The organism is Mycobacterium marinum, from assembly GCF_003391395.1.
Lineage (GTDB): Bacteria > Actinomycetota > Actinomycetes > Mycobacteriales > Mycobacteriaceae > Mycobacterium > Mycobacterium marinum.
On the sequence record NZ_CP024190.1, the window covers coordinates 5,409,667 to 5,467,337 of the forward strand.

The 57,671-nt window shown below is 65.1% G+C and carries 41 protein-coding genes, 1 tRNA gene and 1 pseudogene (2 of these 43 only partly in view); 28 read left to right on the top strand and 15 right to left on the bottom strand.

Going from position 1 to position 57,671, the window contains the following annotated elements:
• The 4 genes from CCUG20998_RS22685 to CCUG20998_RS22705 all read left to right on the top strand — a co-directional run.
• Positions 1-215, top strand: the end of a protein-coding gene (locus tag CCUG20998_RS22685) for an AurF N-oxygenase family protein (protein ID WP_020729654.1). 691 nt of this gene lie to the left of the window's left edge; only the last 215 of its 906 coding nucleotides appear in the window; the start codon falls outside the window, past its left edge; it ends in the stop codon at positions 213-215.
• Positions 212-1,516, top strand: a complete 1,305-nt coding sequence (locus CCUG20998_RS22690) for a DUF4873 domain-containing protein (RefSeq protein WP_020729653.1) — start codon at positions 212-214, stop codon at positions 1,514-1,516. The genes CCUG20998_RS22685 and CCUG20998_RS22690 overlap by 4 nt, the downstream gene beginning before the upstream one ends.
• A 556-nt stretch (positions 1,517-2,072) precedes the next feature.
• Positions 2,073-2,837, top strand: a complete 765-nt coding sequence (locus tag CCUG20998_RS22700) for an STAS domain-containing protein (protein ID WP_020729652.1) — start codon at positions 2,073-2,075, stop codon at positions 2,835-2,837.
• A gap of 144 nt (positions 2,838-2,981) precedes the next feature.
• Complete coding sequence (locus tag CCUG20998_RS22705) at positions 2,982-3,851, top strand: LLM class flavin-dependent oxidoreductase (protein ID WP_020729651.1); 870 nt, start codon at positions 2,982-2,984, stop codon at positions 3,849-3,851.
• A 3-nt stretch (positions 3,852-3,854) separates the two neighbouring features.
• Here CCUG20998_RS22705 and CCUG20998_RS22710 read toward each other — a convergent pair whose 3' ends face one another.
• Complete coding sequence (locus tag CCUG20998_RS22710; protein ID WP_036456454.1) at positions 3,855-4,661, bottom strand: enoyl-CoA hydratase/isomerase family protein; 807 nt, start codon at positions 4,659-4,661, stop codon at positions 3,855-3,857.
• An 80-nt stretch (positions 4,662-4,741) separates the two neighbouring features.
• Here CCUG20998_RS22710 and CCUG20998_RS22715 point away from each other — a divergent pair, with 80 nt between their 5' ends.
• Entirely contained in the window at positions 4,742-5,665 is a 924-nt protein-coding gene (locus CCUG20998_RS22715; RefSeq protein WP_020726473.1) for an SAM-dependent methyltransferase, read from the top strand.
• Positions 5,666-5,784: 119 nt separating this feature from the next.
• Entirely contained in the window at positions 5,785-7,596 is a 1,812-nt protein-coding gene (locus tag CCUG20998_RS29475) for a PE family protein (RefSeq protein WP_038580713.1), read from the top strand.
• A 4-nt stretch (positions 7,597-7,600) separates the two neighbouring features.
• On the opposite strand, the gene CCUG20998_RS22725 is transcribed toward CCUG20998_RS29475, so the two are convergent.
• The gene (locus CCUG20998_RS22725) at positions 7,601-9,532 is read right to left on the bottom strand and encodes a fumarylacetoacetate hydrolase family protein (protein WP_020729648.1); all 1,932 of its coding nucleotides are present in this window, start codon (positions 9,530-9,532) and stop codon (positions 7,601-7,603) included.
• Positions 9,529-11,841, bottom strand: a complete 2,313-nt coding sequence (locus tag CCUG20998_RS22730; protein WP_020729647.1) for an ATP-dependent DNA ligase — start codon at positions 11,839-11,841, stop codon at positions 9,529-9,531. The genes CCUG20998_RS22725 and CCUG20998_RS22730 overlap by 4 nt, the downstream gene beginning before the upstream one ends.
• A 22-nt stretch (positions 11,842-11,863) precedes the next feature.
• Here CCUG20998_RS22730 and CCUG20998_RS22735 point away from each other — a divergent pair, with 22 nt between their 5' ends.
• From CCUG20998_RS22735 to CCUG20998_RS22750, 4 genes are all read left to right on the top strand, one after another.
• On the top strand, positions 11,864-12,775 hold the full coding sequence (locus tag CCUG20998_RS22735) for a carbohydrate kinase family protein (protein WP_020729646.1): 912 nt from the start codon (positions 11,864-11,866) through the stop codon (positions 12,773-12,775).
• A 171-nt stretch (positions 12,776-12,946) separates the two neighbouring features.
• Entirely contained in the window at positions 12,947-13,822 is an 876-nt protein-coding gene (ku, locus tag CCUG20998_RS22740; protein WP_020729645.1) for a non-homologous end joining protein Ku, read from the top strand.
• Between the two features lie 54 nt (positions 13,823-13,876).
• Positions 13,877-14,995: a phosphate ABC transporter substrate-binding protein PstS gene (pstS, locus tag CCUG20998_RS22745; RefSeq protein WP_020729644.1), complete on the top strand. Its 1,119-nt coding sequence runs from the start codon at positions 13,877-13,879 to the stop codon at positions 14,993-14,995.
• Between the two features lie 320 nt (positions 14,996-15,315).
• Positions 15,316-17,412 carry a serine/threonine-protein kinase PknD gene (locus tag CCUG20998_RS22750; RefSeq protein WP_020729643.1) on the top strand — a complete coding sequence of 699 codons (2,097 nt, stop codon included), beginning with the start codon at positions 15,316-15,318 and terminating at the stop codon, positions 17,410-17,412.
• A gap of 7 nt (positions 17,413-17,419) precedes the next feature.
• Here the strand turns inward: CCUG20998_RS22750 and pstA are convergent, their stop codons facing one another.
• Genes pstA through pstS (CCUG20998_RS22765) form a run of 3 tightly spaced genes read right to left on the bottom strand, consistent with a single transcriptional unit; the run spans position 17,420 to position 20,418 of the window.
• Positions 17,420-18,322, bottom strand: coding sequence for a phosphate ABC transporter permease PstA (gene pstA / locus CCUG20998_RS22755; RefSeq protein ID WP_012396126.1), 903 nt, complete (start codon positions 18,320-18,322; stop codon positions 17,420-17,422).
• A complete protein-coding gene (pstC, locus tag CCUG20998_RS22760) occupies positions 18,319-19,293 on the bottom strand; it encodes a phosphate ABC transporter permease subunit PstC (protein WP_012396127.1) in 975 nt (324 codons plus the stop codon). Before pstC ends, pstA begins: the two co-directional genes overlap by 4 nt.
• A 12-nt stretch (positions 19,294-19,305) precedes the next feature.
• Positions 19,306-20,418: a phosphate ABC transporter substrate-binding protein PstS gene (gene pstS / locus CCUG20998_RS22765; RefSeq protein ID WP_020729642.1), complete on the bottom strand. Its 1,113-nt coding sequence runs from the start codon at positions 20,416-20,418 to the stop codon at positions 19,306-19,308.
• 333 nt (positions 20,419-20,751) lie between these two features.
• Between pstS (CCUG20998_RS22765) and CCUG20998_RS22770 the strand changes: the two genes are divergently transcribed.
• The 8 genes and pseudogenes from CCUG20998_RS22770 (at position 20,752) to CCUG20998_RS22805 (ending at position 27,431) form a co-directional block, all read left to right on the top strand.
• Positions 20,752-21,543, top strand: a complete 792-nt coding sequence (locus tag CCUG20998_RS22770) for an SDR family oxidoreductase (protein ID WP_012396129.1) — start codon at positions 20,752-20,754, stop codon at positions 21,541-21,543.
• Between the two features lie 25 nt (positions 21,544-21,568).
• Entirely contained in the window at positions 21,569-22,657 is a 1,089-nt protein-coding gene (locus CCUG20998_RS22775) for an NAD(P)H-dependent amine dehydrogenase family protein (protein ID WP_020729641.1), read from the top strand.
• Positions 22,658-22,768: 111 nt separating this feature from the next.
• Complete coding sequence (locus CCUG20998_RS22780) at positions 22,769-23,503, top strand: flavodoxin family protein (RefSeq protein ID WP_020729640.1); 735 nt, start codon at positions 22,769-22,771, stop codon at positions 23,501-23,503.
• Positions 23,504-23,582: 79 nt separating this feature from the next.
• A pseudogene (locus CCUG20998_RS22785) lies at positions 23,583-24,808 on the top strand (Nramp family divalent metal transporter).
• 165 nt (positions 24,809-24,973) lie between these two features.
• A complete protein-coding gene (locus CCUG20998_RS22790) occupies positions 24,974-25,303 on the top strand; it encodes a hypothetical protein (RefSeq protein ID WP_020729639.1) in 330 nt (109 codons plus the stop codon).
• A gap of 116 nt (positions 25,304-25,419) precedes the next feature.
• Entirely contained in the window at positions 25,420-26,481 is a 1,062-nt protein-coding gene (locus CCUG20998_RS22795; RefSeq protein WP_020729638.1) for a poly-gamma-glutamate hydrolase family protein, read from the top strand.
• 21 nt (positions 26,482-26,502) lie between these two features.
• A complete protein-coding gene (locus CCUG20998_RS22800) occupies positions 26,503-27,327 on the top strand; it encodes an LLM class F420-dependent oxidoreductase (protein WP_172607307.1) in 825 nt (274 codons plus the stop codon).
• A gap of 28 nt (positions 27,328-27,355) precedes the next feature.
• Positions 27,356-27,431, top strand: a tRNA-Arg gene (locus CCUG20998_RS22805).
• 437 nt (positions 27,432-27,868) lie between these two features.
• On the opposite strand, the gene CCUG20998_RS22815 is transcribed toward CCUG20998_RS22805, so the two are convergent.
• The 4 genes from CCUG20998_RS22815 to CCUG20998_RS22840 form a co-directional block, all read right to left on the bottom strand.
• A complete protein-coding gene (locus tag CCUG20998_RS22815; protein ID WP_036456448.1) occupies positions 27,869-28,732 on the bottom strand; it encodes a thioesterase family protein in 864 nt (287 codons plus the stop codon).
• A gap of 449 nt (positions 28,733-29,181) precedes the next feature.
• A complete protein-coding gene (locus CCUG20998_RS29115; protein ID WP_406682464.1) occupies positions 29,182-32,952 on the bottom strand; it encodes a PE family protein in 3,771 nt (1,256 codons plus the stop codon).
• A gap of 995 nt (positions 32,953-33,947) precedes the next feature.
• Positions 33,948-34,436, bottom strand: coding sequence for a hypothetical protein (locus CCUG20998_RS28230; RefSeq protein WP_172607221.1), 489 nt, complete (start codon positions 34,434-34,436; stop codon positions 33,948-33,950).
• 280 nt (positions 34,437-34,716) lie between these two features.
• Positions 34,717-36,027: a PPE family protein gene (locus CCUG20998_RS22840; RefSeq protein WP_020729631.1), complete on the bottom strand. Its 1,311-nt coding sequence runs from the start codon at positions 36,025-36,027 to the stop codon at positions 34,717-34,719.
• A 954-nt stretch (positions 36,028-36,981) separates the two neighbouring features.
• On the opposite strand from CCUG20998_RS22840, the gene CCUG20998_RS22850 reads away from it, so the two are divergent.
• The 9 genes from CCUG20998_RS22850 (at position 36,982) to CCUG20998_RS22895 (ending at position 45,805) form a co-directional block, all read left to right on the top strand.
• A complete protein-coding gene (locus CCUG20998_RS22850; protein ID WP_081651051.1) occupies positions 36,982-37,833 on the top strand; it encodes a class I SAM-dependent methyltransferase in 852 nt (283 codons plus the stop codon).
• A gap of 272 nt (positions 37,834-38,105) precedes the next feature.
• Positions 38,106-38,336 (top strand): hypothetical protein, encoded by a 231-nt coding sequence (locus CCUG20998_RS22860; protein ID WP_036456058.1) that lies wholly within the window; start codon positions 38,106-38,108, stop codon positions 38,334-38,336.
• 62 nt (positions 38,337-38,398) lie between these two features.
• The gene (locus CCUG20998_RS22865) at positions 38,399-38,893 is read left to right on the top strand and encodes a cupin domain-containing protein (RefSeq protein WP_231389726.1); all 495 of its coding nucleotides are present in this window, start codon (positions 38,399-38,401) and stop codon (positions 38,891-38,893) included.
• A gap of 718 nt (positions 38,894-39,611) precedes the next feature.
• On the top strand, positions 39,612-40,415 hold the full coding sequence (locus tag CCUG20998_RS22870; protein WP_020729624.1) for a DUF3298 domain-containing protein: 804 nt from the start codon (positions 39,612-39,614) through the stop codon (positions 40,413-40,415).
• Positions 40,416-40,726: 311 nt separating this feature from the next.
• The gene (locus CCUG20998_RS22875) at positions 40,727-41,026 is read left to right on the top strand and encodes a PE family protein (protein WP_011742041.1); all 300 of its coding nucleotides are present in this window, start codon (positions 40,727-40,729) and stop codon (positions 41,024-41,026) included.
• An 8-nt stretch (positions 41,027-41,034) separates the two neighbouring features.
• Positions 41,035-42,303, top strand: a complete 1,269-nt coding sequence (locus CCUG20998_RS22880; protein WP_081651076.1) for a PPE family protein — start codon at positions 41,035-41,037, stop codon at positions 42,301-42,303.
• A 254-nt stretch (positions 42,304-42,557) separates the two neighbouring features.
• Positions 42,558-43,793 carry an acetyl-CoA acetyltransferase gene (locus CCUG20998_RS22885; protein ID WP_020729621.1) on the top strand — a complete coding sequence of 412 codons (1,236 nt, stop codon included), beginning with the start codon at positions 42,558-42,560 and terminating at the stop codon, positions 43,791-43,793.
• Between the two features lies 1 nt (position 43,794).
• Entirely contained in the window at positions 43,795-45,315 is a 1,521-nt protein-coding gene (locus CCUG20998_RS22890; RefSeq protein ID WP_020729620.1) for a carotenoid oxygenase family protein, read from the top strand.
• A gap of 16 nt (positions 45,316-45,331) precedes the next feature.
• Complete coding sequence (locus tag CCUG20998_RS22895; RefSeq protein WP_012396158.1) at positions 45,332-45,805, top strand: VOC family protein; 474 nt, start codon at positions 45,332-45,334, stop codon at positions 45,803-45,805.
• A gap of 5 nt (positions 45,806-45,810) precedes the next feature.
• Here the strand turns inward: CCUG20998_RS22895 and CCUG20998_RS22900 are convergent, their stop codons facing one another.
• Positions 45,811-46,245 (bottom strand): hypothetical protein, encoded by a 435-nt coding sequence (locus tag CCUG20998_RS22900; protein ID WP_012396159.1) that lies wholly within the window; start codon positions 46,243-46,245, stop codon positions 45,811-45,813.
• Positions 46,246-46,315: 70 nt separating this feature from the next.
• Positions 46,316-47,089 (bottom strand): VOC family protein, encoded by a 774-nt coding sequence (locus tag CCUG20998_RS22905; RefSeq protein WP_020729619.1) that lies wholly within the window; start codon positions 47,087-47,089, stop codon positions 46,316-46,318.
• 420 nt (positions 47,090-47,509) lie between these two features.
• Here CCUG20998_RS22905 and CCUG20998_RS22910 point away from each other — a divergent pair, with 420 nt between their 5' ends.
• The gene (locus tag CCUG20998_RS22910) at positions 47,510-48,508 is read left to right on the top strand and encodes an EspA/EspE family type VII secretion system effector (protein WP_231389724.1); all 999 of its coding nucleotides are present in this window, start codon (positions 47,510-47,512) and stop codon (positions 48,506-48,508) included.
• Positions 48,509-48,619: 111 nt separating this feature from the next.
• Here CCUG20998_RS22910 and CCUG20998_RS22915 read toward each other — a convergent pair whose 3' ends face one another.
• The 3 genes from CCUG20998_RS22915 to CCUG20998_RS22925 all read right to left on the bottom strand — a co-directional run.
• Entirely contained in the window at positions 48,620-49,066 is a 447-nt protein-coding gene (locus tag CCUG20998_RS22915; RefSeq protein WP_020729617.1) for a type II toxin-antitoxin system Rv0910 family toxin, read from the bottom strand.
• A 4-nt stretch (positions 49,067-49,070) separates the two neighbouring features.
• Positions 49,071-49,259 (bottom strand): antitoxin, encoded by a 189-nt coding sequence (locus tag CCUG20998_RS22920; protein WP_011738542.1) that lies wholly within the window; start codon positions 49,257-49,259, stop codon positions 49,071-49,073.
• Between the two features lie 101 nt (positions 49,260-49,360).
• A protein-coding gene (locus CCUG20998_RS22925) for a PPE family protein (protein ID WP_116269149.1) crosses the window boundary here: on the bottom strand, positions 49,361-57,671 show its 3' portion. The gene runs 713 nt beyond the window's last position; 8,311 of the gene's 9,024 nt are visible here — the last part of the coding sequence; its start codon lies off the right edge, out of view; it ends in the stop codon at positions 49,361-49,363.

Consider the following 57,671-nt stretch of genomic DNA (forward strand, 5'->3'; position numbering starts at 1 on the left):
TCGGCGGGTACTTCTTCAACTATCTGTTCAGCAATCCGATCCCGTACGCACGAGCGGGCCTGGACCCCAAGCAGGCCCGCCGGATCGCGCGCAGCAGCCCACATCGGCGCGAAATACAGATCGCCGGCTTCGCACCGCTGGCCACTTTTCTGACCGAGGTGGGCCTGCTGGGACCGATCGCGCGGCGCGGCTGGAAGCGCAGCAGGTTCTTGTGACCCACACCCCCGGTGTCGCGCGGGCCCCCCGCGACTGCCACGACTGTCACGACGTCGTCATCATCGGGGCGGGGTCCCGCGGCCGGAGTGCGCATGCGGCACTGCTGGCGGCCGGCGTCTGCGACGTCGTCATCCTCGACCATGCCCCCGGCCTGCCCGCCAACTCGCAGCTGCGGCCCGGCCGGGTCATCGGCGCGGCCTTCGACGACGACACCGACACCTGGGCGGTGCGCACCGCCGATGGCGCCACCGTGTGCGGGCGCGTGGTCGTGGCGGCCTGTCCGCCGGTGTACGTGCCCTGGACACCCGACCTTGCCGGGCGTAACGATTTCCGGGGCGAGTCGTTTCACGCGGGCGCACCCGACCCGGCTTTCCGTCCGGCGGGCAAGCGCATTGCGGTGGTGGGCACCGACTCCAACGTCGCTCATTGGATCGATGAGTGGGCGGACTCCGCGGCATCGGTCACCGTGTTCGCCCAGGGACCACGGCGCGTGGTCACTGACCTGGCACGCCGCCCAACCCAGGCCAAGCGATGGCTGCTCGGCCGCATCGGCGCCAAGCAACCGCGGCGGGCGCCCACGATCGCAGCATCAGCCATCGAAGCGCTCACCTCGTCGGGCATCCGGACCAACGATGGCATCGAGCACCCCGTCGACGCCGTCATCTACGGCACCGGATTCACCATCCCTGAGCAGACCGTTGAACCGACACTGGTGGGCACGCGCGGACTGACCATCCAACAGGCCTGGTACCCGGGCATGGAGGCCTTCCTGGGTGTTGCCGTGCACGGGTTTCCCAACTATTTCTTCATCTGCGGTCCCGACGTCGCCGCGCGGATCAGCTACGTCGCCGAGTGCGTGGACCTGCTGCAACGCACCGCCAGCACCCGCATCGAGGTGCTGCGCAGCAGCCAGCAAGTGTTCAACGAGCGCGCCCAGCTAAGGCCGGTGCAGCCATACCAGCCGCTTCGGGCGTTCGACCTGTCCGCCGGGGCGCCCGAAGACACTGGCATTCCCAATATCCCCAACATTTATGACGGGGCGGCCACGTTGGAGATTGGCGGCGTCCGCCATGCGGTGCATGTGCGCCTTGCCGGCCACCTTGACCCGATCGACGGCAATTACCACTGGCAGGGAACGGTCCTTGATCCGCTTCCGCAGGACACGCTCAAGCAGGCCAGGGCGGGCACCCTGACCGTAGGTGAACGAAGCGCCGCGGTACGTGTCATCGAGCAAACGCCGTGGGGCACCCATTCGGTCGCGGGACTGGGTGCACCCCCCTATGCGGACAGCGGCCGGTAGGCGTCGCTGCGTCGGCCGTTGGGCGCGTAGTCGTCGCGCTTGTCCGATCCAAGCCCGATAGGCTTGACCCATCCCAGCCTTGGGTTGGCCGCGCACGTGTGTGGGTAACCATCCTGGGTGGCTCGTGCGGTGGCGGACGACGACACAAGCGAGAACGGCATGGTCTGCGATAGCGGTCGGCAGTTCGGGCGGGCGCGGTGGCAGGATCCGCCCGGCCCGCCCTTGGCATGCGGCACGGATTTGCCGGCCGCGCCGATCTACCCGGTCCGGGTACGAACCATCGATAGCCGACGAAATTTCCCGTCTCCTGGCCATCGGCGGGACAGATGGCACCCGATGTACCCAAAGCGTCCGCATTGGCCGAAAATGGAAGTTTGCGCCACCGATGAAGGCGGTGTCCTCTAACGAATCACGGGCGGGAGTTCGAGGAGCACGACATGGAACCGGAGGACAGGATGCAGCTGGCATACCGGTTCGGGATGTCTGCAGATCGGCTAGCCAGGCACCGGCCGCCGGTCGGGGCGATGATCAGCTCGCGGAAGCGGGAGCGGGTCCAGTGAACGCGACGGCGAAGTCTCCCAACGCCTTGGCTATCGAGACGCGCAGCGAAGACTCGCTGGTGGTCCTTTCGGTCGAGGGCGCCATCGACTCCACCAACTGCGCGGCGCTGCGCGATGCCATCATCAAGGCCACGCTCGACGAGCCGTCCGCCGTCGTCGTCAACGTCAGCGCCCTGCAGGTACCCGACGAAGCGTCCTGGTCCATCTTTGTCAGCGCACGCTGGCAGGTCGATACCCCGCAGCATGTCCCCATCTTGCTGGTGTGCGCGAGTCGCGCCGGCCGGGAACTGATCACCCGCACCGGAGTTACCCGTTTCATGCCGGTGTACCCCACCGAGAAAGGCGCCATCAAGGCCGTCGGCCGGCTCGCGCGACGCAAGGTGCGGTATGCCCAGGTGCAATTGCCCGCCAACCTGGGCAGCCTTCGCGAGTCCCGCAAGCTGGTCCGCGAGTGGCTCACGTCGTGGTCGAAACCCGGACTGATACCGGTCGCCTTGGTGATCGTCAACGTGTTCGTCGAGAACGTGCTGGAGCACACCGGAAGCGACCCAGTGATCAAGGTCCAGTGCGACGGCACCGCGGCCACCATCGCCGTCTCCGACGGCAGCAATGCCCCGGCTATCCGGTTGCAGACTCCGCCAAAGGGCATCGACGTGTCCGGCCTGGCCATCGTGGAAGCGCTGTGCCGCGCGTGGGACAGCACTCCCACCGCGACCGGCAAGACGGTGTGGGCGATCATCGGCCCGGAGAACCAGCTCTAGCCGGCGACGGTGTGAGCCGGGCCCTCATCCCGCGTGCTTGCTGGGCGCCGGCCGAGTAGCCGCGGTTGTCCGGACTCGCCGCGATTGCACTAGAACACGTTCTAGTATCGATCTGGATGCCCGCTCACAGAAGGGAGGGATGACGTGCGGTTCAGCTACGCCGAGGCGATGACCGACCCGTCGTTTTATGTCCCGCTGGCACAGGCCGCCGAGGCGGCCGGCTACCACAGCATGACGATCGCCGACAGCCTCGCCTATCCCTACGAGTCCGACTCTAAGTATCCGTACACACCCGACGGCAATCGCGAGTTTCTCGACGGCAAGGAGATCATTGAAACCTTCGTCCTGACCGCGGCATTGGGCGCGGTCACAAAGACACTGCGGTTCAACTTCTTCGTCCTCAAACTCCCCGTCCGGCCCCCCGCCCTGGTCGCCAAACAAGCCGGTTCACTGGCCGCGCTGATCGGCAATCGGGTAGGGCTGGGCGTGGGCACCAGTCCATGGCCGGAAGACTACGAGCTGATGGGTGTGCCCTTTGCCAAGCGCGGCAGAAGGATTGACGAATGCATCGAAATCGTCAAAGGTCTCACCACCGGTGAATACTTCGAGTTCCACGGCGAGTTCTACGACATTCCCAAGACGAAGATGAGCCCGGCCCCGACTGCGCCGATCCCGATCCTGGTCGGCGGCCATGCCGATGCCGCACTTCGGCGCGCGGCGCGCCTGGATGGCTGGATGCATGGCGGCGGTACCGATCCCGACGAACTCGACCGCCTGATCAGCAAACTTCAGCACTTTCGCGAGAAAGAGGGTCACACCGGCCCGTTCGAAATCCATGTGATCTCAATGGATGCCTACACCGTCGACGGCATCAAGCGGCTGCAGGACAAAGGAGTCACCGACGTCATCGTGGGCTTCCGGATGCCCTACATCAAGGGTCCCGACACCGAGCCGCTACAGACCAAGATCGCCCACCTGGAAAAGTTCGCCGAGAAGATTATCTCGAAAGTTTAGCCGCTACAGCGAATCCCATGCCGGCGGACGCTTCTCCTGATGCGCGCGGGCGGCCTCGGCCGGGTTGTTGGTGAAGCCGCTGATGATCTGGGTACGGTTCTCGATTTCCTTGGCATGCCGCAGGCTGGGGGCATCCAGCGCCGCGTTGAGCCCAATCTTGGTCTGCCACACGCCATACGCATTGTTCTCGGCGATCGACCCGGCCAGCTTCTGCGCCGCAGTCAACAACTCGCCCGCTACCACCACCTCGTGCACCAGCCTGATCCGATAGGCCTCCGCAGCGTCGATGATGCGGCCGGTCAGCATGAGTTCGCGCGCCACCCCGGCACCGACGATTCTGGGCAGCAGATAACTGGTGCCCATGTCCATCGACGAGAACCCGGCCTTGATGAACACCGATCCGAACCTGGCGTCCTTGGTAGCGATCCGGATATCGCAATGCAGCGCAAAGGCCAGCCCACCACCGACCGCGACGCCGTTGACCGCCGCGATCACGGGAATGGGCAGCTCGTAGAGCCGGGTCAGTTGGTCGGCCAGTCTGACCTGGGCATCGTAGGTGGCCTTGAACGGCGGGGTGGTGGGTGTGGCCTTCGTCCAAGGCTCTCCGGTGCCGCTCAAATCCGCTCCGGCACAAAATCCGCGCCCGGCGCCGGTCAGGATGGCGGCCCGAAACTCGCCCCCACTCAGCGCGTCGAGGGCGTCGTCCATCGCGTCGAGCAGCGATCCGTCGATGGCGTTCAACCGGGTCGGCCGGTTCAAGGTGACGCAAGCAATGTTGTGCTGAAGAGTTTGCAATTCCACTGCAGCCATACCCGAACGGTAGGCGACGTGATCGTTTACCGACACGGCCTACGGTGGATTGACGCCTGCCTAAGTCGAAGGAGAAGAAGATGGCACGAACCGAGGGCGATAGCTGGGACCTGGCCAACAGTGTGGGCGCCACCGCCACCATGGTCGCCGCGGCGCGGGCCGCCGCAACCCGGCGGTCACGGCCGATCATCGCCGACCCGTTTGCCGAGCCGCTGGTCCGCGCCGTGGGGCTGGACTTGTTCACCCGGGCGGCCTCCGGCGAGGTTGATCTCGACGAGGTTGCAGCCGGTCTCGGATTTGCGCGCATGGTGGACACGTTCGCCGCCCGTGCACTGTTTTTCGACAAGTTCTTTGCCGATGCGATCGCCGCGGGACTGCGCCAGGTGGTGATCGTGGCCTCCGGCCTTGACGCGCGGCCCTACCGGCTGCCCTGGCCGACCGGAATGAGGGTGTACGAAATCGACCAGCCGGAGGTGATCGAATTCAAGACCACCACGCTGGCTCGACTCGGTGCATCCCCAACCGCCGACCACCATCCGGTGGGCATCGACCTGCGCGACGACTGGCCGTCCGCGCTGCGGGCAGCGGGTTTCGACGCCGCCCGCCCGACCGCCTGGCTGGCCGAAGGAGTGCTCATCGGTTTCCTTCCTCCGGAGGCCGAAACTCGATTGCTGGACAATGTCATTGAGCTCAGCGCCGTCGGCAGCCGGCTAGCCGCCGACTACGGAACCATCAATGGGTCATCGGCGGAGTCCCAGCAACTGGCGCAGCAGATGACCGAGGGATGGCGAGCCCATGGACTCGACATGGATATCGCCGGCTTGACCTATCCCGGGGAGCACACCGACGTCGCGGCCTATCTGCGATCACACGGCTGGGAGACGGCCACCGCCGACCATGGCGATCTGGTCCTGGCCGCCGGGCTTGCGGAACTGACCGCGGCCGACCGGCAGAGCCCGGCCAGCACGATCGGCTTCGTGACCGCGGTCCGCTCCACCGACTAGCAACAGCACGGCATCCAGAAAGCAAGTCCGACAACGATACTCGCAGAACACGACGACGCAGTTCGGTATCGCGATACGCTGCACTTTCCCGCCTACTCACCAGAACACAAGGGACAAACATGTCGTATGTGATGGCAGTGCCGGAACTGTTGGCTTCCGCGGCGGCTGACTTGGAAGGAATTGGCTCGGCCCTGAGCACCGCCAATGCTTTGGCACTGCCCTCGACCAGCGAGATCCTGGCCGCGGGTACCGACGAGATATCGACCGCGGTGGCGTCGCTATTTGCCGACCATGCCCAGGACTATCGAACAATCAGTTTAGAGGCCAACGCATTTCACCAGCAGTTCTGGCGATCGTTGAGCGGTGCGGCGGCCTCCTATTCCGGCGCCGAAGCCGCCAACGCATCCCCGCTGCAGGAACTGCTGAACGTGATCAACCAGCAGAGCACGGCCTTGCTGGGGCGCCCGCTGATCGGTAACGGTGCTGACGGTGCCGCGCCTGGGCAAAGCGGCGACGACGGCGGGCTGCTGTTCGGCAACGGCGGCAACGGCGCGCCCGGCACGAACCAGGGTGTGGCCGGCGGTAACGGCGGAAGCGCCGGGCTGATCGGCAACGGCGGGGCCGGCGGGCTTGGCGGGCCGGGCGGCGCCGGCGGGGCCGGCGGGCACGGCGGAATGCTGTTCGGCGACGGCGGCGCCGGTGGAGGCGGCGGGGATAGCCCGTCGTTCGTGATCGGCGGCGGTGCCGGCGGCAACGGCGGCAACGCGGGGCTGTTCGGCAATGCCGGCGCGGGTGGTGCCGGCGGCGCGGGACAGCAGTTCTTTTTCAATGGTGGGGCCGGCGGAGACGGCGGGAGCGTGGGTCTGATCGGCAATGGCGGTGCCGGTGGCGACGGCGCCAATGGCGCGGCCGGCGGTGCCGGCGGTGCCGGCGGCATGCTGAGCGGCAATGGCGGTAACGGCGGGGCTGGCGGCGACCTCAACGACCCCGCAGTACCCACAGGCAGCCAGGTCGGCGGTCGTGGCGGAAACGCCGGACTGATCGGCAACGGCGGTATCGGCGGCGACGGCGGTGTGGCCGCAAACGGGGGCGCCGGCGGGCAGGGCGGTCTGCTACGCGGCGACGGCGGTGATGGCGGAGCCGGCGGTGCCGGTCGGCCGGCAAGTTTCAACAGTAATGGCGGGCCGGGCGGCAACGGCGGCAACGGGGGCTCCGCCGGGCTCTGGGGCAACGGCGGCACCGGCGGGGCCGGCGGTGGTCCTGGAACCCAAGGCTCTGATAATTCCGGCTCGGGAGGCAACGGCGGTAACGGCGGCAACGCCGGATTGTTTTCCGGTATCGCCGGCAACGGCGGCGATGGCGGACAGGGCGGCGAGGCCGACCGGACTGGCGGAGTCGGCGGCATGGGTGGGGCCGGCGGGGCGGCCGGGTTGTTCGGCACCGGCGGCACCGGCGGTACCGGAGGCACCGGCGGCGCCGCCAACCCCTTCGGCGCCGCGGGCGGATCCGGCGGATCCGGTGGGGCCGGCGGAGCCGGCGGGCTGCTGCGAGGCATGGGCGGGGCCGGAGGCACCGGCGGCACCGGCGGCACCGCCAGCGGCGGCAGCCCCGCTGGCGCCGGAGGCACCGGAGGTACCGGGGGCGCCGCCGGGTTGATCGGCGTCGGCGGCTCCGGGGGCGCCGGGGGCGATGGCCTGCTGTTCTCCGACGCGGGAGTGGGCGGCAGCGGTGGCACCGGCGGAGCCGGCGGATGGTTCTACGGTACGGGCGGTGGAGGGGGCGCGGGCGGCGTCAGTGCCACCACGGGCAATGGCGGCAACGGCGGCAACGCCGGTCTGATCGGGGACGGCGGTGCCGGCGGCGCCGGCGCGATCCCGGGTGCCGGTGGCGCCGGCGGCCGGATATTCGGCGCACTCGGGTTACCCGGCTAGCCCGCTAGACGCGCTTGGCCGCCCACTCGGCCTGCATGACCAGCAGCGCCAATCGCTCTACCTCCGGGGTGTGGGGATCGAGTTCGCGGTAGCGCTGATAGATGTTGACCACGATCCGCTCGGAGTCCAGCCACGCCGCATAGTCTCCAAGCTCGACGGTCTCGATTGCCTCGGCGAGGGACAGACCCTTGCGGTAGGCAGCCTCGGCCTGTTCGTTGACATGCTCGAAATAGCCGCGGACGGCCCGGATTCCATCCGGGTCGGTGACTGGGCCATGGCCGGGGACCACGATGGGCACGTCCAGCGCGATCATCGCGTCGCAGGCCGCTATCCAGTTCGCGATCGGCCCGTTCCAGACGATCGGCGTGCAGCCGATGAACAGCAGATCCCCGGCGAACAGCACGCCGGCATCGGGCACATGCACCACCGAGTCCGCGGCGGTGTGCGCGGGACCGAGGTTGATCAGATCGACCCGCCTGCCACCAACATCGATCGTCAGCTCGTGGTCGAATGTCTGATCCGCGTTGCGCAGCCTTATGCCGCTGAAATCGAAGTGCCCGAAGCGATCCCGCATGAATCTCGTCGCGACCGGCCCGAGGTCGATGGTCTGCATCGCCGTCAGCAAGGTGGGACCGGTGTCTTCGGCAATCTCCTCGGCGGTGCCTTTGGCCGCGATGATGCGCACCGAAGGGCTCAACAATTGGTTGCCATGGGTGTGGTCACCGTTGGAATGGGTGAGCAGCGCATCGGTGATGGGCGCCGCATCGGTGATCGGCCGCATCGCGTCCAGCATCTCGCGCGTGAGCGCCAGATCGAACAGCGTGTCGACCAACAGCGAGGCACCGTCTCCGGCGACCAGCCCGGCGTTGCTCCAGCCAAATCCGCCGTCCGGCAATGTCCACGCCCACACCCGATCGGCGACCTGGTGCAGCCCACGGGTGTAGGGCACCAGCGGCGGCGCCGGGTTGACCCGGGCGGCCTCGGGCGCTGCATCCGGATTGACGCGGGCAGCCAAAGGCTGCGGTGGCGGGGTCGTACATACCCGCTGCCGCGTCTGCCCCAACCCCTCGACCTCGAGGGTGACCACGTCGCCGTCACGTAGCCAGCCGGGAAACGAGTCGGGGTTGGTCAGGTGCTCGACGAGGGTGCAGGTGGGCACGGTGCCGGAGCCGATCACATCGCCCGGCGCCAGCATCACCCCGCGCGAGACATAGGAGATGACTTCCCCGAAGGTCCAATCCATCGTCGCGGTGGATCCCGAGCCGATGACCGTGTCATTGACCAGCGCGCTCACCTGCAGACTCAGCTTCCCGTCGCGGCGATAGGCCTGCAGCTCATCGGCGGTAACCAGATACGGGCCCAAGGTGACTCCGCTGTCTTTGCCCTTGGCCTGCCCGATGCGCAGCTGGCCTTCCAGTTGCTGCAAGTCACGTGCGGACCAGTCGTTAAAGATCGTGTAGCCGATGATGGACTGCTCGGCCTGCTCGACGGACAGATCCTGGCCGCCGGTTCCGATCACCGCCGCGATCTCCAATTCGAAGTCCTGCCAGGCGCTTCCGGGGGCCATGGGCGCATCGTCGTAGGGCCCGAGCACGGTGGCCGGACAGGCAAAGTAGAACGCCGGGATGCGATACCAGGTATCCATCAGCACCCGGCCGCCTCCCACCGCTTCCTGACAGTTGCGCATGTGGTCCAAGAAGCACAGTGAGTCGCGGATCGATGGCGGGCGCGGTATCGGCGCCGCCAACGTCACCTCGTCGAGAGCCACCACCTCACTCGGTGAGCGCAAGACGTTTTCACCGGCTTCGCGTAATCCGTCGGCGCCGCGCTTGATCAAATCGAGCAGGGCGACTCCCGGCGCCATGGCGTAGATCGAACCGTCGGACAACACCCCGACACGCTCACCGTCCGCACTTCGATACGTCACCCATTTCATTCGCGCACCACCTCACTCGGGTTTTTGTCCGGGCGCAACCCACGCCAGCTGGATTGCCGCAATCGGTCATCGGGGGTCCACTCGCTATAGCGCACCTCCCCGACCAGCGTCGGCGCGACGAACGTAACACCCTTGGCCTCGCGCGCCGGAAGCGCAGCGTCGAATGGGGATTCGTCGGTATGCAGCGGCGCCAGCGTCTTCTTGAGGTTAGCCAGGTCACGTTCGGTGAAGCCGGTTCCAACACGGCCGGCGAAGTGCAAACCGCTCGGGCCGGGAATGCCCATGAGCAACGATCCAATCCCGCTGCTGCGCCCACCCTCCCCAACTCGCCAACCGCCGATGACGACTTCCTGGGTGTTCCAGTGTTTGTCCTTGATCCACGCCGACGAGCGCCGCCCGGGTTGATAGCCGGAGTCGCGGCGCTTGGCAATGACTCCCTCCCAACCGCGCTTGTGCGAATAGGCCAGCGCCTCGGCGCCGTCACCGGGCAACAACTCCGGAACGATCAGATTGCCCGCACTGCCCAGGGTTTCCAGTAGCTTGCGCCGGTCGCGGTATCTGGCCCGCAGTAGCGAGCGACCGTCCAGAAAGAGCAAGTCGAACGCCCAGAACTCGATGCGGGTGGCGCGCACCCGGTTCTGCATCTCGTTGAAGCTGGGCACTCCGGAGGAGTCGAGGGCCACCAATTCACCGTCGAGCACCACGTGGTGATCAGCGAGATCGGCGGCCAATGAACGTAATTGGGGGTATTCCGCGGTGACGTCACGTCCGCTGCGGGAGCGCAGTCGCAGCGCGCCATGGTCGGCTTCGACCAGCAGCCGGTAGCCGTCCCACTTGCCTTCGAACGCCCACTGACCCGACTCGAGACCTGCCACCGAACCGTGGGAGGTGAGCATGGGCGCGAGGGTGTCGAAATCGAAGACCGTCTGGTCCTTCATGCGATGCGCCAGCCATTGGTCCCCGTTGGTCTGAATCAGCGCGTACCGCCCCGAGATTCGACTGCCGTGCAGGTTGACAATCACCTCCCCCTTTTCCGAACCGTTTCTCGAGTCGTCGCGGAACTTCTCGGTGTCATAGGTGCCGGAATCCCAGATGATCACCTTGCCGGCGCCGTACTCCCCTTTCGGGATGTTGCCCTCGAACGTCGCGTATTCCAGCGGATGATCTTCGGTGTGCACGGCCAGGTGGTTCACCGACGTGGTTTCCGGCAGGTTTTTCGGCACCGCCCATGACACCAGTACCCCATCACGCTCCAGCCTGAAGTCGTAATGCAGACGGCGCGCGTGATGCTCTTGGATCACGAAGGTATTACCCTGCCCGACAACGGGTCTGGCTCGGGGCACGGGCTCCGGCGTTTTCGACGCGTTGCGCATGCTGCGATATTTGAGCAGCCGGTCGTCGCCGGGGAGGTCCGCGTCCAGCGCCGCAATCAGATCGCCATCGCGGGTGAGGCGGGCAAGCACCTCGTCGTAGGTCAGCTGGCGCAGCCCCGGGTCGTCGAGCTCCTCCCAGCTGCGTGGTGCGGCGACGGTCGGTTGTTCGCGCCCACGCAGCGAATACGGCGCGATGGTGGTCTTCGAACCGCTGTTTTGGCTCCAGTCCAGGAACACTTTCCCGGCCCGCAGACTCTTGGTCATGGTCGCGGTGACCAACGCCGGCATCACCGTTTCCAGTTGCTGCGCGACCCGTTTGGCCAACACCGTGGCGCCCTTGCTGCTCACCGGCTCGTCGAGCGGGGTGTAGAGGTGCAGGCCCTTGCTACCGCTGGTGAGCGGGAGGGTACTCAGGCCGATGTCGGCGAGCAGATCGCGCACCGCCCGCGCCACCTGCGCGAGTTGGGCCATCGTCACGCCCTCGCCCGGGTCCAGGTCGAACACCAATCGGGTGGCCGGCCCGGGCGTGAGGATTTCGCCTTTCGACGTCCACTCGGCAACGAACCGCCACTGCGGGACGTGCACCTCGAGGGCGGCCTGTTGTGCGATCCAGGCCAGGCCGGTGGGGCTGTCGATGATCGGATAGGTCGTCGTTCCCGACCGGTGCACCACGCTGGCACGCGGCAGCCAGTCCGGCGCCGACGACGCCAGCTGCTTTTCGAAAAAGGACGCCTGATCGACGCCGTTGGGCCAGCGCTTGCGAGTCGCCGGGCGCCCGGCGATATGCGGGATCATCACCTCGGCGATGCCGGTGTAGTAACCGAAGACGTCAGACTTGGTGGTTCCGGTAGCCGGGTACAGCACCTTGTCCGCGTTGGTCAGCGTCACCTGCGGACCATTCGCCTGTCCAGGAGGCCAGGCCTGCGCCGAACCCATATGGCCAACGTAACCTGTCGCCATGGCACGTGGGCTGGTGATCGGTGAAGCCCTGATCGACATCGTCGATGGGCCGGACCCGGCCGAGTACGTCGGGGGCAGCCCCCTCAACGTCGCGGTCGGACTGGCCAGATTGGGCCGCGACGTCGATCTGCTGACCCACATCGGCCGCGACGCCCGCGGACGACGGATCGCCGAGTACATTGAATCCTCAGGTGTACAACTTGTTTCGGGAAGCCAGACGGCTGATCGGACGCCCACCGCGACGGCCAGGATCGGCCCCGACGGCTCGGCCACCTACGCGTTCGACCTGGAATGGCAGATACCCGACACACCCCCCGTGACGCCGCCGCTTCTTGTGCACACCGGTTCCATCGCCGCCGCGCGGGAACCAGGATGCTTGGCGGTCGCGGCGCTGCTCGACGCCTATCGGGCCGCGGCCACGGTGAGCTTCGATCCCAATGTGCGTCCGTCGCTGAGCGCCGACCCGGACCTGACTCGGGAACGCATCCAACGCCTCGTCGAGCGCAGCGACATCATCAAGGCCAGTGCCGAAGACTTGCACTGGATCGACCCCACCCAGCCTCCGGAGCAGACCGCGCGGGCCTGGCTGGCCTGCGGCCCGGCGATTGTCGCGCTGACGTTGGGCGATCAGGGCGCAGTGGCGTTCTGCGCGGCCGGCCCGGCAAGTGTGCCCGCCCAGCCGGTTCGCGTGGTCGATACCGTCGGCGCCGGAGACGCGTTCATGGCCGGGCTGCTCGACACGCTGTGGGAGCAGGGATTGTTAGGTGCCGACCGGCGCACCGAGTTGCGCAAGATCGGGGTGTCGGCGCTGACCTCTGCGCTCGAAGTCGCGGCCCTGACCTCGGCGTTGACCGTTGCCCGTGCCGGCGCCGACCTGCCCTATCGGGCCGACCTGCGGCAGTCGCGATGACCACCGCACGCCCGCAATCGGGCCCGGCGAGGGTGCACGAAATGCCGCGTGATGCGGCGTGTCGCCGTGCCGACACGCACGCTCGCGAGCTGACCGGGGCTGGGGCAGGCAGCAGGACTCCGGTGCCGCGGCGCACTGTTAACCGACCCGGGTTCTGGGCATACTGACTCCATGCGCTCCATCTGGAAGGGTTCAATCGCTTTCGGGCTGGTGAATGTGCCGGTCAAGGTGTACAGCGCCACTCAGGACCACGACATCAAGTTCCATCAGGTGCACGCCAAGGACAACGGACGCATCCGGTACAAGCGGGTATGCGAAGTCTGTGGCGAGGTGGTCGAATACTCCGACCTGGCCCGCGCCTTCGAATCCGACGATGGCCAGATGGTGATCATCAACGACGACGACCTCGCCACGTTGCCCGAAGATCACAGCCGCGAAATCGAGGTGCTGGAATTCGTCCCAGCCGAAGAAGTCGATCCGATGATGATTGACCGCAGCTACTTCCTGGAGCCCGACTCGAAGTCCTCTAAATCGTATGTGCTGCTGGCCAAGACGCTCGCCGAGACGGAGCGGATGGCGATCGTGCATTTCACGCTGCGCAGCAAGACGCGGCTGGCGGCGTTGCGGGTCAAGGACTTCGGCAAGCGCGAGGTCATGGTGGTGCATACCCTGTTGTGGCCAGACGAGATCCGCGACCCGGATTTCCCGGTGCTGGACAAGGAGGTGGAGATCAAACCCGCAGAGCTCAAGATGGCCGGCCAAGTGGTGGAGTCGATGGCAGACGACTTCAACCCGGACCGCTACCGCGACACCTATCAGGAGCAACTGCAGGAGCTGATCGACGCCAAACTCGAAGGCGGGGAAGCATTTACCGCCGAAGAACAACCCGCAGAGCTGGACGAGACCGAAGATGTCTCCGACCTGCTGGCCAAGCTGGAGGCGAGCGTGAAAGCGCGTTCGGGCGACGGGAAGTCAGCGGCGAAGAAGAGCACCGCCGAAAAGGCGCCGGCCAAGAAGGCCCGGGCCAAACAAGCTGCCAAGTCCTGACCAGCGCCCGACTTGTTCACATATGCTCGTCGTGCCGCCGAGAGGAGTTTTTGCGTGAAGTCCAACCGATCTGGCGTCGTGCTCAGCCTGCTACTCGCCAGCACATTGGCGTTGTCGGCATGCGGAGGCCATTCCAGCAATACCTCGTCGTCGGCCGGATCCAGCACGCCATTGGTGCCGGTGGATTGCGGCGGTAAGAAGAAGCTTCTGGCCGCGGGCTCCACCGCACAAAAGAATGCGATGGAACAGTTCGTCTACGCCTACATCCATGCCTGCCCGGGCCACACGCTGGACTACAACGCAAATGGATCCGGCGCCGGAATGAAGCTGTTCCTGGGAAATCAGACCGACTTCGCGGGGTCGGACACGCCGATGAACCCGGCGAAGAACGAGCCCCAGAAGGCCTCCGAGCGTTGCGGATCGGAAGCCTGGGACCTGCCGGTCGTGTTCGGTCCGATTGCGGTCACCTACAACCTCAAAGGCGTGAGCGCACTGAGCCTGGACGGCCCGACGCTGGCCAAGATCTTCAACGGCACCATCGCCAAGTGGGACGATCCGGCGATCAAGGCGCTCAACACCAGCATCAACCTGCCGCCGACGCCCATCCACGTGGTCTTTCGCAGCGACCAGTCCGGAACCACGGCCAACTTCCAGCAGTATCTCGACGCGGCGTCGGACGGAGCGTGGGGCAAGGGGGCCGGCCAGACCTTCAACGGTGGCGTCGGCGAGGGTGCTGCCGGCAATGACGGCACGTCGCAGGCGCTGAAGCGAACCGACGGATCGATCACCTACAACGAATGGTCGTACGCGGTGGGCCATCAATTGAACATGGCCCAGATCATCACGTCAGCGGGCCCGGAGCCGGTGACCATCACCGCCGAGTCGGTGGGCAAGACGATCGCCGGAGCCACCTTCAAGGGGAAGGGCAACGACCTGGTGGTGGACACCTCGTCGTTCTACCGGCCCACCCAGGACGGCGCCTATCCGATAGTGCTGGTGACCTACGAGATCGTCTGCTCGAAGTACCCGGACGCGCCGACCGGCACCGCCGTTAAAGCCTTCATGCAAGCGACAATTGGTGACGGCCAGGTTGGTTTGGATGAGTACGGATACATCCCGCTTCCGGAGTCGTTTCGCTCGAAATTGATCCCGGTGGTCAACGCCATCGCGTAACCGTCTCCGGCGCCGCGGACCATTCGAATCCTCAAGAGTCCGATCTAGTTTCACCGGCCTCAGCGCTACTGGCTCAGCCCCCTTCGGGCCGTTTCGGGCCCGTTGCGGGGCTCTCTCGCGCACGAATCGGTCCGCTCACATCTTCGTCTCAGGATACAGAAATCGCTGTGAGTAACCGGTTTTTGTTGTCTGCTCACTCTCCGACGATTTACCGTGTGTTAACCACCGGTTTCGGCGCACCAGCATCACGGGCGTCGGTAGCGTGAATATGTAGGGTCGGCCCCGGTGGAATGGGCGCCCACGCGAAGGGAGCGTTGACCGTGAGCGAGACCGGGCCGGGTTCACGGGTTGGGTCGCGCTTTGGGCCCTACGAGTTGGTGCGGTTGATCGGCCGTGGCGGCATGGGCGAGGTCTACGAAGCCGAAGACACCCGCAAACGCCGGGTGGTGGCGCTCAAGCTGATTTCGACGCAGTACTCCGGCAATCCCACGTTTCGCGCGCGGATGCAACGCGAAGCCGACACCGCGGGACGGCTGACCGAGCCCCACATCGTGCCGATCCACGACTACGGCGAGATCGACGACCAGTTCTTCGTGGAGATGAGACTGATCGACGGTGTCTCGCTGCGCGCCATGCTGACGCAGTTCGGCCCACTGACCCCGGCCCGGGCGGTGGCCATTGTGCGCCAGATCGCCGCGGCGCTGGACGCCGCGCATTCCAACGGCGTCACCCACCGCGACGTGAAGCCGGAGAACATTCTGGTCGCCGACAATGACTTCGCGTATCTGGTGGATTTCGGTATCGCCAGGGCCGCCGCCGATCCCGGACTGACCCAGGGCGGGATGGCCGTGGGGACCTACAACTACATGGCCCCGGAACGATTCACCGGCAACGACGTCACCTACCGTGCCGACATCTATGCGCTGGCGTGCGTGCTGGGGGAATGTTTGACCGGTGCACCGCCCTATCGCGCAGACAGCGTGGAGCGATTGATTGCCGCGCACCTGATGGAACCTCCCCCGCGGCCCAGTCAGCTCCGTCCCGGACGGGTTCCAGCCGCGTTGGATGAGGTGATCGCCAAAGGCATGGCCAAGAATCCCGACGAGCGCTACATGAGCGCCGGGGACCTGGCCATCGCTGCGCACGAGGCGCTCACCACCCCCGAACAGCGCCAGGAAGCAACCATCCTGCGTCAGGGCGACAACATGGCCCTCATGACTCCAGCCGTTGACCCTGGCGCGGGAGGAAGCTGGACCAACTACAGCGGATCGGGCGCCCAGCCACCGGCGCCGCAGCCCGTTGCGCCGCCGCCGCAATATCCGACGGGCGATGAGACGGTGGCTCGGCCGGTGCCGGCAAGCACCACCGGATGGCGCTCCCGCCCAGACGTATCCGACCAGCGCACGCAGGCCGCGCCCGTCATCACCGGCACAAGCTGGCCCAGCCAGTCCGGGATCCGGCCCGCCGTCGGCACCGGATCCAGTCCGAGCGCGACACCGCCGGCCAATCAGCCGGCCACCGCGCCGCCGGCGAGCCCGAAAAAGAGCCGGAAGAACTGGATAATCGGCGCCGCCGTGGTGGCGGTGCTGCTCGTCGTCGCCGGCGCCACCGCATTCGTGCTCGCCAAACCCAAAGGCTCAACCGAGCCGCGAGGGCAAGTAGTGCTGCCGTTTACCGGTCTCAACTTCCGCTTCGCCCCCGGCGGGGTTGCCGTGGACGCCAACGGCACCGTGTATGTCACCAACCAGACCATGTACGGCCGGGTGGTGGCCTTGCCCGCGGGATCCAGCACGCCGACGGTGAAGCCGTTCAACGGACTCTACGAACCCCAGGGCGTGGCCGTGGACACCTCCGGCAAGATCTACGTCACCGACTTCAACAACCGGGTGGTGGCCCTGGCCGCCGGGTCGAACAACCAGGTTGAACTGCCGTTCAACGGCCTCAATTACCCCGAGGGAATCGCCGTGGACGCCCAGGGCAATGTGTACGTCGCTGACCGGGGCAACAACCGGGTGGTGAAGATGCCGGCCGGCTCCACCAGCCAGGTCGTGCTGCCGTTCAACGGGCTCAAGAACCCCGACGGGGTGGCAGTGGACAGCGACGGCAACGTCTACGTCACCGACACCGACAACAACCGGGTGCTGCAGCTCGACGCCGGCACCAGCAACCAGTCGGTGTTGCCGTTCTCCAACCTGACCGCGCCGTGGGGAATCACCGTGGACAGCGCCGGCAATGTCTACGTCACCGAACACGACAACAATGCGGTGGCCAAGCTGGCGGCCGGGGCCACCACCTCCACCGAGTTACCCTTCACCGGCCTCAACACCCCCCTGTCGGTCGCGGTGGACAAGAAGGGCAACGTCTACGTCGCCGATCGCGGTAACGGCAGGGTGCTGAAACTGGCCCAAGGATCCTGAGCGGGGGCTATCGCCTTCGGGTGGCCAGGAACCGGATCCCCCCGGCGATGAGGTTGATCGCGGCCACGATGATGATCAACGTCAGCGCCGCTCCCCACACGCGCAAGAAACCGGCATGCTCGGGGTTGGTGAGCTCGGTGTAGATCAGCAGCGGCAAGGACGCCATGTTGCCGTGCAGCACGTCGAAGTTGATCGAACGGCTGTAGCCGACCAACACCAGCACCGGTGCGGTTTCGCCGATGACACGCGCCACCGACAACAGCACACCGGACACGATGCCGGGCATGGCGATCGGGACGACGATGCGCACGATCGTCTTCCACTTGGGTACGCCCAACGCGAAGCTGGCCTCGCGCAGTTCGTCGGGCACCAGCCTGAGCATCTCCTCGGTGGAGCGCACCACTACCGGCAGCATCAGCAGAACCAATGCCAACGACACCGCCAGGGCGCTCTGCTGGAATCCCAGGGTGGCGATCCACAGGCTGAAGATGAACAGCGCCGCCACGATGGAGGGCACCCCGGCGAGCACGTCGACCATGAACGTGGTCAGCCGGGCCAATCGTCCCGAGCCGTATTCGACCAGATAGATCGCTGTCATCAAGCCCAGCGGTACGGCCAGCAGGGCCGCGATTCCGGCCTGCACCAATGTTCCGTACAACGCGTGATAGACGCCGCCGGCAAACTCCTCGGGCAACACCCCGCGAAGGGAGTGCGTCCACCAGTCCGGCTGGACGACGGCGTACCAGCCGCGTTCGATCACCACCCACAGCAGCCACACCAGCGGCACCAACGCGACGGCGAACGAGGCGAAAAACAGCACCGTCGCCACGCTGTTCTTGATCCGCCGCACCAGGCTCAGTGGCCGAAACACCACCACTTTGACCGGCTGATCGAGCGCGTTGGTGGTCATCCGTTGACCTTCCCGCCGGCGACGGCGCGGGCGAGGGCGTTGACCACGAAGGTCAGGACGAACAACGCGAACCCCGCGGAAATATAGGCACCGGTCGGCAGCGGTTCGCTGAACTCGGAAGCCGCAGAGGCAATTTTGGAGGCGAACGTGTACCCGCCGTCGAACAGTGACCAGTTCCCCGGTTTGGCCGCCGAACGCAGGATGATCAACACCGCCACGGTTTCACCCAGGGCACGCCCCAGGCCCAGCATCGACGCCGCAATGACACCGCTGCGACCGAAGGGCAGCACGGTCATCCGCACCACTTCCCATTTCGTCGCCCCGAGCGCTTGGGCTGCTTCGATCTGAATCTGTGGGGTCTGGCGGAACACCTCGCGCGATACCGAGGTGATGATCGGCAGGATCATCACCGAGAGCACGATGCCCGCGGTGAAGATCGTGCCGCCGCCGGCTAACGAGACGTTGCCCTTCTTGAACAAGAACAGCCATCCCAGGTTGCGATTGAGGAATTCGGCGATGGGCTCGAGCTTGGGGGCCAGCACGAAGATGCCCCACAAGCCGAAAATGATCGACGGCACCGCGGCCAGCAGGTCCACGATCGCGCCGAACGGACGCGAGAGCCGCTTGGGCGCGTACTGGGTGAGAAACACCGCGATTCCCACGGCAATCGGCACCGCTAGTGCCAGTGCGCAGATCGAACTCAGCATCGTGACCATGAATAGATCGCGGATGCCGAACGCCAACTTCTCGTCGTCGGAGGTGTCGAACACCGAACTGGTGAAGAAATTGGCGTGATTCGCGCGCAACGACGGGATGGCGCGGATCAACAGGAATACCGCGATCAGCGCGATGGAGACGACGATGGTCATCCCCGCCGTGGACGCGAAGAGCTTGAACAGCCGGTCGGCTCGTCGCGATGAACTCGCGTCGACCGCCGCTAGCTCAGGCTTGGCCGGCCGGCCTTGGACCACGTCGACCTCAGATCAGGCGATGGCGTTGACTGCGGTCGACAACCTTGACTTGAACTCGTCCGGAATCGGGATATACCCGTTGTCCGCCAAGCCATTCTGCCCAGCACCGATGGTGGACTGCAGGAACGCCCGCACCGCGGTACCCACTTGAGAATCGGGATACTTCGAGCACACGATCTCATAGGTCGCGAGCACGATGGGGTAGGAACCGGGCTTGGTGGGCTTGTAGAACGAAACCGTGTCCAGCACCAGGTCGTTGCCCTGGCCCATGATCGCAGCGCCGGCGATCGTCTTTCCGACCGATTCGGTGCTGATCGCCACGGGTTCCGGGCCGGCAGAGGTGATGACCTTCGCCATGTTCAGGTGCTGCGCCTGCGCGAACGACCATTCGTTGTAGGTGATCGCCCCCTCGGTGTTCTTGATCGCCGCCGACGTGCCGTCGTTGCCCTTCGCGCCCTCACCGACACCGCCCTTGAACGACTTGCCGGCGCCCTTGCCCCAGGCGCCGTCCGAAGCCGCGTCAAGGTAACGCTGGAAGTTGTCGGTGGTTCCGGACTCGTCGCTGCGGAACACCACGTGAATCGGGGTGTCGGGCAGGCTGGTACCCGAGTTGAGCGCGGCGACCGCGGGATCGTTCCACGTGGCGATGGTGCCGTTGAAGATCTTGGCCAGCGTGGTGCCGTCCAGGTTGAGCGAACTGACGCCGCTGATGTTGTAGGTGACGGCGATCGGGCCGAACACCACCGGCAGGTTCCACGCCGGCGAACCGCCGCAGCGCTGCTCGGCCGTCGCCGCCTCATCATTGCTAAGCGGTGAATCGGAACCACCGAAATCGGTTTGGTTGCCGTTGAATTCGCTAATGCCGGCGCCGGAGCCGTTGCCCGTGTAGTTGAGGGTCTGTCCTGGGCAGGCTTCCTCGAAGGCTTTGACGAAGCGGGTCATGGCATTGGCCTGGGCGGTCGATCCGCTGGCCTTGAGGGTCTTCTTCCCCCCGCAGCTCACGTTGCTCGATTGGCCGGCCGGCGAACTTCCCCCGCTTGCGTTGTTGTCGCTACCGCACGCCGATAAAACCAAAGCGCCCGAGGCCAGGACACTCAGCGCGGCGCCAACTCGGTTGAGTTTCAATTCAGTTCCTAACGGTAGAGATGAAACACACTCCCGCCGCAACCCTCGGGCGCGACACGTCAACCAGCTTTCTTCGCAGCCTGCAGGCTACATTAGCAACAGGGAACCTTCGATTACAGGACGTTGAACACTCGCCCCTGGGCAGGCAGCATTTCGTCGCGATTTCAGCCACGGCCGGGGCTGCGGTAGGCGAGGTTGTCGCGGAGGTTCCACTTCGCGGGGGTCGTTACAATTCGACGCCGCTATGCCAAACTAGAACCTGTTCCAGAAACTGCCCCACCCGAGACGGCGAGGGTTGCTGCCGTCTCGGTCGACAATTGAAGCGAGGCCGCAGTGATCCTCGACAGGTTCCGTCTCGACGACCAAGTTGCCGTTATCACCGGGGGTGGCCGCGGCCTCGGTGCGGCTATTGCGCTGGCCTTTGCCGAGGCTGGTGCGGATGTGGTGATCGCCTCCCGAACGCAGTCCCAACTGGACGAGGTCGCCGACACGGTCCGCTCAATCGGGCGTCGCGCGCACGTCGTCGCCGCCGATCTGGCCCATCCGGAGGCCACCGCGGAGCTGGCCGGGCAGGCCGTCGAGGCGTTCGGAAGACTAGACATCGTTGTCAACAACGTCGGCGGAACGATGCCCAATACGCTGCTGACCACCTCGACGAAGGACCTCAAGGACGCATTCACCTTCAACGTGGCAACCGCCCACGCGTTGACCGTCGCGGCGGTTCCGTTGATGCTCGAGCACTCCGGCGGCGGCAGCATCATCAACATCACCTCGACCATGGGCCGGGTGGCGGGACGAGGGTTCGCCGCCTACGGCACCGCAAAAGCCGCCCTGGCGCACTACACGCGGCTGGCCGCACTGGACTTGTGCCCACGGATCCGGGTCAATGCGATCGCTCCCGGATCCATCCTCACCTCCGCACTGGAAGTGGTGGCCGCCAACGACGAACTGCGCGCACCGATGGAGCAGGCGACACCGCTGCGCCGCCTCGGCGATCCCGTCGACATCGCCGCCGCCGCAGTGTATTTGGCGTCCCCGGCGGGCAGTTTCCTGACCGGCAAGACATTGGAGGTCGACGGCGGCCTCACCCATCCGAACCTCGACATACCAGTCCCCGACCTGTGAATCCGCACTCCTTAAGGAACCAGCCATGGCAATACCCGTCGTTCAGCTCGGCACCGGCAACGTCGGCCTTCACTCGCTGCGTGCGCTCATCACCAACCCCGAGTTCGAGCTCACCGGAGTGTGGGTGTCATCGGACGCCAAAGCCGGCAAAGACGCCGCCGAGCTGGCCGGCTTCGCCGAATCCACCGGAGTGAAGGCCAGCACCGATCTGGATTCCGTACTGGCCAGCGGGCCGCAGTGCGCCGTCTACAACGCGATGGCCGACAACCGGCTGCCCGAGGCACTCGATGACTATCGGCGCGTCTTGGCGGCCGGCGTCAATATCGTCGGCAGCGGCCCGGTCTTTCTGCAGTATCCGTGGCAGGTACTGCCCGACGAACTCGTCAAGCCGCTCGAAGATGCTGCCCGCGAAGGCAACTCGAGCCTCTATGTCAGCGGTATCGATCCGGGCTTCGCCAACGACCTGCTTCCGATGGCACTCGCGGGTACCTGTCAGAGCATCGAGCAGATCCGCTGCATGGAGATCGTCGACTACGCCACCTACGACAGCGCCGTCGTCATGTTCGACGTCATGGGATTCGGCAAGCCGCTCGACGAGATCCCCATGCTGCTACAGCCCGGGGTGCTCAGTTTGGCCTGGGGTTCGGTGGTCCGCCAGCTTGCGGCGGGTCTTGGCCTTTCCCTCGACGTGGTCGAGGAGATGTACGTGCGCGAACCCGCCCCGCACGCCTTCGACATCGCCTCCGGTCACATTCCCCAGGGCAGCGCCGCCGCGCTGCGCTTCGAAGTCCTCGGATTGGTCGACGGAGCTCCTGTCGTGGTGCTCGAACACGTCACCCGGCTACGCGAGGATCTGTGCCCCGATTGGCCCCAGCCCGCCCAGCCCGGCGGCTCCTACCGGATCGAGATCACCGGCGAACCGTCCTACGCCATGGACCTCTGCCTGAGCAGCCGCCGCGGCGACCACAACCATGCCGGATTGGTCGCCACCGCGATGCGGGTGGTCAACGCGATCCCTGCGGTGGTGGCCGCCCCGCCCGGCATCCGCACGACCCTCGAGCTGCCGCTGGTTACCGGCAAGGGCCTGTACCTACCGCCGGCAGGGGCCGCCTAGCCCGCCTTTCCCAACGCGCCAAGCCGCGGAATCGACCCCTGCCTGGACTACGATCACGGCCGTCGGCGACAACCGACGCCGGACTGCGACGACGACGATAGGCAGGTTGGCATGACGGCGACTTCCGATGACAGTGCTGCGGTTCCGCGGTTCGACGGCCTGCGCGCCCTGTTCATCAACACAACCCTGAAGCGCTCCCCGGACCTCAGCCACACCGAGGGGCTGATCGCGCGTAGTTCGCAGATCATGCGCGAGCACGGTGTCGAGGTGGACAGCTTCCGTGCCATCGACCACAACATCGCGACCGGCGTGTGGCCGGACATGACCGAACACGGCTGGGAGGCCGACGAGTGGCCCGACCTGTATCAGCGGGTCCTGCGGGCGAACATCCTGGTGCTGTGCGGACCGATCTGGCTGGGCGACAACAGTTCGGTGATGAAGCTGGTGATCGAGCGTCTCTACTCGTGCTCAGGCCTGCTCAACGAGAACGGACAGTACGCGTACTACGGCCGGGTGGGCGGTTGTCTCTTCACGGGCAACGAGGACGGGGTCAAGCACTGCGCGATGAACGTGCTTTACAGCCTGCAGCATCTGGGGTACACCATCCCCCCGCAGGCCGATGCGGGCTGGATCGGCGAGGCCGGCCCCGGTCCGTCGTATCTCGACCCCGGTTCGGGCGGGCCGCAAAATGACTTCACCAACCGCAACACCACGTTTATGACCTTCAACTTGATGCACCTGGCGCAGATGTTGGCGCGCGCCGGTGGTGTCCCGGCATACGGGAACCAACGCACCGAATGGGACGCCGGGTGCCGCCCGGACTTCGCCAATCCCGATTACCGCTAAGCGGCCTGCTGGCGGCGCGCCGAGTTGTTTCGGCTAGCCTCACTTTGTTGTTCGGTGGTGCTGATCGAAGGCCGGTGAATTGGCGCAAGACACGCAGACCTCGTTCAAGACGAGTTGGTATCTGCTCGGACCGGCTTTCGTAGCGGCGATCGCCTACGTCGATCCCGGCAATGTCGCGGCCAATGTCAGCTCCGGCGCCCAGTTCGGCTACCTGCTGTTGTGGGTCATCGTGGTGGCCAATGTCATGGCCGGCCTGGTGCAGTACCTGTCGGCAAAGCTCGGGCTGGTCACCGGACATTCGCTGCCGGAACAAATCGGCAAGCGAATGGGGCGCCCGGCCCGGCTGACCTATTGGGTGCAGGCCGAGATCGTCGCAATCGCCACAGACGTGGCCGAAGTCGTGGGCGGCGCCATCGCCCTGCGCATCCTGTTCGGCCTGCCACTACCGATCGGCGGGATCATCACCGGTGTGATTTCGCTGCTGCTGCTGCTCATCCAGGACCGCCGCGGCCAACTCCTGTTCGAGCGAGTCATCACCGGACTGCTGTTGATCATTGCCGTCGGCTTCACGGCCAGCTTCTTCGTCGCAACACCTCCCCCCGATGCGATGTTCACCGGACTGGTGCCGCACTTTCAGGGCACCGAAAGCGTGCTGCTGGCCGCCGCGATCCTGGGGGCCACGGTGATGCCGCACGCGGTATATCTGCACTCGGGCCTGGCCCGTGACCGCCACGGCCATCCCGAGCCCGGGCCATACCGGCGCCGGCTGCTGCGCGTCACCCGCTGGGACGTGGGTCTGGCAATGATCGTCGCGGGCGGGGTCAACGCCGCGATGTTGCTGGTTGCCGCCCTCAACTTGCAGGGCCGGGAGGACACCGCCTCGATCGAAGGCGCCTACGCTGCCGTGCACGACACGCTGGGCGCGACCATCGCGGTCCTGTTCGCGATCGGATTGCTGGCCTCCGGTTTGGCGTCGACGTCGGTGGGCGCCTACGCGGGCGCCATGATCATGCAGGGATTGCTGCATTGGTCGGTCCCCATGGCGGTGCGGCGTTTGGTCACGTTGTGCCCCGCCGTGGCGATCTTGGCGCTGGGCCTGGACCCGACCCGCACCCTGGTGCTCTCACAGGTCGTGCTGTCCTTCGGCATACCGTTCGCGGTGCTTCCGCTGGTCAGGCTCACCAGCAATCCCGAGGTGATGGGTAGCGACACCAACCATCGCTTGACCACCTGGATCGGCTGGGGGTGGCGGTGCTGATCAGCGTGCTCAACGTGGCGCTGATCTATCTGACGCTGACCGGCTGACGGCTTCCCGACACCCGCCAAACCGCGAACAATGGGTGCTTGACGGGCCAGGACTCGCAAACCGTCGGTGCCCGGCTTCCCGGTTGGGATCGGTAGCGAATCCGAGCTTGTGTACTTGCCGCGACTACGCCTGGCGAGGCGGGGCATGAACAGAGGAAGCTCACCATGAACACCACCGCAAACCTGAAGCGGATGTTCACCGCCGCGCTGGTGTCCGGGGGTGTCGCGGCAGCCGGGTTCGGGTTGACCGCGGGCACCGCACACGCCGGGCCCGGAGCCCATGGACCGGTGCCGCAAGCGCCGCGAGGCCCCTACCAATGGTGTCCCGGGGACCCGGTGCCGGCGGGCGGTGTCAACTGGGACATGAACGTCTGCCACACCTGGTATTGGGTGGACTACGGATTCCAGGCCAATCGCGGCGGATTTGTCTATGAAGGCGACGCGCCCCCGGCGGATCTGGGCTGTATCCCGCTGCTGTGCCTGCCCGGGCTGTGAGCGCGGCGACAATACGGCAGGATGGATTGCGTCGTCGTCCGTGCTGGCCCGCGGGGAGTTGGTTTGCGTCAAAAAACACCGCGTCGAAGTCTGCCGAGCCGATGGTGACCCGCTAAATGCTCACCGGCCGGCATCTGTACTTCGCATACGGTTCCAACCTGTGCGTACGGCAGATGTCGGTGCGATGCCCCGACGCCAGCGACCCGCGTCCGGCGGTCCTGTCCGATCACGACTGGTTGATCAACGAGCGCGGGGTGGCCACCGTTGAGCCGCTCACCGGCGGCCAGGTGCACGGTGTGCTCTGGCAGATCTCCGATCGGGACCTGGCCACGCTGGACAGCGCCGAGGGGGTTCCGGTCCGCTATCGGCGTGACCTGCTGTGCGTGCGCACCCACGACGGACCGACGACGGCCTGGGTGTATATCGACCACCGGATCACCCCGGGTCCGCCCCGGCCGGGATACCTCAATCGCGTCATCGACGGCGCGCTGCATCACGGGCTACCGCAACGCTGGATCGACTTTCTGCACCGCTGGGATCCGGTGCATTGGCTCCAGCCGGTATCCGCGGCGGCTTCCGGCGCTGGGCCACAATCGCTTTCGGCATTGTTGAGCGAGCCCGGCCTGAGCGAGATCAGCCAGCTACGGTCGCGCTTCGGCTTCCTCGCCATCCACGGCGGCGGCCTGGAGAAGATGACCGACGTCATCGCCGAGCGAGCCGCCGATGCCGCTGGCTCATCGGTGTACGTGCTGCGACATCCCGACCGCTACCCCCACCACCTGCCATCGTCGCGGTTCGACCCCGGCGAGTCGCCGCGGCTCGCGGAGTTCCTCGACCACGTCGACGTCGCGGTCTCACTGCACGGCTACGGCCGCATCGGACGTGGCACCCAGCTGCTGGCCGGCGGCCGCAACCGCGAGCTGGCCGACCACCTGGCGCGCCACCTTGAACTGCCTGGTTACCAGGTGGTCACCGATCTGGACGCCATCCCGGCGGAGCTACGCGGGCTGCATCCGGACAACCCGGTCAACCGGGTCCGCGGCGGTGGGGCGCAATTGGAACTGTCCATCCGGGTGCGAGGGCTCAGCCCCCGCAGCCCCCTGCCCAGGGACGACGGTTTGTCGCCGGTCACCGCCACCCTGGTACAAGGCCTGGTGGCTGCCGCGCGTGCTTGGTAAGTGTCGATGGTGGAACGGAGATTGTTGGTGGCCAAAGATTTTCGCTTCGGGTTGAGCGTCCGCTTCATCAAATCGCGCGCAGCGCTGCAAGAGCTGGCCAAACGGGCCGAAGATCTCGGTTTCGACATTCTCTGCGTGCCCGATCATCTCGGTGCCGCGGCGCCGTTTCCCACCCTGACCGCCGCCGCGATGGTGACCACGAAGATGCGGTTGAGCATGTATGTGCTCAACGCCGCCTTCTACAAGCCGGCCCTGCTGAGCCGCGACGCCGAGGCCCTGGATCTGCTCAGCGAAGGTCGTCTCGAGCTCGGCCTGGGCACCGGCTACGTCCGGGAAGAGTTCGATGCCGCCGAGCTGCCCTACCCCAGCGCCGGAGCCCGCGTCGACTATCTCGAACACATGACGGCCTACCTGAAGCAGCATCACCCGACGGTGCCGATCCTGATCGCCGGCAACGGTAACCGGGTGATGACGTTGGCGGCCCAGCAGGCCAACATCGTCGGGCTGACCGGGTCCAACGTCCACGGGGCAGACGATCCGCTGGCCGAACGTGTGGACTTTGTCCGCCGGGCCGCCGGCGACCGGTTTGACGCGCTCGAGCTCAACCTGGCGATCACCGCCCTGCCCAACGAAGGCGAAACCGCGCCCGACCTGGCGATGACCCGCCGGTACGCGCCAGAGCTGTCCGACGAACAGATACTGGCGCTGCACTCGGTGCTCGGCGGGTCACCGCGCGAAATTGCCGACACCTTGGCCGGCTACCGCGATATCTATGGGGTGACGTCGTTCACCGTGCAGGACAATCACCTGGATAACTTCGCAAAGGTGATCGCCGAGCTGCGCTGAGTCGCCCCCCGGTAAGCTCAGCGAAGCCGCCCCCGTAGCTCAGGGGATAGAGCACGGCTCTCCTAAAGCCGGTGTCGCAGGTTCGAATCCTGCCGGGGGCACCATGTGGTGTATGACGTCGGGTGATGCCTGACGGTTTGTCTTCGGTTGATGCCTGACGGTTTGTCTTCGGTTGATGCCTGACGGTGTTTCGGTTGATCTTTGGCACTCCCTAGACGAGGGAGTTGAGCATGGCTGAGCTAGCCGTCGGGTGGCGACCACCGATGTGGTCTGTGTGGGCTGGCAGCAGGTCTGCGTAGGCGCCCATCATGCCGGTGCGCGCTGCGATGTCCACCTCGATGGCGAGCTGCTGCGCTCTCTTCGTCGGCGGGTGGCTTGCCGCCGCAGCAACTTGCTCGCGGAATCAGCAAGGCGCCGACGCAGCGGAATCGCTGGCACCCAGCATCCGGTTGACGTCAAACGGCCACGCGCACGGTGGCATGGCAACTGCTGATTTGAATCAGGCGCACGTGTCGGGGAGGCCCGCGCCTCTCGGGCGTGATCAGCCGTCAACGGCGGTTCGTCGCGAGGCCCCGGCGGCCTCCAGAAGCATGGCTAGTTGGCGGCTTTGGACCACGACCTGACCGGTGGCGTCGAGGATGACGTGGTCCTGCTCGAACCAGCTATCACCGATGACGGTCGAGCTGGCCATGACGCGCATCCAGCCGGGGGCGGGGCGGCGCCGCAGGTAGGTGGTGAGTTGGACGGTGGGGGTCCAGCCGAAGATGCCGCAGTTCACGGTGACGCGCGGGGCGATATCGCCGGCCATGATCGCAAACAGCGTTGCGGCGGCGGGGTCGGCTTCGTCAGAGGCGAACGGGCGGACCCACATCCGGCTGATCGGTGCTCCGCGTTGCCCGACGAGGAAACCGGTGGTGGCGGAATCCATCGCAAGCTCGCATCCTTGGCTCACATGGAGGATCTGGGCCAGGGGATGCTCGGCTGAGACGGGTATGGCATCAGCGGAGGGCTGGACCGGCATCTCCGACACGGGCAGTGGTTCGCTGTGTCGTGGTGGGTTTGTATCGGCGGGACCCAGGGTGACCGAGCAGGTTACCGCGGTGCGGCTGTCCTGTGACAGTTCCACATCGACGAGACATACCTGCCGTCCGCGCCGGCGGACCTTCGTGGTGAGCTGCACCTCGCCCGGGTTTGGAGCGCTGATGTAGTTGGCGCTCAGGGCGACTGGCGCCAGGTCGACCGCATCGCCGATCGTCCGATGCGCGGTCGCTGCGCAGACCGCCATCATGCAGCCACCGTGCACCTTAGGTCCGATAGTCCACATGGGATCGATGGTGGCGCTATACGCTCCGTCACCGAGGTCATGGACGGTGGTGAGGTCGGTGAAGGGTCGGCTACTGCTCATGGTTTCGGCTGCATTCCGATTCTGGGTGAGTGGGTCTGTGCTGGCGGGCATGATCGGTCATCTGTTTTCCTGCCCGGTATCGAATCCTACGAAGGCCATCCACCGGTGGCCGGCTGGCGACGGGACAGATTCTGGTGCAGGCGATTTGGGCCGCCAGGACCACCGGCCACGCGGTAGGAGTGTTCAGCAGATCGATCCGATCGTGACTCCAATTTCACCGTGTTACCTCCGCGCCGTCCAGACTAAGCCGCCCGATCCCTCAGCACCTACGCAGCGTGTTGCCTTCGCTTCCGCCCGGCCAGCGTCACAACTACGTCGCGGATGACCAGCGCGTCCCGGACGCTTACCCGCCGGCATCGCGGTTTCACCGACACCCGGTTGCCGTTGTGGGCGCCACCGTTCCGCGGATATCGACCACCCCACGGGCGCAGCGGCGGAGTGGCTCGGCGCTAACCGGACTGGCCCTGGCCGCCTTGTGCGGTGGCGCTGAATTCGTAGGCAGTGGCGCCATGCCCACCCACGCCGGCGGCATCGCCGCCTGGGCCGCCGTTCGCCCCTAATCCAAAGTCGCCACCGAGTCCGCCGTGGCCGCCTTTGAAGCCATCTTCACCGGGAGTTCCATCGTTCGAGAGATTTGGTTGTGCAAATCCGCCGCCGCCGCCACCACCACCGACGCCCCCGGGCGCCCCGGACCCGACCCCGGCGGCACCGCCGGTCCCGCTGAAGCCCGCGGCGAAGGCGTTACCGCCAACCCCGCCGTTTCCGGCCGTACCGCCTGGGCCGCCGGCGGCACCACCGCCACCACCACCGCCGCCTACTGCGAAACTAGCGGTGGCGCCGCCGGCACCACCACCACCGCCACCGCCGCCGGTGCCGCCCGCCGCACCGGTGGCGTTGCCACCACCGCCACCGCCACCGCCGGTGCCGCCACCGCCAATGCTTCCGGTGGTGGGACTTACCGCGGTTCCTCCGAACCCGCCGTCGCCTCCGGTGCCACCCTGGCCACCGGAGGCACCGCCACCGCCGCCGTTGCCGCCGTGGCCCCCGGCACCACCACCCCCACCGCCACCGCCGAATCCGGGTGACGTGCTGGTGCCGGAGTTGTTCGTGCCGCCAGAGCCGCCGTTGCCACCCTTGCCGCCATTACCTCCCGCGCCACCCGTGGTGCTGCCGGCACCGGGTGTCCCACCGTCGCCGCCAGCTCCGCCGGTACCGCCGAGGCCACCGGCCGCGCTGCTCCCGGGTCCGGTACCGGTGTAGGCGCCGCCTATGCCTCCGTTGCCGCCAGCACCACCCTGGCCGCCCTGGCCGCCGGCACCACCACCGACCCCACCAATGCCGGCACCACCGTCGCCACCGGTGCCGCCCGCACCACCCTGGCCGCCTGGTCCACCAACGGCAGGCGTTATCCCGGATGCGCCGGCAACGCCGGTGCCGCCGGACCCACCCTCGCCTCCGGTGCCGCCAACCCCGCCGGTGCCGATACTGCCCGCCGCGCCACCATCGACCCCCACACCGGCCGCACCCGCGGTGCCACCCGTGCCACCCTTCCCTCCGTCAGCGCCGACCCCGCCGGTGCTGGCGGTATTGCTACCACCGGTGCCACCGGTGCCACCGGATCCGCCGACGCCGCCGTGGCCTCCGGCACCACCGCCGACCCCACCGATGCCGGACCCGCCGTCGCCGCCCTGACCGCCTTGACCGCCCTGGCCGCCTCGGCCACCGCCGGTCGGGTTGGTGCCGTCGGTGCCGAGGGTGCCGGTGCCGCCGGACCCACCGTCGCCGCCCTGGCCGCCGACGCCGCCGGTGCCGATGCTGCCCGCCGCGCCGCCGTCGACCCCCACACCGGCCGCACCCGCGGTGCCACCCGTGCCACCCTTACCTCCGTCAGCACCGACCCCGCCGGTGCTACCGGTGTTGTTGCCGCCGTTGCTACCGGCGCCACCGGATCCGCCGATACCGCCGTGGCCGCCGGCACCACCGCCGACCCCGCCGATGCCGGACCCGCCGTCACCGCCCTGACCGCCTTGCCCGCCCTGGCCGCCTTGGCCACCCGCGGTGGGCGCAATACCCGAAGTGCCATTGACGTCATTGTCGGCGCCGGCGCCACCATTGCCGCCTTGGCCACCAACCCCGCCGGTGCCGATGCTGCCCGCCGCGCCGCCGTCGACCCCCACACCGGCCGCACCCGCGGTGCCACCCGTGCCACCCTTACCTCCCTCAGCACCGACCCCGCCGGTGCTACCGGTGTTGTTGCCGCCGTTGCTACCGGCGCCACCGGATCCGCCCACACCGCCGTGACCGCCGGCACCACCGCCGACCCCGCCGATGCCCGCCCCGCCGTCACCGCCCTGACCGCCTTGCCCGCCCTGGCCGCCCTGGCCGCCCGCGGTGGGCGCAATACCCGAAGTGCCATTGACGTCATTGTCGGCGCCGGCGCCACCATTGCCGCCTTGGCCACCAACCCCGCCGGTGCCGATGCTGCCCGCCGCGCCGCCGTCGACCCCCACACCGGCCGCACCCGCGGTGCCACCCGTACCGCCCTTACCTCCGTCCGCACCGGGCACCCCGGTGGTGCTGGGGATCCCGCCGCCCTGAGCGCCGGCGCCGCTGTCTAGCGCACTGGCGATACCGCCCGTGCCGCCCGGACCACCGCCCTGGCCGCCGGTGCCGCCGACCCCGCCGGCACCACCCTTGCCGCCGGCACCACCACCGACCCCGCCGATGCCCGCCCCGCCGTCGCCGCCTTTGCCGCCCATACCGCCCTGCCCACCCTGATGACCCGCGGTCGGACTGACCTGGTCGTCGGTGCCCGCGATGCCGGTTCCGCCGGCACCGCCGTCGCCGCCCGTACCACCGACCCCGCCGGTGCCATTGGCCCCCGCCGCGCCGCCGTCGGTGCCCATACCGCCCGCACCCGCGGCGCCCCCCGTGCCACCCTTACCACCGTCGGCACCCATGCCGCCGGTGGCGCCGGTGTTCGCACCGCCCTGACCGCCGGTACCGCCGGCACCGCCGACACCGCCCTCGCCGCCGGCACCACCACCGACCCCGCCGATGCCCGCCCCGCCGTCACCGCCCTTGCCGCCCATACCGCCCTGCCCACCCTGATAGCCCGCGGTCGGACTGACCAGGTCGTCGGTGCCCGCGATGCCGGTTCCGCCGGCACCGCCGTGACCGCCCGTACCACCGACCCCGCCGGTGCCATTGGCCCCGTGCGCGCCGGCATTCCCCAAAGGATTGATTGAGCCAGTCACCGCCCCACCCGCGCCGCCGGCTCCCGCCTGACCGCCGACCCCGCCGGCCCCGCCGTCACCGCCGGTCGCGCCCAGGCCTGCGCCAGCGCTGCCGGTGCCGCCCAGACCGCCAGCCCCGCCGGATCCACCGACCCCGCCTGCCCCACCTGACCAACCGATCAGCGCCCGGTCGACCCCGCCGACCCCGCCGACCCCGCCGGTCCCGCCGGTCCCGCCGTCACCGCCGACCCCGCCGGTGGTGCCGGTCGCACCGTCACCGCCGACCCCGCCGGCACCACCGGCGCCGCCGTTACCGCCGCCGACAAGCCCATTGGCGCCGCCGGCTCCACCGGCACCGCCTGCCCCACCCGGGGTAGCGCCGGCCCCACCGGCGCCCCCTGCCCCACCGGCACCCCAGAGGCCCGCCGAGCCGCCAGCCCCACCGTTCGCCCCGGCTCCTCCGGCCCCGCCGGTGCCGCCGTTGCCCAACAGACCAGCGGCGCCACCAGCCCCGCCCGCTTGGCCGACGGCACCTGGCGCCCCGTTGCCGCCGTTGCCGATTAGCAGCCCGCCCGCCCCGCCTGCCTGCCCGGGTGCAGTGCCGTTGGCACCATCGCCGATCAACCCGCGTCCGAACAACACCTGTGTCGGTGCATTCACCGCGCCGAGCAGGTCTTGCTCGATGGTCTGCAGTGGCGTGGCGTTGGCGGCCTCGGCACTCGCATACGACCCGCCGGCGCCCGCCAGGGCGTTCATGAACCGATCGTGAAATGCCGCCATCTGTGCGCTGAGTGCCTGATAGCTCTGCGCATGTTCCGAGAACAATGTCGCGATGGCGGTGGACACCTCGTCACCGGCCGCCGCAACAAGGCTCGTTGTCGAGGGCGCCGCCGCCGCGGTGGCCGCCCGCAGCGCTTCCCCGATCCCCGTCAAATCTCCCGCCGCGGCGGCCAACGCCTCAGGCGCTGCGGTCACGTAAGACAACATCTGGGACCCCTTAACTCGTAAACGATTTCTTCTCTGAGACCAAGCGGGTGCCCGCAGACGCGGCGCGCGGCCGAGCAAAACGCCCGCACAAACTCTTCGTGGAACACCGGCACCCGCGCACTGAGCGCCGGATATTCAGCCCGTAGCTCCCGAAGGTCCCGGTGATCGCCACGTTGCAGTACAACGACTTTCGCGACTATTGCGGCTTTCGCGTCATGAACGACGCCCCTTGCCATCGGCGCCTCAGGTCGCCAGTGGCCATAGCGGTGTTGGTCGCCCATCAGCGCCCCAAAGCCCGGCGTTGCGATGAGAAACGACATGCGCTGTCCCCAATTGGCCATCGAAGAGCAGACAGCCCGAGCAGCTTGAAGCAGCTCGCGCCGACGGTATGCAAAGTCTCGTCGCCGAAACTCCTGCTGGGATGAGTCATATGACCTAACCGGTCCGGCGAGCTCGCGCCAGCTCCCCATCTGCACCAACTGGCCGCCGACAGCACCCACGGCCACGGCGATCATCGCGTTGCTGGCAAATCTGAACGCGATCTAGGAAGCGGCCGCGGCGCGCGGCACGTGAATTCGGCTAGCGCACCGGATGCGCTACCAATCGAAAACATGGCGATTGGGCAATTGATTGCATCCGTTAAGCCGCGCGAAGTGGTGTCATTTTCTATCCCACTTCGGCGGATCGGGCCACTCGCAGGTGGCGAGAACACCATGGGGCAGGTCTGCGCCGAGCTCGGTACCGAGTTGATCGAGTTCGACGGGGAAGCCGACCACATGCGCTGCTCGTCGCCTACCCACCCACTTTGGCGATCTCCACACCGGTCCAGCGACTCGAGGGCCACACCGCCCACGCCGTGCACCGCGAATACACCGAAGCCTGTGTGCCCGCCGCTCGGACACCTCTGGTCGCCGTCCCACTTCGCCGGCTGCTACGGAGGCGCACCACTGCACACAGCTGAGCCCAACAATGTGTCGCGTCTGCTCCGCCCGCTATCGTGTATCGAATATCTCTGCCGGTGCCGCGTACCGCACGGCCCAATCGCTCCAGGCCAAATCAGTCGGCCCAATGGCGCTATCGACACGAGTCCAGCGTTGATTAGCATCACCGCCGCTGGCCTGGAATAGGCCCGCATAGGTATCGGTCTTGAGCCCGTTGGCGGCCGCATCCGCGAATGGGGTAGCGCTGTAGTCCAGTTTGCCCCCATCGCCAGCGACGATCTGGCCATACAGGAACACCCACGTTCCCGAAGCGTTCAGGCGCCTGACGTTGAGACCGACTGGAATGCCAAGCTGCGTTGAGATGTCCGAAATTGCAAGCTCAACGATTCGGTGCTCTACGGGAGAGGAAATATCCTGCGCAGCAGAGGTGCTGATTGGTTTGGTGGCGTGTTCATGTCGATCGCAGGCTGCCGTGCCAATAGCTAGCGACAGTGAGACTGCGACGATCAAGCGAGGTACCCACACATTTGCGTCACGCACCTCCTCACCGTACCCGCAACTATGGTCGCAGCAGACAAGGGGATTGACCGAAAGGTGCTACACGGCAAAGAGTTCCAGCAGTCCCTCTCGCAGGATGACCGAGCGATGATGGCTACTGGTTGGCCCCTGCCCGAGGTTGTGCCACCGCGGAGTCACTACCAGGTTCGGGGCAAGTAGGTGGGTGGGTGCTGGATGGGTTGGCGCTGTGGCCGAGCCAGCCGCACCGGGAGGGTGACGATGCGCCGCGGTAGCACGGCCAACAAGCCGCCATCAAAGCCGATCACTTCGACAAACTCAGATCCCACGACGACGGCAACACCGGCACCCGCAGGCCCCCGGACTCAGCACCCAACACCGACAAGCCCGATGGCTCCCCTCTCGCTGAACCCGACGTCCCGACAAACCCCCACGACTGCACATCCCCCACACCCACCGATCCTGCCAACCCATGCCTCACAGAATCTTGATCGATACCCGCCGCGGCATCATTCGGCCCAGGCACCGACTGAACACCGGCAAGACCTCCCAGTTGCGTTGGAGTGTCAATGTTTTGCGTTAGCGACGACACACTCACACTCCGCAAACCAGCGGCTGCCACGCCCACACCGAGGTCCGATGAACCCCGGACATACGCATCAATGCCCAACGGCAATGCGATCGGCAATGCGATTGGCACAGCGATCGCGGCGGCAAGTGGCACGGCAACGGCGCTGAGCACCATCGCGGTCACTGCAAAATCAAGCGCAAGCACGCTGGCGAGAGCGAGCAAGATCGCCATGGCCTCGGACACGCTGTGCGCCACCAGAAGCCCAGCCACCGCTTCATACACAGCTCCATACGCGAAGCCCCCAAAAAAGCCGATGACCGCCGCTATCAAGAAGCCGATGGGATCACCCAGGTACTCGCCGATATCCATGCCGAGCACCACCATGGAATCCCAGGCATAAGAGAAGATCTCGCCGAGGTTGTATAAGAATTCTTCCCAAAACTCCGACCAGCTGCCCAGCACGCTTGCAGCCTGCGGCAACACATTCGGGGCGTTATCGCTAAGGGAGTGGATTAGTCGTGGTGCAGGGGTCGTTTGTGGCGCTCGCGCCGAAAACACGGTTGAGGCCGCGTCATAGGCGGACATGGTAGTTGCGGCTTGGACCCACATGCGCGCGTAGTCAGCCTCGTTGACGGCGATCGGAACGGTGTTGATGCCAAAGAAGTTAGTCCCGAGCAACACACCGTGAACGAGATGATTCTCGGCCAACTCGCCCATCGTGGGCATCGCCGCCAGCGCGGCGCAATACGCGGCGGCCATCGCCTCATGCTCGGCCGCCATCGCCTCGGCTTCGGCTCCGTTCCTCATCAACCACGCTACACACGGCTGGTGCGCAGCCGCATAACTCGCGGCACCCATCCCCTCCCACACCTCGGTTTCACCAACGACCACCACGGCGGTGAGTTCGTCAGCCGCCGAGGAATACGCGGCGCCGAGCGACGTCCACGCCGACGCCGACACCTGCAACGACGCCGCACCCGGACCCGAACTCAGCAACGTCGAATGCACCTCGGGCGGTGAACCCATCCATACTGGCGATGTCATGATCGATCACCTGCGAGCTGGACGTAGCGGCCACGATGAAGGACGCCTGCCGATCGCAGGCGACCACGTAGACCCGCCAGCCGCTGACCAGTCACAACGTCGACCGTTACTCGGCTGGATGTGCGCGCGGGTGGTATGTGATGAAAACTGTTACACAACAGACGCTTACCTTTCTCTCAAGGAAGTCGCGGGCGGCCGAGGCGTCCCACTCGGGAGCTTCGGCGGTGTCGCGGGCGACCATGGTCATGGCGTTCGATTCATGGATGTCGACCGCCGACTGAAAAGCCCAGGTGACACGGGTGCGTCAACCCGGGATCACCCTTGTCCAACTATTGGACAAGCACGGCCTATGCGCTACAAGCTATCATCCGCCAACACACTTAGGTGTTTCACCATGCCCGGGACTGGCTGTGCGGCAACCATTGTGCGGCGCGTTCACAGCCCTCGGCCGCAGCCGGGGCCACGCTCGTTGCGGAGCCCGAAATCGAACGCCGATCTGCGCTCGGTGCTCGGTCGGTGAACCTGCAAACCGGCATGGTTTCGCGCGGTACCGATTGGCGCATATCGCCGGTTCAGGACCTCATTCGCGACCAATACCAGGTGAGCTTGCAGGCTCCCCCAAAGCCGGTGTCGCAGGGTTGATCTTTGACACTCCTTGGATGAGGGGGTGAGCATGGCCGCGCGGCGGTATCAGTCCGTTATTGCCGGTGGTTTGTCGATTCGTTCGAGTCGACCTGAAAAGCTCGACCGTCCGATGCCGGGCACGGGCCCGGCCGGAGACGGACGTGACCCGCTTGTCCGCGGGCAGGCTGGCGTTCTGGTCTGCGATGCTGTCGCCGATACGGGGCAGGCCACGACAGCAAACCGATCATCCACTGCATCCACGCCTGGCGAGAGGAACTTGCGGCTGGGTGCGAGTCGGGGAGCGGCTTCCGCGCATGCAATCCTGTCGGCATGGATGACGTGTCACAACGTCCGATGGCTGCCAGTTGGCGCAGCCTGAATCTGGCGAATTGGGAGTCGCGCGTGCCGCTGCACACCGGGCCCAATGGATACGACCTCGACAGCTTCGACGATCCCGATTTTCTGTCTGCAGAAGTTCGATATGACCTGCCGAGGCTCGGACAACTCGATGGCCTCGATATCGCCCATCTGCAGTGTCACATTGGCACCGATACGGTCTCGTTGTCTCGGCTGGGGCCACGATCAACGGTGGGCTTGGACTTCTCCCCTGCCGCGCTGCAAGCCGCCCGGGACCTGGCGATGCGCGCCCGAGCCGATGTCGGTTTCGTCGAGGCCGACGTCTATGACGCGGTGCAAGCACTCGGTGTTGAGCGTTTCGATCTCGTCTACACCGGCCTCGGGGCGTTGTGCTGGATTCCTAGCATCAGCCGCTGGGCCGATGTTGTCGCAAGCCTGCTCCGGCCCGGTGGAAGGCTGTTAATGCGCGAGGGCCATCCGTTCTTGTGGGCGCTGAGCGATCCGCGACCCGACAGGCTTGTCGTCGTTGAATACCCATACTTTGAAACTAGTGGCATCCCGTTCGTCGAGCATGAAACCTATGCCGGTAACGGAACTGTCGCCTCACCCCAGATCATCCATTTCAATCATGGGCTCGGCGAGATCTTCACCGCGCTCACCGACGCCGGACTGATGGTTACCGGCCTCGAAGAGCATCGCGAAGTCCCATGGAATCCGTTGGGAGATGCCATGATCCCCAGCCCGGATTACGACGGCGAATTCATCCTCGCCGAAGATCGCGACCGGATTCCGATGACCTACACCGTTCAAGCAATCAAGCGTTAACCACTTCGACGCAAGACCCTCCGCTCCGCGACCACCTGTCTCAACACCTGCACAATGGGTCATGCACTGCTGCCAGCCGGTTCGCCTTGGCGCTATGTCGACGCCTACGACTGTACTCAAGCTTCCAGCGTCGGGGTCGTGACCACAACCCGTATCGGTGGAACCCGCGCCGAAACCGCCGCGATCGGTCAAATCACCGCTGGCCCGACTGCGGTCGCTGCCGGGCTGGACGCAACCGACCATGCCGAGAGCGCGCGGAGTCGCATGCAACGATGACTGGCGTGCCCAATCCCAGCCGCGCCAACGACGACCAGGATGCGCGCGGGACGAGGAAACCCCAGTACAGCGCGACGTTCTACGCAGCGATGTCCGGGCTAGCGCTGGTCCTGTTCGTGATCAATGTGTGCAGTCACGGCTCGGCCCTGGGCCTGATCAGCACCGGAGGACTCGCGGTGTTGTCTTGGCGCACTGCCTTTTCGGAGTCCGCGACCTCCAGCCTGTGATCTAACGCACAGTTCGTGCCCGTTAGTGGCCAGATCAATGCGGCATACCTAGCTTCGAAGGCATGAGGAGCCCACAAACCTTCGACATAATTGACGACCGCGACGATTCGACGGCGGCGCAGACACTGCCGGACTGGGCTCGAAGTCTGGACTTATCCCCCCATCCCGAGGGCGGCTGGTTCCGCGAAACTTGGCGTAGTGCACTGACACTCGGTCAGTCCTCGTTGCCAGCCGAATACGACGGCCCACGCAGCGCCGGCACCGCGATCCTGTTCCTGCTGATGCCAAACCAGCACTCCGCTTGGCACCGCGTGACCAGCGCCGAGCTGTGGTTCTTCCATCGCGGCAGCCCACTGGCGGTGGACATCGGAGACGAAAAATCAACTGCGACAAGACATGTAATTGGCCAAGACGTCGGAGCCGGACAACGTCCGCAGCTTCTCATTCCACCCGGACATTGGCAACGCGCCTGGCCCCTCGGCGACGAACCCACCCTGGTCAGTTGTGTGGTGGTGCCGGGCTTTGACTTTGCCGACTTCACGCTTGACCCATCGTGATACGCACCAGCCAGTCCGATCACGACCACTAGAGGACGGAGCCACTGCGAGCGTCCGGCTCGATGCCCCGCTCCGCCAGGGGCACCTCCAGTAGGTCGATGAGCTGGACCGACTGGCGGTGGAAAATCTTCGGATGCGGTCGAATACAGGCCACGGCGCCCGTCCACGGCGCGGTCCTGCAATGTTGCCGATAGCGAAAATGCCCACCGACAACTGTCATTCATCCCCATCGATGCCGGATACGAAACGTCGGTGGCGTGCCCGATCCTCTGCGCCGCCCAGCTTCCCGTTCCACGCTTGTCGTCCCAGCTGCCGCACAAGAGCACTGAGCAGCATGATCCACATCGAGAAAGGCAGCCTTTCAACAGTGCGCGACGCAGGGCACGAATTGGGTTACAAGCCAGTCAAGTTCAGCCATCAAGCACTCCATGTGCGCGCAACCTCCCCGGACCGTTCTCGCTTCGCGCTCACGGTACCCGGATTGGTCGCGCTTTGCGGACGCAAGGTCCTCCACGTCGCGGCGCTGTTGCCGAAGGAGCATCAGAGCAGGAGCTAGCCATCGCGGCCGCCCGGTCCGGCTCGTCACCCGGAGATTTGCTTGGTCGACGGCGTTGTGTACGATCCAAATGTCGAGTGCCCACACGCTAGCGATAACGAATCATTGAATCCTTTTGCAGCGCTTCCGATCCCAGCACGCCTTGCATCCCGGGCTGCCCAAGTGTCGCGAATGTTGAGCGCCGCAATCGCGATCGCGCTGCCCGCTGCGGGCCTGGTTGGGTGCGCGCCCCAGACCGCCTCACCGCCGACGACAGCCGCCTCCTCCTCGACGAGCGAGACGGCGACGACGTCGCCAACCACCGCCGCGGCCGCCGGCGCGAAGTCCGGGGTGTCCAACGGCGAGACCTACGAGGTGACAATGGTCTCGGTTACCGGCGCCACCCCCGACAATCTGGGCCGATGGGATGTGAACATCGGTCAGCTCGCCGGCGGCGATGCCGGCGTCAGAGACGCCTTCAACCAGGCCAGCGACGCGTCGGGGCATCAGCAACTCGATCAGATGCGCGCCGAGACGGGCCCCGATACCCAGTGGGACTTCGAATCACATTCAGCGGTCACATTCCGCCCCGTCGCCATCGCAGAAGTCATCACCGGCGTTCACTCGGCCAAAGAGGCCGCGCACCCGAACAACTACGTCAACACCATCGTTATCGATAGCCGAAGCGCCAAGCCCATCACCCTTGCCGACCTGTTCGCAAACGAACAGGCGGGATTGGAGCGGCTTTCCGAGCAAACCAAGCTGATCTTTCCGAAGGTGTGGGGCGGCGGCCCGAGCCCAATGCTCGACGAGCCTGGCAACAGGCCCATCGCGGAGAACTTCGCCAACTGGATTCCGACATCGCAGGGCATCGAGCTGCATTTCTTCGACTACCAGTTTGGCCACGGGCTTCCGGTGATCACGGTGCCCTGGTCGGCGCTCACCGATGTGCTGGCGCCCGACATGGTGGCACTGGCGCACGACTAGGGGCCCAATCCACCGCCGCGGGGGCTTTGCTGTGGACGCACCTCGCGAGCCCAACCCAGCGTGCGACGACGCCACATCGACCTGTGCCGGACGCACCGAGAGCAGAATTCTTCAAATCCAATAACGATCGAGGCCAAACCCGGGCCCGTCGCGCACCAGAGCAAGTACCCTGCAGCCAGGGAGTTGCTTTGCTGTCCGGGTTCTCAACCATGCCGATCGCGTGGCTTCAGACCAGCGGCTTGGCGCTTCTGATGGGACCGGTGGGAACTGGCGGCTGGTCGGTGATGGGCGATGGGAGTTGGGAGGATCTGGTGAGCTTTGTGGTCACCCAACCGGAGCGGCTGGCGGCGGCGGCCGGGAGTTTGCAGGAGGTCGGTTCGGCGGTCAGCGCGCAGAGCGCGGCCGCCGTTGCTCCCACCACCAGCGTGGCGCCAGCGGCGGCCGACCAGGTGTCCGCGTTGACCGCCGCGCGGTTCAGCGCACATGCCCAGCTCTATCAAATGGTGAGCGCCCAGGCCGTGGCGATTCACGACAGGTTTGTCGCCGCGCTGGCCGCCGGTGCGCAGTCCTACGAGGCCGCCGAGGCCGCGAACGTGATTGCGGCTGGCTAAGGAAGGTGTTGGCAACGGACTTCGGGGCTTTACCACCTGAGGTTAACTCGGGCCTGTTGTATACGGGCCCGGGGGCAGCGCCCATGCTGACCGCGGCCACCGCCTGGGATGGGCTTGCCACGGTATTGAATTCCGCCGCCGCGTCCTATGCCTCGGTGGTCTCGGGCCTCACGCTCGAATCGTGGATGGGTCCGGCATCGGCGTCGATGGCGGCCGCGGCCGCGCCGTATGCGACCTGGTTGGCCGTTGCCAACGAGCAGGCTCGGCAAACCGCCGCTCAGGCCCGGGCGGCGGCGACGGCATTTGAGACGGCGTTTGCGGTCGTTGTGCCACCGCCGCTGATCGCGGCCAATCGCAGCCAGGTGGCGTCATTGGTGGTTGCCAACGTCCTCGGACAGAACACTCCGGCAATCGAGACGCTGCAGGCCGAGTACGCCGAGATGTGGGCCCAGGACGCCGCGGTCATGTACCAGTACTCGGCGGCATCGGAGGCCGCGTCGACGTTGGCCGCGTTCACCTCGCCCATGCAGTCGACCGACCCAAGCGGCGCGCAGGCGAACACGGCAGCGGGCGCCGCGGCCGCCGGCACAACCGCGCAAACCACCGCGAGCCAGCCGACGACCACGGCTACCGATACGGCCCAGGGACTCGCGGCGGAGGTACCCACAATCCCGGCCGGTTCGGACCTGGCGGCACCGGCCGCGATCTCCATCCCCACCCCGGTCGGCGAACTGGACCTGTTGGCCGCCTACATCGCGGTCGCCGCGACAGCCAGCTTGAGCCTTTCCGCCGTGAACACCGCCAGGCCCTGGAGCTACAGCACCAACAATGACCACGCCCAACCGAACGGCGGTGGGGTGGCACCGACACAGGGCAACACCCTGGGTACGGAGCGGCCCGACGCCGAGGTGTTGGTGTCCGCGCCCAACGTCGTGCCCACCTCGGCGTTTGTGGGACATGCGGCATTGGTCGGCGCCCTGTCGGTGCCGCACAGCTGGGCCATGGCCGCCCCCGAGATCAGGTTGGCCGTCGAATCGCTGCCCAGCGCGGGCGGGCTGAGCGCGCCTGCCGGTCCCGACATCGGCGGCGTGGCTCCGACCGGCCTGCTCAGCGGGATGGCGTTGGCGAGTCTGGCCGGACGCGGCGCAACCGGCGCGGGCAGTCGTAGCCCCAGCGAGTCGGCGACCAACGAAGACGAACAGCCACAGCGCAAGCCGACGGTGGTGGTTATCCAGAAACCGCCGCCGGCCGGCGGGCCACCGGCCGCCCGCCCCTGACCGATCCCAGCCATCGATTCCCCCCAATCCACGCCAGGTTTCGCCGAACATGTTTGTCATCGGCCGCGGATGGCAATGTTTCCCCGAAGGGGGGCGTATCGGCCGGCCTATACGCCTACCTAGGTCCCGTCGGTTCAGCCCGAGAGCCGACGGGACCGACTTTTTCCGGCCTATTCCCGACGCTTTTGCGGTCCTCGACACGGCTCTCGGGATATGAAGGAGCACGCACGCCGACCAGGAGTACCGTGCCGCTTATGGACGGCACAACGGGTGTGTGGATTCTGGGCGGCTATCAAAGCGACTTCGCCCGCAACCTCACCAAGGAAAACCGCGACTTTGCGGACCTAACCGCTGAGGTGGTCCCGGGCACGCTGGCCGCGGCCCATATTGATGCCGCCGACATCGGGGTCGTACATGTCGCCAATGCCTTCGGCGAGATGTTTGCTGGGCAGGGCCATCTGGGTGCGATGCCCGCGACGGTGTCCGATGGCCTCTGGGATACCCCGGCCTCCCGTCATGAAGCGGCGTGCGCGTCGGGCAGCGTGGCAACGTTGGCCGCGATCGCCGATCTGCGATCGGGTTTCTACAACAGCGCGCTCGTCGTCGGGCTCGAGCTGGAGAAGACGGTGCCCGGCGACACCGCGGCACAGTATCTGGGCGCGGCGGGCTGGACCGGACACGAGGGTGCCGAAGCGCGTTACCTGTGGCCGTCGGTGTTCACGCAGGTTGCCGACGAATATGACCGACGCTACGGCCTGGACGACACGCACCTGCGCAGCATCGCCCAACTCAACTACGCCAACGCGCGCCGCAACCCCAACGCCCAAACTCGGGGATGGACGATCCCGGATCCAATCACCGACGACGATGCCACCAATCCCATCACCGAAGGCCGGCTGCGGCGGTTGGATTGCAGTCAAATGACCGACGGTGGCGCGGGATTGGTCCTGGTCAACGATGCCTATCTGCGCGACCATCCGGGTGCGCGCCCGATCGGCCGCATCGACGGCTGGGGGCATTGCACCGTGGGGCTGGGTCTGCAACAGAAACTCGACCGCCCGGCCCAAGGTGAGTCGGGTCAATACGTGCTGCCGCATGTGCGGAAAGCGGCGCTCGACGCCTTGCGCCGCGCACACGTGAGCCTCGATGACCTCAACGGGTTCGAGGTCCATGACTGCTTTACCCCCAGCGAGTACCTGGCCATCGACCACATCGGGCTGACCGGCCCGGGGGAATCGTGGAAGGCCATCGAAAACGGTGAGATCGAGATCGGCGGACGTCTGCCCATCAACCCGAGCGGAGGACTGATCGGTGGCGGCCACCCGGTCGGAGCTTCCGGCGTACGAATGCTGCTCGATGCGGCCAAGCAGGTCAGCGGCGCGGCCGGCGACTATCAGGTTGAGAACGCGACCAAGTTCGGCACGCTGAACTTCGGCGGCAGCACCGCCACCACCGTCAGTTTCGTTGTCAGCACAACCAAGGACGCATGACATGGATGTCGAGATCGTCGGTAAGTATCTGTCCACTCTTCCCGAAGACGACGACCACCCATATCGCACCGGGCCGTGGCGGCCGCAAACCACCGAATGGAACGCTGACGACCTGACCGTGGTCGAGGGCGAGATCCCCCATGACCTCGACGGCATCTACCTGCGCAACACCGAGAATCCACTGCATCCGGCATTCAAGACCTATCACCCGTTTGACGGAGACGGCATGCTGCACGTGGTCGGCTTTCGTGACGGAAAGGCCTTCTACCGCAACCGTTTTATCCAGACGGATGGTTTCCAGGCGGAAAACGAGGCGGGCGAACCGCTGTGGCCCGGACTGGCCGAGCCAATACAACTGGCCAAGCGTGACCAGGGCTGGGGTGCTCGCACGCTGATGAAGGACGCGTCCAGTACCGACGTCATCGTGCACCGGGGCATCGCACTAACCAGCTTCTACCAGTGCGGGGACCTCTACCGGGTGGATCCGTCGTCGGCCACCACGCTGGGCAAAGAGACCTGGAGCGGACACTTCCCGTTCGACTGGGGCGTATCCGCGCATCCCAAGGTCGACGGCAAGACCGGCGAGCTGCTCTTCTTCAACTACAGCAAGCAAGAACCGTATATGCGCTACGGCGTTGTCGACCAGGACAACGAACTGGCGCACTACGTCGACATCCCGCTGCCCGGGCCCAGGCTGCCGCATGACATGGCCTTCACCGAGAACTACGCCATCCTCAACGACTTCCCCCTTTTCTGGGATCCGCAGCTGCTCGAACACAACCTTCATCTGCCGCGCTTCTACCCGGACATGCCGTCGCGCTTCGCGGTGATTCCCCGCCGGGGCAGCACTGCCGACATCCGGTGGTTCGAGGCGGATCCGACCTTCGTCCTGCATTTCACCAACGCTTACGAGGAAGGCGACGAGATCGTGCTCGACGGCTTCTTCGAGGGCGCGCCCCACCCCCTCGAAACCAGCGCCAGCAGCACCAAGTGGGAAAAGCTGTTCCGCTTCCTGGCGCTGGATCGCCTGCAGACCCGATTGCACCGATGGCGGCTCAACCTGGTCACCGGCGCGGTCAAGGAAGAACGGCTGTCCGAGTCCATCACCGAGTTCGGGACCATCAATTCCGACTATGCCGCCCGCCAATATCGCTACGCCTACGCGGCGACCGGTAAACCGGGCTGGTTCCTGTTCGACGGTTTGGTCAAACATGATCTGTTGACCGGCAATCAGGAAAGCATTTCGTTTGGGGAAGGTGTCTATGGCAGTGAGACCCAGATGGCTCCACGGGTGGGCAGTTCGGCCGAAGATGACGGCTACCTGGTAACCCTGACCACCGACATGAACGACGACGCCTCGTATTGCCTGGTCTTCGACGCCGCCCGAATCGCCGACGGCCCGGTGTGCAAACTGGAACTGCCGGAACGCATTTCCAGCGGAACCCATTCAACATGGGTGCCGGGTAATGAATTGCGCCGCTGGCACCATGCCGACTCGGCGCCCAGCGCTATCGGGCTCTAACCGCCAAGGAACGGACATGAAGCGACGCCGGCACACCCATTGGCCCCATGAACTTGCCTCGATCGGCGCCATGCGGTTTGCTCGCCGCTCGTCGAACTTCGAAGAAACCGTCCGGTTTTACCGCGAACTGGTGGGCCTTCCACTCTTCGAGACGTTCGGGGACAGTTTCGGCAGCAACGGCGCGATATTCGGGCTACCCAGCTGGAATCTGACGCTCGAGATCGTCGAGTCGGTCGACACCGTCGCGGTCGATCACCACGAACAGCTATGCCTTTACTTCCCCGACCAGCCCGCACAGCAAGCGGCTATCGCACGCCTCAGGGAGGCGGCGATCGAACCAGTCCAGCAGCACCCGTACTGGGAAGCCGTGGGAGCGGTCACCTTCCGTGATCCGGATGGACGCGAGGTGGTGTTCGCACCCTTCGTGTACGGAGTCAACGAACCCGGTGAAAGCGCCGCGTCGGGAACTCACGAATTCCCTTCCGGCTGAGGACTTTAGCGCGTCGATCGACCGCCGAACGCGGCGGCGGCCACCGCCCACAGCGAGCATGCCACCGCGCACACCGCACTGCCGATACCAACATAGAGCCCGTACTCCGCCGACACCGGTGGATTGACGTTGAGTTTGTAGTACCACGCCGCGAGCGCCACGATGAGCAAGGAAATAACCAGGGCAGCAATCGAAGAGAGCCTGACCGACAGACCGCGGCCCACCATGGCGCCAGCCACCAGTAGCGTCGAGGACAGCAACACGATCAGCTGGCCGGCGCCGAAGCCGGTCGGTAGTTCCAGGTTGCCGTGCGCAACGCCGATGGCATTCGCCCAACCCCCGCCACCAACCGCCGTGGTTAGCCACGGCATCCAGGCGCTGGCTCCCATGACCGCGGCAAACAGGGCGACCAGCCAACCAGGGCGCAACCGGCGAGTCATGATTGCGAGATTAGTCGAATGCCACCTAGGCCCGGGCAACCGACCGCCGGGCCAGCGTGGTGTCGTCGGGCTAGGCCCGCAGTGACGAGAGGTTGAAGTTCGCCCCGGTCGGATCGCTGGCCGCGGCCAGCCGGCCGTAGGGCGTGTCTTCGGCGCCGCGCACCACCGCTCCACCGTTGTCGGCGATCATCCGCAGCGTTTTGTCGACATCCTCGGCACCGAAGAAGATGCTCCACTGCGATGGCACCCCCTCGGGCAGCAGCCTAGCGCCGTCCATCACCCCGAGGAGCTGTTCACCGTCGAAGGACGCGGTGGTGTAGCGGAATTCGTCGGTGTCACCGACTTGTTCGGTTTGCCACCCGAAAAGTCGGCGGTAAAAGTCGATCGCGGGGTGGTAGTCACGGGTCGTCAATTGGTGCCAGACCGCAGCGCCCGCCTCACCGATGATCTCGAATCCACGGTGCCCAAGCGGCTGCCACAGCCCAAAGAACGCGCCGGCCGGGTCGGTCGCCATGCTCATGAAGCCCTTGGCGGGTATCTCCATGGGGTCCACGCACCTGGAGCCGCCCGCTGCGGTCACCGCGGCGGCCGCCGCGGTGATGTCAGCGGTGTGGAAGTAGGTGGTCCAATTGTCCGGCGCCTGCCACTCGGGATTGTTGGCCATCAGGCCGGCGACCGGATGGCCGTTACGGGCGGCATTGACGTAGCCCCCGTATTCGGGTCCCGCCGACTCGAACGTCCAGCCGAAAACCGTGCCGTAGAAGTCTTGGGTGCGGTCGATGTCTGATGTCGTCAGGTCGATCCAGCAGGGGGCGCCTAGCGGCGCGGCGTTACGGATGGGCACGATGACCTCCCTAGTGTGTGGGCCCGGATGCGGGTTCACAGATATGGACCACGACCGATCCAGAAACTCATCGGCAGTCGCGAAGTTTAACCCGATCCGCCATCGATGAGGGGCCGTCATCACCCACCCCTGATCACCGAATGGCGTTCTAGTACTTACGCATCCGCGCTGACCAGCTTGACCCAGGCCACCCTGACGAGCATTCTCTTCGATAACGCGCCGCGGTGGTCCTATCCCCCTGGCAGGCGACCGGAAGGGCAACCCGTGGACATTTGGCAGATCTTTTGCGATCTGGCGCAGGAAACGTGGCTGGAGCATTCGCGGGAGTTGGCTGAGTGGCTACTCGAACGAGAAAGGTCGGTAGCAAGCTCCGCGGAGGGCCGGCGCGGATCCAGCGTTTGCGGTTGGACTATGCGATTGATGACCGCTCTGGAGCTATCGCTTGGCGACGGGCCCCCGGACAACGGCGATCGCTTGGCGGCCAGCGGCGCCAAGTTCGATGAACTCAGTGCCCAAATCGCCGCTCTTGGCCCCGACGACGGCTGGCAGGGCCTGGCGGCGCAGGCCTACCTAGCCCAAAACCTCGCACAGTCACAGCGCGTGAAGCTGATGGGCGATCTCGACCATGAAACCAGCAAGCTGGTTTCCGCCCAAGCCAAAGCGATTGAAAGGGTTCGCGATGTCCTGATCGTAGAGAGGATCGCGCTCATCGGTACCTTCGCGCTTTGCCTTTGGTATGAACTGGCAGATGGCCCCGAAGGCCAAGCTCTTTCGATGGAAGTCGCGATAGCCGCATGCGCGGTTGCGTTGATCGTCCTGAGCGGCTTCCTGGTCGATCTGTGCAACACCACATCCCAGGACCACAGTGAATTGCATTCCGCGACACAAAAATTGACCGACATGCTGGCGACCCTGCCAACTCTGTCCGACCCGGTTCCCGGGCTGGCGGGTGCGCCCCTGCCGCCGTCACATTCCGATCCGGAATTCGATGTCGCCGGTCTGTTTGACCGCACCGGGCAGCTCCCCGAGACAGCTGAGATCTCGGTGGCTTTGGCCGACTTACCCGGCTCTGTTGAATTCAGCGTGCCCACGCTGCCGGGCCCCGGCTTTCCCGATTTCGGTGCACCCGACTTGCCCGTCCCCGGCTTGGCCGGATTGCCGACACTGCCCGAACCGGCCGCCTTGGCCACGCCACCCGCGATGGCTCAGCTAGCCGCACCCTTGCGCCGGCTCACCGGGCTCTCGGGGACAACCGGAGCGCTCGCCAAACTCACCAACACAGCCAGCCAACAGGCACAGTTAATCGCCGCACTGACCCACGACAGACCCGGCACCGCGGAGGGCCCCACCGGCGCTCCGCGCGCTCCGGTGGGCGCCAGGGCCGGGAACCCAGGAGGGCCCCAGCAGCGCGTCCAATAACGCACCTGAGCACTCGAAGTTGCCTTCCGCGGGCCCCGACGGAACGGATTTCGGCCTCCGCGTCAACAAGGTGGCTACGCGCCCGCGACGTGCGCCCGGAGCCGCCTCGGGTTAGCCGGCGGCCGACGGGGCGAATACGGTGACGAAGTTCCGCAGCGATGCGTTGATATCGGTGCGCAGCGCCGCGGCGACGACCATGCCGATCGGACCGAACAGAGCCGGCCCACCAAGGTGCACGTCGAAGCTGACGACCGAGCCTTCTTCTCCGGCTGCAACCTTGGCCATCAGCTTGACCTTGACGCCGCCGACCCCGTCACCGTTGAGGGTCATGCCTTCCGGCGGCTGGTAGCGCACGATGGTCCATTTGATGCGGTTGTGCATGCCCTTGACCTGCACGATTGATTCGACGACCGCACCCTTTTCGAGGGTTTCGGGCAACGTGCTGCGCCACACTCGGTGGATCGTCAGCCACTCCTTGAAGCGGGAGAGATCGGATGCGTGCATCCATGCCTCGTCCGGAGACAGCGGCACGTCGATCGACCCGGAAAGTTTCGCCATGTGATCAGTTCTGCTGCTCGCCCGCGGCGCCGGGACCAGCGACTTTCTTGGCCCCCTCTTGCACCTTGTGGATGGTGTCGGAGTACTTCCCCTCGGTCTTCTCGTCGACGAATTCGCCGGCCTTGTCGATCACCGTCTCGACCTTGTCGGCGTTCTGCGCCAGCAGGTCTTTCGCCTTGTCCAGGATTCCCATGTGCAACCGTCCGTTTCTCTCGGGGATGGTCAGCGTCTGCCCGGAAACCCTACTTGTCAGCGTCAGTGATGTGACCGGTGACTACCGCACTCGACAGCCGGTTAGGGCACCGAGCCCTCGAGGAAAAGACCGGACAGTTGACTGCCGACATTCCCGATACCGGAGATAACGCCTGCTATCGTCAGGCCAAGGTCGCTGGTGTTGCCGAGGCCAGAGGTTGCGCCACCCAGGTTGGTGATACCCGAGAGGAGGCTGCCGCCATAGTTCTGCAGTCCGGAGGCATAGGAGCCGAAGTTCCACACTCCGGAGAGGGTGTCGCCGACGTTGCCGAAGCCCGATACACCCCCGGGACCCGAGTTGAAGAATCCCGACGACGGGCTACCGGTCGCGTTGCCGAAGCCAGGCGCCGTCGGCAGGTCGAGAATCGGAATGGAGATGGGGCCGATGCCCGCGCCGATCGCGGTATTGAGCAAGGTGGAGTCGCTGCCCAGCGAAAGAACGATGGGGATTCGGCTGATGGGGATGTCCGGAACCACGATGGGACGCACCTCGGAGTCAAGCGGCAGATCCAACGTGATCGGTAGCCCGTCCACGTGGACGTCGAAGCTGACATCCGTATTCGGGATGTGGACGCTGACCGTCGCCCCTCCGGACTCTCCATCGACATTGAGGTGCAAATTCACCGGTATCGGTGTGGCGGCGCTCCCGACCCCGTGCACTGTGAAGGACTGCACGGTGAGGCCGGTGATGGCGCCGGTGATGGGGATGTTGAGAATTCCGCCTCCACCGATGGTCAGCGGGATCTGCGGGATGGTGATGGTGTAGTCGGCGCCGATCAGGCCTTGGCCGGTGCCGCGCCAGAAGAAGCCGTTGTTCATGTCCCCGGAGACAAACGCCCCGGTATTGATGTTGCCGCTGTTGCCCAGCCCGGTGTTGGTGTCCCCGGTGTTAAACCAGCCGGTGTTCACATGACCCGGGTTAAACGAACCCGTGTTGTAGGCACCGGCGTTGAACCCACCAGAGTTGTAGGCACCCGCATTACCCCACCCCGTGTTGGCCAGCCCCGAGTTGAACCAGCCCGTGTTGGTCAAACCCGCATTCGCGATCCCGGTGTTGAAACTGCCCGAGTTAGCAATCCCGAAGTTGCCCGACCCAGAGTTGAAGAACCCGATATTGCCGTCACCGGAGTTGAACAACCCCACATTCCCGCTCCCGGAGTTCCACCCACCAAACCCAACCTGATGATCCCCGCTCAGCCCAATCCCAATGTTGCCCGACCCCTGATTCCCAAACCCGAAATTACCCACACCCGTGTTACCCCACCCGATGTTCCCCCCACCGGTATTCCCCCACCCCCAGTTACCATCCCCGGTATTCGCCCCACCCACATTGGCCCCACCCACATTGGCGCCACCCACATTGCCATCACCCACATTGGCCACACCCACATTGCCATCACCCACATTGCCAACACCCACATTGGCGCTACCCACATTCGCACTACCCAGGTTCGCATCACCCACATTGGCGCTACCCACATTCAGCCCACCATGGTTAGCCACACCGAGACCAAACACACTGATCTTGTCGGCCCCCTGCGAGAACAACCCCGCCAAACCATCACCCACATTGCCCACACCCGAACCCATACTCGGAATCGTGTTCACCCACCCCGACACCCCATCACCAAGGTTGAACACACCCGAACCCAACGCCCCCACATTGCCCACACCCGAATACCCCACACCCCCAGACGCAAAGTTCCACCACCCCGAACCACCACCCACATTCCCAAAACCAGACGAACTACCCGTACCGCTATTGAAGAACCCCGACGACGGCGCACTAGTCGTATTCCCAAACCCCGCCACCGCCGGCACATGCGCCACCGGAATCACCACCGGACCCACACCCGGACCCGACAACGCCAACTGCAACGACTCCCCCGGCCCCCCCACCATCAAATCCACCTGCGGACCCGTAATCGTGATCGGATCCACCACAATCGGCCCAATCGTCCCGGTCAGGCTGTTTCCGTCGACCGGATTGAGGTGTATCGGGGGCAGCATGAATTCGCTCAGTCTGATCTCGCCAAGATGGCCGGATAGCGGGATGTCCAGCGGCACTTGGACGTTAAAGCCCACTGCGATCTCGGGGATGGTGATGGTGTAGTCGAAGCCGATTTGGCCTTGAGCGTCCCCGCGCCAGAAGAACCCGTTGTTCTGACTGCCCTGGTTGAACCCGCCGGTATTGAGGTGACCGCTATTGCCGAACCCGGTGTTGAGGTTCCCGGTGTTGGCCCACCCCGTGTTGGTATCACCCGCATTGAGATCCCCGGTATTGGAAGCACCCGTGTTGAAACTGCCCGAGTTGTAATCACCCGCATTACCCACCCCGGTGTTCAACACACCCGAGTTGAACACCCCGGTGTTGTAGCGCCCCGCGTTGAACAACCCCGTATCAAACTCACCCGAGTTACCCACACCCCAGTTACCGGTCCCGGAGTTGAACAACCCCACATTCCCATCCCCGGAGTTGAACAACCCCACATTCCCACTCCCGGAGTTCCAGCCCCCAAACCCCACCTGACCACTACCGGTCAGCCCGATCCCCAGATTATTGCTCCCACTATTCCCAAACCCGATATTCCCCAACCCACTATTACCGAAACCAACGTTATAGTCACCCGCATTACCAAACCCAATATTGTACGAACCCAAGTTCCCCGGCCCGAAATTATACGAACCAATATTCCCCGAACCCAGGTTGAAACCACCCCAGTTCCCAGAACCAAAGTTCAGGCCACCAACATTCCCAAACCCAACATTCCCATCACCGAGATTACCCCCACCAACATTCCCATCACCCACACTCGCAAACCCAACATTCCCCACACCCAAATTCCCCAACCCAGCATTAAAAATGCTCATCCGGTCCGGACCCGCGTAGAACAACCCCGACAGACTGTCACCCACGTTGCCCACACCCGAGGTCCCCAGACCCGAACTGTTGGTGTTCTTCAACCCCGACAACACATCACCCATATTGGTGAACCCCGACAACCCGGTGCCAAAGTTCTCAAAACCCGACGCATGCGACGCGACGTTGCCCCAACCCGACACCGTGGCACCGAAGTTACCGAACCCCGACACACCATCCCCAGAATTAAAGAAACCCGACGACGGCGCACCACCGGAATTCCCAAACCCCGGAGTCGGCGACAAATGAAAAACCGTCACCGTGAGCGGTTCGATACCACCGTCAATGCTCACATCGAACGGTGTTTCGTCGCTACCGATCACAAATTCATTGAATGTGATGGGATTGATGGTGATCTCCGGCGTACTGATCACACTGAGCTCGTCGTTGATGTCGACCTTGATGGCAACCGGCAGACTAGGCAGTTCAAAGCTCAGGCTGGTGCCGGGGATGTCGATCGTGGTCGCTTTGGTGTCTCCCAGCAGGGTGAAGTGGGCGATGAGCGGGATCCCACCGCCGCCCTCACCGCGCAGCCCGAATGGCTCCACCTTCAGGTTGCTGATCTCGCCGGTGAGAGGCAGTTTGAGAATCCCGCCTCCACCAACGGTGATCGGGATGTGGGGGATGGTGATGGTGTAGTCGGCGCCGATCAGGCCTTGGCCGGTGCCGCGCCAGAAGAAGCCGTTGTTCATGTCCCCGGAGACAAACGCCCCGGTATTGATGTTGCCGCTGTTGCCCAGCCCGGTGTTGGTGTCCCCGGTGTTAAACCAGCCGGTGTTCACATGACCCGGGTTAAACGAACCCGTGTTGTAGGCACCGGCGTTGAACCCACCAGAGTTGTAGGCACCCGCATTACCCCACCCCGTGTTGGCCAGCCCCGAGTTGAACCAGCCCGTGTTGGTCAAACCCGCATTCGCGATCCCGGTGTTGAAACTGCCCGAGTTAGCAATCCCGAAGTTGCCCGACCCAGAGTTGAAGAACCCGATATTGCCGTCACCGGAGTTGAACAACCCCACATTCCCGCTCCCGGAGTTCCACCCACCAAACCCAACCTGATGATCCCCGCTCAGCCCAATCCCAATGTTGCCCGACCCCTGATTCCCAAACCCGAAATTACCCACACCCGTGTTACCCCACCCGATGTTCCCCCCACCGGTATTCCCCCACCCCCAGTTACCATCCCCGGTATTCGCCCCACCCACATTGGCCCCACCCACATTGGCGCCACCCACATTGCCATCACCCACATTGGCCACACCCACATTGCCATCACCCACATTGCCAACACCCACATTGGCGCTACCCACATTCGCACTACCCAGGTTCGCATCACCCACATTGGCGCTACCCACATTCAGCCCACCATGGTTAGCCACACCGAGACCAAACACACTGATCTTGTCGGCCCCCTGCGAGAACAACCCCGCCAAACCATCACCCACATTGCCCACACCCGAACCCATACTCGGAATCGTGTTCACCCACCCCGACACCCCATCACCAAGGTTGAACACACCCGAACCCAACGCCCCCACATTGCCCACACCCGAATACCCCACACCCCCAGACGCAAAGTTCCACCACCCCGAACCACCACCCACATTCCCAAAACCAGACGAACTACCCGTACCGCTATTGAAGAACCCCGACGACGGCGCACTAGTCGTATTCCCAAACCCCGCCACCGCCGGCACATGCGCCACCGGAATCACCACCGGACCCACACCCGGACCCGACAACGCCAACTGCAACGACTCCCCCGGACCCCCCACCATCAAATCCACCTGCGGACCCGTAATCGTGATCGGATCCACCACAATCGGCCCAATCGTCCCGGTCAGGTTATTGCCGTTCAGGTAGAGCGTGGGGATCGTGAAGGTACCCACCTTAATCACGCCGAGGGTGGCTGCCACCGGGATGTTGATGGGTATGTTCGCGTCGATGTTCAGCCCGATTTCCGGGACGGTCAGCGTGTAGTCGAAGCCAATTTGGCCTTGAGCGTCCCCGCGCCAGAAGAACCCGTTGTTCTGACTGCCCTGGTTGAACCCGCCGGTATTGAGGTGACCGCTATTGCCGAACCCGGTGTTGAGGTTCCCGGTGTTGGCCCACCCCGTGTTGGTATCACCCGCATTGAGATCCCCGGTATTGGAAGCACCCGTGTTGAAACTGCCCGAGTTGTAATCACCCGCATTACCCACCCCGGTGTTCAACACACCCGAGTTGAACACCCCGGTGTTGTAGCGCCCCGCGTTGAACAACCCCGTATCAAACTCACCCGAGTTACCCACACCCCAGTTACCGGTCCCGGAGTTGAACAACCCCACATTCCCAGCCCCGGAGTTGAACAACCCCAAATTCCCACTCCCGGAGTTCCAGCCCCCAAACCCCACCTGACCACTACCGGTCAGCCCGATCCCCAGATTATTGCTCCCACTATTCCCAAACCCGATATTCCCCAACCCACTATTACCGAAACCAACGTTATAGTCACCCGCATTACCAAAACCAATATTGTACGAACCCAAGTTCCCCGGCCCGAAATTATACGAACCAATATTCCCCGAACCCAGGTTGAAACCACCCCAGTTCCCAGAACCAAAGTTCAGGCCACCAACATTCCCAAACCCAACATTCCCATCACCGAGGTTACCCCCACCAACATTCCCATCACCCACACTCGCAAACCCAACATTCCCCACACCCAAATTCCCCAACCCAGCATTAAAAATGCTCATCCGGTCCGGACCCGCGTAGAACAACCCCGACAGACTGTCACCCACGTTGCCCACACCCGAGGTCCCCAGACCCGAACTGTTGGTGTTCTTCAACCCCGACAACACATCACCCACATTGGTGAACCCCGACAACCCGGTGCCAAAGTTCTCAAAACCCGACGCATGCGACGCGACGTTGCCCCAACCCGACACCGTGGCACCGAAGTTACCGAACCCCGACACACCATCCCCAGAATTAAAGAAACCCGACGACGGCGCACCACCGGAATTCCCAAACCCCGGAGTCGGCGACAAATGAAAAACCGGGATGGTGACCGGGCCGGCTCCACCACCGATGTGGACGGTCAGTGGCGAATCCTCGTTACCGATCATGAACTTGTTGAAATTAATGGGGTTGATCGCGATCTCCGGCGCGACAATCGCTCCGATTTCATTATCAATCGTGACACCCAGGTTAAGGACCGGAATTGAAGGTATCGGTACGGTGACGTCCTTGTCGATGGGTTTGGGTATGTGAACGTCGACGCCGATTTCGTTGGTGTCGGCACCAAGGATGGTGACCTGTAGATCAAGAGGTATGCCAGTGGTGCTGGTTCCGACTCCGTGCACCATGAAGGGCTGCACGGTGAGGCCGGTGATGGCGCCGGTGATGGGGATGTTGAGAATTCCGCCTCCACCGATGGTCAGCGGGATCTGCGGGATGGTGATGGTGTAGTCGGCGCCGATCAGGCCTTGGCCGGTGCCGCGCCAGAAGAAGCCGTTGTTCATGTCCCCGGAGACAAACGCCCCGGTATTGATGTTGCCGCTGTTGCCCAGCCCGGTGTTGGTGTCCCCGGTGTTAAACCAGCCGGTGTTCACATGACCCGGGTTAAACGAACCCGTGTTGTAGGCACCGGCGTTGAACCCACCAGAGTTGTAGGCACCCGCATTACCCCACCCCGTGTTGGCCAGCCCCGAGTTGAACCAGCCCGTGTTGGTCAAACCCGCATTCGCGATCCCGGTGTTGAAACTGCCCGAGTTAGCAATCCCGAAGTTGCCCGACCCAGAGTTGAAGAACCCGATATTGCCGTCACCGGAGTTGAACAACCCCACATTCCCGCTCCCGGAGTTCCACCCACCAAACCCAACCTGATGATCCCCGCTCAGCCCAATCCCAATGTTGCCCGACCCCTGATTCCCAAACCCGAAATTACCCACACCCGTGTTACCCCACCCGATGTTCCCCCCACCGGTATTCCCCCACCCCCAGTTACCATCCCCGGTATTCGCCCCACCCACATTGGCCCCACCCACATTGGCGCCACCCACATTGCCATCACCCACATTGGCCACACCCACATTGCCATCACCCACATTGCCAACACCCACATTGGCGCTACCCACATTCGCACTACCCAGGTTCGCATCACCCACATTGGCGCTACCCACATTCAGCCCACCATGGTTAGCCACACCGAGACCAAACACACTGATCTTGTCGGCCCCCTGCGAGAACAACCCCGCCAAACCATCACCCACATTGCCCACACCCGAACCCATACTCGGAATCGTGTTCACCCACCCCGACACCCCATCACCAAGGTTGAACACACCCGAACCCAACGCCCCCACATTGCCCACACCCGAATACCCCACACCCCCAGACGCAAAGTTCCACCACCCCGAACCACCACCCACATTCCCAAAACCAGACGAACTACCCGTACCGCTATTGAAGAACCCCGACGACGGCGCACTAGTCGTATTCCCAAACCCCGCCACCGCCGGCACATGCGCCACCGGAATCACCACCGGACCCACACCCGGACCCGACAACGCCAACTGCAACGACTCCCCCGGACCCCCCACCATCAAATCCACCTGCGGACCCGTAATCGTGATCGGATCCACCACAATCGGCCCAATCGTCCCGGAGAGCGCGGTTCCGTCCAGGTGCAGCGCGGGAATCGTGAAGCCCGGCACGCTGATGATGGGCTCACCATCTATGAGCGTCCCGATCGTGCCTCTTAGCGGGATATTGAGCGGGACGTCGACGTTCAGTCCTAGCCCGATCTCGGGGATGGTGATGGTGTAGTCGAAGCCGATTTGGCCTTGAGCGTCCCCGCGCCAGAAGAACCCGTTGTTCTGACTGCCCTGGTTGAACCCGCCGGTATTGAGGTGACCGCTATTGCCGAACCCGGTGTTGAGGTTCCCGGTGTTGGCCCACCCCGTGTTGGTATCACCCGCATTGAGATCCCCGGTATTGGAAGCACCCGTGTTGAAACTGCCCGAGTTGTAATCACCCGCATTACCCACCCCGGTGTTCAACACACCCGAGTTGAACACCCCGGTGTTGTAGCGCCCCGCGTTGAACAACCCCGTATCAAACTCACCCGAGTTACCCACACCCCAGTTACCGGTCCCTGAGTTGAACAACCCCACATTCCCATCCCCGGAGTTGAACAACCCCACATTCCCACTCCCGGAGTTCCAGCCCCCAAACCCCACCTGACCACTACCGGTCAGCCCGATCCCCAGATTATTGCTCCCACTATTCCCAAACCCGATATTCCCCAACCCACTATTACCGAAACCAACGTTATAGTCACCCGCATTACCAAACCCAATATTGTACGAACCCAAGTTCCCCGGCCCGAAATTATACGAACCAATATTCCCCGAACCCAGGTTGAAACCACCCCAGTTCCCAGAACCAAAG

Coding starts and splice junctions, on each gene's coding strand:
- CCUG20998_RS22710 (WP_036456454.1), bottom strand. CDS start 4,661: ATGGCTGCAGTGGAATTGCAAACTCTTCAGCACAACATTGCTTGCGTC.
- CCUG20998_RS22715 (WP_020726473.1), top strand. CDS start 4,742: ATGGCACGAACCGAGGGCGATAGCTGGGACCTGGCCAACAGTGTGGGC.
- CCUG20998_RS29475 (WP_038580713.1), top strand. CDS start 5,785: ATGTCGTATGTGATGGCAGTGCCGGAACTGTTGGCTTCCGCGGCGGCT.
- CCUG20998_RS22725 (WP_020729648.1), bottom strand. CDS start 9,532: ATGAAATGGGTGACGTATCGAAGTGCGGACGGTGAGCGTGTCGGGGTG.
- CCUG20998_RS22730 (WP_020729647.1), bottom strand. CDS start 11,841: ATGGGTTCGGCGCAGGCCTGGCCTCCTGGACAGGCGAATGGTCCGCAG.
- CCUG20998_RS22735 (WP_020729646.1), top strand. CDS start 11,864: ATGGCACGTGGGCTGGTGATCGGTGAAGCCCTGATCGACATCGTCGAT.
- ku (WP_020729645.1), top strand. CDS start 12,947: ATGCGCTCCATCTGGAAGGGTTCAATCGCTTTCGGGCTGGTGAATGTG.
- pstA (WP_012396126.1), bottom strand. CDS start 18,322: ATGACCACCAACGCGCTCGATCAGCCGGTCAAAGTGGTGGTGTTTCGG.
- CCUG20998_RS22775 (WP_020729641.1), top strand. CDS start 21,569: ATGGCAATACCCGTCGTTCAGCTCGGCACCGGCAACGTCGGCCTTCAC.
- CCUG20998_RS22780 (WP_020729640.1), top strand. CDS start 22,769: ATGACGGCGACTTCCGATGACAGTGCTGCGGTTCCGCGGTTCGACGGC.
- CCUG20998_RS22790 (WP_020729639.1), top strand. CDS start 24,974: ATGAACACCACCGCAAACCTGAAGCGGATGTTCACCGCCGCGCTGGTG.
- CCUG20998_RS22795 (WP_020729638.1), top strand. CDS start 25,420: ATGCTCACCGGCCGGCATCTGTACTTCGCATACGGTTCCAACCTGTGC.
- CCUG20998_RS22815 (WP_036456448.1), bottom strand. CDS start 28,732: ATGAGCAGTAGCCGACCCTTCACCGACCTCACCACCGTCCATGACCTC.
- CCUG20998_RS22840 (WP_020729631.1), bottom strand. CDS start 36,027: ATGACATCGCCAGTATGGATGGGTTCACCGCCCGAGGTGCATTCGACG.
- CCUG20998_RS22850 (WP_081651051.1), top strand. CDS start 36,982: ATGGATGACGTGTCACAACGTCCGATGGCTGCCAGTTGGCGCAGCCTG.
- CCUG20998_RS22860 (WP_036456058.1), top strand. CDS start 38,106: ATGACTGGCGTGCCCAATCCCAGCCGCGCCAACGACGACCAGGATGCG.
- CCUG20998_RS22865 (WP_231389726.1), top strand. CDS start 38,399: ATGAGGAGCCCACAAACCTTCGACATAATTGACGACCGCGACGATTCG.
- CCUG20998_RS22885 (WP_020729621.1), top strand. CDS start 42,558: ATGGACGGCACAACGGGTGTGTGGATTCTGGGCGGCTATCAAAGCGAC.
- CCUG20998_RS22890 (WP_020729620.1), top strand. CDS start 43,795: ATGGATGTCGAGATCGTCGGTAAGTATCTGTCCACTCTTCCCGAAGAC.
- CCUG20998_RS22895 (WP_012396158.1), top strand. CDS start 45,332: ATGAAGCGACGCCGGCACACCCATTGGCCCCATGAACTTGCCTCGATC.
- CCUG20998_RS22900 (WP_012396159.1), bottom strand. CDS start 46,245: ATGACTCGCCGGTTGCGCCCTGGTTGGCTGGTCGCCCTGTTTGCCGCG.
- CCUG20998_RS22910 (WP_231389724.1), top strand. CDS start 47,510: ATGACCGCTCTGGAGCTATCGCTTGGCGACGGGCCCCCGGACAACGGC.
- CCUG20998_RS22915 (WP_020729617.1), bottom strand. CDS start 49,066: ATGGCGAAACTTTCCGGGTCGATCGACGTGCCGCTGTCTCCGGACGAG.
- CCUG20998_RS22920 (WP_011738542.1), bottom strand. CDS start 49,259: ATGGGAATCCTGGACAAGGCGAAAGACCTGCTGGCGCAGAACGCCGAC.